This window comes from Aquamicrobium sp. NLF2-7 (assembly GCF_022359935.1).
Taxonomy (GTDB): domain Bacteria; phylum Pseudomonadota; class Alphaproteobacteria; order Rhizobiales; family Rhizobiaceae; genus Mesorhizobium; species Mesorhizobium lusatiense.
Map to the genome: position 1 here is coordinate 57,280 of NZ_JAKSED010000004.1, position 56,368 is coordinate 113,647.

Genomic DNA, 56,368 nt, shown 5'->3' on the forward strand with positions numbered 1-56,368 from the left:
CTGCTTTGAAGCTGGGGGCATGCCGATCGGGCTGCTGCCCGACGAGGAGTGGACCGCAGCCAACGACTATGTGACGATCCCCATCCCGACCGGCATCGGCCCGGCGCGCAACGCCATCATCGCGCGCGGCTGCCAGATACTCATCGCCATCGGTGGCGGGCACGGCACTTTGTCGGAAATGGCCCTGGGGCTGCATTTCAATCGCCCGGTGCTGGCGCTCGGAAACGCGCCTGCGGTCGAGGGCGCGACGCTGTGCGCCAGCGCCGACGAGGCGCTGGAGCGGATGGCGGCGCACATTCTGCGCTCCCCGAGCGCCGATTTGTCATAAATCTATCATCCATGCCGTGTAGGGGAAGAGTGTGATCAATATCTTCCATTCCGGGGTCACTGGACCCGGGGACCAAGTCGCGTGCTACTTGTCACTGTCTTCTATCTGATCTTCCTTGCCGCGCCGATCCTGCTGCTGTTCGTGGGGTCATTCGGCGAGGTGTGGAGCAACACGCTGCTGCCGCAGGGCTTCACGTGGCGCTGGTATCTCGAAATCGCCGGCGATCCGAGTTTCCGGCGCGCCTTCACCACCAGCCTTCAGGTTGTGGCGGCCACCTGCACGCTCAATGTCGTCATCGGGCTGCCGCTCGCCTATGCGATCCACTCGGCCGCCCATCGCGGTGTGCGGTTTGCCGCGCGTCTCGCGGCGCTGATGCCGGTTGCCGCGCCCGAACTGGTGCTCGCCTTCGGCTTCATCCTCGTCTTCTCGTCCGATACGCTGCCATGGCTGGGCAGCTTCTGGCTGCTGGTCGCCGCGCATCTCGTTCTGTCCCTGCCCTACAGCGTCACGACCTTGCTCGCCGACATGGAGCAGATGCGGCTTGCCGACTATGAGGGGGTGGCCGCATCGCTCGGCGCGGGCTTTTTCCAGCGTGCCCGCGACGTGATCGTGCCGCTGCTGGGCGCCAGCCTCACATCGTCGCTGCTGACGGTGGCGGCGCTGTCGATCGGGGAATTCCAGATTTCCAACCTGATTTCAGGGTTTCTGTCGCGGCCCTATCCGGTGGTTCTGCTGCAGGCATTTTACGGGGCGACCGGTTTCGCATGCGCGGCCACGGTCGTGCTGCTGGTTCTGGCGGCACTGGCGTCCATCGCCAGTTCCCTGACCGCGCGCGCGGCGGCAGGCGGGAGGACCGGCTGATGCTTCATCTCGACAATGTCTCGTTTCGATATCCGGATGCTGCGGCCGGCGTGCTCGACGTGTCCCTGGAAGTAAAGCCGGGCGAACTCGTCGCCGTAATCGGCGCTTCCGGCTCCGGCAAGACGACGCTGCTCAACCTGCTTGCCGGCTTTCTTGCGCCCGGCGAAGGACGCGTGGTCATCGACGGCGAGGATGTTTCGGCGCTGCCGCCGGAACGGCGCAACCTCGGCATCGTCTTTCAGTCCTACGGCCTCTTCCCGCACATGCGTGCATGGGAGAACGTCGCCTATCCGCTGAAGGTGCGGGGCGTGAGTCCTGCCGAACGCCAGGCGCGGGCGCGCGACGCCCTTCAGCGTGTCGGCATGGCAAATCGCGCCGACAATGGGCCGCGCGAACTTTCGGGCGGCCAGCAGCAGCGCGTCGCGCTCGCCCGTGCGCTGGTCTTCGAACCGCGCGGGCTGCTTCTCGACGAGCCGCTTTCGGCGCTCGACGCCAATCTGCGCGTCGAGATGCGTGACGAGATCCTGCGCGTGCAGCGGGCCGCCGGCATCGCCACGCTGCTGGTGACGCACGATCAGGAGGAGGCGCTGTCGATCGCCGACCGGGTCGCCGTGATGCGCGACGGCAGGCTGGTTCAGATCGCGCCGCCGCGCGAGCTCTACGACGCGCCCGCCGATGAGGAGACCGCCCGTTTCGTCGGCGAGGCCAATCTGTGGCGCGGCGCCGTTGTAGCCCCCGGCCGCGTCAGCACACCCGTCGGCATCCTCGCCTGCGACACGCAGGGCCGCGAAACGGGCTCGGCCGTCGTCGTGCTGGTGCGTCCCGAAAACGTCGTTCCGCTGGCCGGCGCTGGCGACAAAACCCCGAACGCCTTCACCGGCTCCGTCGTCGCCGACCGCTTCCTCGGTTCGGCCCGTCGCCTCGACCTTGCCGTCGCCGATGGCTCGATCCGCCTGGAAACCCGAATTCGCGATGCCATTGGCGGCGTCGCGATCCCGCCGGAGGCAATCCGGCTGCTCTCGCCTACCAATCAAGTCCAGTGACAAAGAGGAAATCGCAATGAACAGGCAATTCGGTATCGGCGCAGCCTTAGTGGCGGCATCGCTGATCGCCTTCCCGGCCTCGGCCTTCGAAGGCCCGGAACTCTACGAGGGCGAGCAGGCCCTTTACGACGCAGCGGTGAAAGAGGGGATGGTCGTCTCCTTCGACACCGGCCCGACCTGGGCCAACTGGGCCGCGCAGTTCAAGGCGTTCCAGACCCGCTATCCCGGCGTTGAGATGGTCTATAACGACCTCGGCTCGGCGGCCACGGTGGTGGCCCTCGACAAGGCGAAGAACCGCCCACAGGCCGACACGGCCTATTATTTTGCCGCCTCCGCGCTCGACGCGGCCGCCAAGGGCGTCGTCGAAGACTTCGATCCGGTCAATTTCGACAAGCTGCCCGAGCCCTTCCGCCACGAAAGCGGCCAGTGGTTCACCATCCACACGCTCAACGTCGCGTTTTTGGTTAACACCAAGCTTGTGGAAAACGTCCCGGAGAGTTGGGCCGATCTGCTGAAGCCCGAATACAAGAACGCGATCGTCTATCAGGACCCGCGCTCGACCGGGCAGGGTCAGGTGGTGGCCTTCGCGGCCGCCTTCGGCAATGGCGGCGACATGGACAACGTCCAGCCCGGCATCGACTATCTGGGGGAGCTGACCAAGGCCGGCAACGTGCTACGCACGGTCGGCACCACGCCCTACGCGCAGTTCCTCAAGGGCGAGATCCCGATCTGGATCGGCTACGAGAATGACGGCCTCAAGGCCAAGCACCTCGACGGCATGGGCGACGACATTGCCGTGGTGATGCCGGCGGAAGCATCGGCCGCCGCGCCCTACGCTATCTCGCTGGTCAAGAACGGCCCGAACCCGAATGCCGGCAAGCTTTGGCTCAACTTCGTCATGACGGAGATGGGGCAAGGCATCTTCGCCGAGGGCTTCGTCCGTCCGTCCGTGCCGGGCGTCGTGCTGCCTGAAAGCGTCGCCGACAAGCTGCCGGACGCGCCACAGCTCCAGCCGATCGACATCGTCAAGGCAACCGCCAGGAAGGCCGAGATCGACGCCGGCTGGGCCAAGGCCGTCCTCGGCCAGTAAGCCCACAAGACGAAAAGGCTCGCGGGGACAGGCTCCGCGAGCCGGACGTTGAGAAAGAACACGCGATGTCCGTCCGCACGCCCGCCGCGATCACCGCCTCGTTCACATTGCCCGGCGCAGTGGTGTTCGCGCTGTTCTTCCTCCTGCCACTCGCCGTGGTTCTGGCGGAAGCGATGAACGATGGCGGCTCGGCCTTTTCGCGCGTGTGGAACGACCCGGTCTTCTGGAACGGCCTTCGCGGCAGTATCGTCCTCGGCATCGCAGCGCCGTTCTTCTCGTTGCTGATCGGCGTGCCAGTCGCGATCACGCTGGCGCGGCTGTCGCCCCAGATGCGCACTTCGCTGCTGATCGCCATCTCGCTGCCGCTGACCTTTTCCGGCCTCATCGTCGCCTACGGCTTCATCCTGCTGCTCGGCCGCGTCGGTTTCGTGACGTTGCTGCTGGCCGAGGTCGGTTTCGACCCCGCGGTGGTCGGCGGCTTCATCTTTTCTCCGATCGGGCTCGGCGTCGCCTATTCCTATTATCTGGTGCCGCGCGTGGTGCTGATCGTGCTTCCCGCGGTGCGCAATTTCGACGCCGTGCAGCTTCGCGCGGCGCGTTCGCTCGGCGCCGGCCCGCTGCGTGTGCTGGCCGATATCCTCGTGCCGCTGATCATGCCGTCTCTGGTCGCGGCCTTCTGCCTGACATCCGCTGTCGCCGTCGGGGCCTATGGCACGGCGCTCGCGCTGGTCGGCACGCAGGTCAACATCCTGCCGCTCATCCTTTACAGCAAGATCTCGGAGACCGGCACCGACCTGCCGTCCGCTGCGGTGATCTCTATCGTTCTCATGGCAATCTGCGGCTGCGTCATTGCACTGGGAGAAGCGGTATTCAGCAGGTCGACGCGCAGGCGATAGCCGCACGGCGATCCTGATCGCCAGCCTCGAGTTTACGAGATTCTCTAGAAGTGCTTGTGTCGAGTCCTTGCTCGTCTCACCCGGAGCATCCGGACCATGTTCGGCGCGGTCTTCGGGTGCTCGGCGGGGGGCATCCGCGATATTGGAGAATGATTGTCGTCGCTCGGCGGACGCGGAGCCGGATCAATAGCGCTGTCTTCGAGGAACTGGGCTGATAGGCAATGCGGCTCTTTCCCAGGCAACGGTGAATGGGGTTCGTGGATCTACCTCATGCCCCTTCAGGTAACCTGCCTCGCCCCGGATAGTCATCCGGCAGGAGGAAAGGGTAAGGGCCTGGCGCTCTTTCCACATTTACGGCATGCGTGGCGAAGTCGCCATTCGCGAACCGGTGCAGAAGGAAGCCGGGGGGTTCCAGTACGAATGCGGAAGGGCCATCCGGACGCAAATCCAGCGCGACCTGGTGACCGACTGAAGGCGCGATCTGGCACAGGGCGCCACCGAACATCTGCTGGATCGATCGGTGCACATGCCCGCACAATACACGACGGATGTGGCGATTGGCGGCGACGATGCGCTCCAGGTCTCTTGCCTCATCGAGAAGCCGGGTTTCATCCATGTGGGAGATTCCGGTTTCGAACGGAGGATGGTGCAGCATGACCAATGTCGGAGTCGAAGGAGAAGCTGCCAGTTCTTCCTGCAGAAATGCTATGGTTTCAGGCGCTAACTCGCCGTGACTTTCGCCGGCGACGAGACTGTCGAGGCCGATGATGCGAATGGGGCCACGGTCGACGGCGAAGTTCAGGGGGCCCGCTTCCGCTGTGTAGCCGCTGGCGGCGAATGTGCGTCGGAAGGGCTCCCGCCGGTCATGATTACCTGGCACCGCGTAGACAGGGAAGGGCAGGCGCGAAAACAGTTCCGCGACGATTTCATATTCCTCATCCAAACCGCAGTCGGTGAGGTCTCCCGTTACGAGAACGCAGTCGGGTTGTGGGTCGAGCCGCAGCAAGGCATGGATTGCCTGTTCGGCATAGAGATTGGTTTCGGAGACGCCATAGGCGAGTTGGCCTTTGGGACGAATGTGCAGGTCGGAGATTTGTGCGATAAGCATGTCAGGCGTTCGCCTTGAATTCGATGATTGCGTCACGGTCGATCTCGAAGCCGACGATCTGATCCGGCGTGAAGGCGAGGCTGGAGGGAAGATCGAGCTGTAGCTGACGCCCCGGCGTCACCTCTGCCACCAGCCGCTGCGTTGGTCCGAAGAACGTCGAAGCAAGGACGCGGGCCTTTACAGTCGCTGATCCGTTGGCCAGCCGTGCCGCTTCGGGACGGAAGCAGAGCACCGTTGAGCGGTCAGGCCCACCGACTTCCAATGAGGCGCCAGTGTTTTCCCCCTTCAGAGAAAGAACGCCGCCTACCACTTCTCCGTTGATCCTGTTCATCGTCCCGACAAAATCGGCGACGAAATCATTGGCCGGTCGATGGTAGATCTCGCGCGGCACGTCGATCTGGACGATGCGTCCGCGCTCCATAACGGCGATACGATCGCCGATGGCCATTGCTTCGGCCTGATCATGGGTGACATAGACGGCAGTGATGCCGAACTCGCGCAGGAGCAAGCCGATCTCGACGCGCAGCCGTTCGCGCAGAACCGCGTCGAGCGCAGCCAGCGGCTCGTCCAGCAGCAACACCCTTGGCTTGATGGCCAGAGCGCGGGCCAACGCCGTTCGCTGTCGCTGGCCGCCGGAGATGGCCGAGATGCGACGATCGGCGAGCTCCGCCAATCCGACCAGTTCGAGAAGTCGCTGCGTCTCTGCTCGCCGTATGGCGACAGGGATCTTCCGGACCTTCAGCCCATAGGCAACGTTCTCAGCGACCGTCATGTTGGGAAACAATGCATAGGACTGGAAGACCATGCCGACATTGCGCTTTTCGATCGTCACGCCGCTGACGTCTTCGCCATCGAAACGGATCATGTCCGGTCCGTCGGGCTGCTCGAGACCGGCGATGAGGCGCAGAAGCGTAGTCTTGCCGCAGCCTGACGGTCCGAGAAGGACGAGGATCTGCCCGGCCGGTATTTCGAGGTCAGTCGCCTGCAGGACTCTATTCCCGTTGAAGGTCTTGGTCAGGGCACGGGTGGTGATGGATGAACCGCTGCGGGCGGGGTTGGTGGTTGTCGTGTTCATGATTTTTTCCGGTTCTCGGTAAGGTCCGCGACCAGCTGCACGCCGATCAGCAGGGGGATCACCATGATGAGGAAGACGAGGGTATATGCGGAAGCGACCTCAAGCCGCATCGAGGCGTAGGCATCCGCGAGACCCACGGGCAGGGTCTTGGTCATCGGCGTGTGCATCATCCAGGTCAGATTGAATTCGCCGATGGAGAGTGTCAGCACCGTCAGCGCGCCGGCGACGATACCAGGCCGAACATTGGGCAGGATCACGTCGATGAAGCGCCGCCAAGCGGGCGAACCGAGGCTGGCGGCCCCTTCGTCCAGCGTGCGCCAGTCGATCGTCTCGAGAACGGCAATGACCGAACGCATCATAAAGGGCAGTGTGAACAGCACATGGCCGACAACCACGAAAAGCGTCGACTGTCGGAAGGCGCCGGCGCCGCCATAGGTCAGGATCATCGCGAGTGCGAGCGCGAGACCAGGTACAGCGACCGGCAGGGTGACAATTTCTTCGACGGTGCGAGCGAAGCGCCCCCCGTGGCGCACCAACGCATAAGCGCCCGGAACGCCGATCAGAAGCGTGAGGACGAGCGTCAGTAATGCGACAATGAGGCTGCGCCAGACCGTATCGGAGTAGAGGTCCCAGACCTGTCGCACCCAGTCGAGCGTGAAACCGGCGGAAACACCACGGGAGTAGTTCACGGTCAGCCCGGCATAGACGGAGACCAGGACCGGGACGATCAGAAACAGGGTGAGGAGCGCAGTGATTGCGATCCCCGCTGTCGTTGTCCATTGGCGAGCCATATCAGCTTCCCTTCACATCGCGCATGGCGCGGCTTCGGGCGATGGCCAGCGTCGCCCAGGTAATGAGCCCGAGAGCGATGGAAATCGCCGCGGCCATGCTGGCATTGGTGGCGAGGGTGAACTCGGTATAGATGAGCATCGGGATCACATCGACATTGGTCGCGAGGGTGAAGGCTGTGCCGAAGGCACCCATGGCGGTTGCGAAGCAAAGCGCGCCGCCCGTGTACATCGCCGGGAACAGGGCCGGCAGCACTACGTCGCGTTGGATTGCAAGCGGGCGGGCGCCAAGAGAACGCGCAGCCTCGACCAGTGCAGGATCGAGCTTCTCGGCCGCCGCAAGGATAGTCAGGAGTACGCGCGGAACCGAAAAGTAGAGATAGCCGAGGAACAGACCGAACAGCGAATAGGCGAAGACAACGTTGGTCCCGGTAAGGCTTTTCGTGACGCTGCCGACGAGGCCGAGCCGGCCGCCGAACAGGATGATCAGAAAGCCGACCACCACGCCCGGAAAGGCTAGCGGAAAGGTCAGCATCGAAAGCAGCAATCCACGACCGGGAAACTGCCTGTTGGCCAGTGTCTGGGCGGCAATGGTTGCAACGGTGAGCGTCGCGACAGTGGTCAGAACGGACAAGACCAACGTCACGATCAGGCTGTTGCGGAAACGAGCTTCGGTAAGAATTACCAAGAAGCCGGCAATGCCTTGCGGGCCGCTTCCGGCCTCCAGCGTCAGGCGCGCCAGTGGCAAGATCAGGAAGGCCAGCGTGAAGATCGCCAGCGGCAGTATCAGTAGTAAGTCAAAGCGCCTGCTGTTCACGGCCGCCTCCGCTGCGTTGGGTGAGGGTGGCCGGGAGAGGCTCCCTCCCGGCCTTTGTTGCGGTTCAGCGAACTTCGTTCAGATAGCGCTGGGAGAAGCCGGCCTGTGCAGCCTGTGCCTCGGCCCAGTCGACGGCGACCGCGCGGTCATATTCGCTCTGTGGCAGGAAGCGTTCCGCCACCTCTGCCGGCATTTCGACCGGCAGTGCCGGGCGCAGATAGGCGCTGCTCCAGAAGAGCTGCCCCTTATCCGAGAGCAGATAGTTCAACACCTTCTCGGCAGTCTCCCTGTGCGGGGCCCCCTTAACCAGCGTCATGACATAAGGAAAGCTGACGGAACCTTCGCAAGGCAGAACGAACTCGAACTTGCCGTCCTCGTTGTACTTCGCGCGATAGGCGTTGAAGTCGTAGTCCATCAGGATCGGGATCTCACCCGAAACGGTGCGGGCATAGGAGGTCTGCTTGGCGACGATGGCGCCATTGGCGGCAAGCGCTTTCAGATAGTCGATCGCCGGATTGAAATTCTCCAGCGACCCGCCAAGCGCAGTGTTGATCGCGACAGCCGAGCCGAAGCCGACGGCGGCGGATGTCGGATCGAGATAGCCGACGAGGCCATTGTACTCGGGCTTCTTCAAATCCGCCCAGCAAGCCGGCACAGGTGTATCGCCAAGCGCATCCACGTTGACGAACAGGCCGAGCGTACCCTGATGCACTGCCCACCAACGGCCTTCGGGATGCTTGAGGCCTACGGGGATCTCGTCGAAACGCTCAGGCTTCCACGCCTCGACCAGATCCTGCTTCGCAGCGGAAATGCCGGCATTAACGCCGAGATAGGCGATGTCAGCGACCGGGCTTGCTTTCTCGGCGATGATCTGGGCGATGGCCTGGCCAGAGTTCTTGTTGTCGCCGGGAATGCTGATGTCGAGATCGGTCTTGATCTGGTTCAGCATCTCGCCCCAGTTCGCCCATTCGGGCGGGCAATTGTAGCAAATGGCGTCCTGAGCCTGCGCCTGCAGAGGCACAAGGGTTAGAACGGAAATGGCGACGGCGATGCCGCTGGAGACAATTCGGGATTTCATGATTTCGGGTTCCTTTTCGTGGAGAAGGAGGCGGATCGATCGCGCTGACGAGGAGGCGCAATCGAATCCCCTGCTTGGGGGATAAAGTCTGGACGCAGCTGTTGCGGGGCCTTGTGCCCGGTCGCCATGTCCAGCAGCAACGAGGCAGCGAGCGTTCCCATGACCTGGGACGGCTGCCGGATCGTATGAAGGCGGGGGTGAATGTGGCGCGCGAAGTCGATGCCATCGAAACCGGTGACCGAAACGTCTTCGGGAACCGAAAGTCCTGCCCGGCGCAGCGACGCGATCACCGTTACTGCCAGAAGATCGTTCGAGGCCATGATGGCCGTAGGCTGCCACTCCACCATGACCTCGGTCAGATCGATGTCCCGGCTCGCGTCGATGAAGTCGACCTCAATCGGCGGGGCGGGTGAGAGGCCCGCTGCAAGCATCGCGTCGCGATAGCCGGCATATCGACTGGCCGAACGATCGGAAGAAATGAACTTACCGGCGAGGAACAGGATGTGGCGATGCCCAAGCGCCACCAATTCGTCGGCCATCTGGCGAATGGCGGCGCGATTGTCGACCTGGACTGCGGCGACGCCTTGGGGCGTGTCCTCGTTGTATATGGTGACGACCGGCAGCTCGGCCTTGCGCAGACGTTGCAAAGCAAGGCTGGAGCTCGGATCGCAAACCGTCATGATCATGCCGATCGGTCGCTCGGCGATCAGCGTGGCGGCAATGGCTTCTTCCTGGGCTGGATCGTAATTGGACTGGCCAAGGATGGTGAACATGCCGGCGCTGCGCGCCCGCTGCTCGATCCCCGCTACGGCCGCTGCAAACACCGGGTTGGTCAGGCTCGGGATGAGAATACTGATGACCGGCCGCGTTTCGGGAAAGGCGCGGGCGAGCGGAAAGCCGAGCTCAAGTGCCGCCGCCACGACGCGCTTGCGCATCTCCTCGCTGACAGGACCATGTCCGGTGACCACACGGCTCACGGTAGCGATCGAGCAACCTGCCCGCCCCGCGACGTCCCGTATCGTGGTATCCGCTGAATTCACCGTCCGCCCTCGCATCAGATCGGTCGATGTCGACCGGTCTCTGTAAGGGCTGAACTAGCAGACCAAGTTATGAGCTGGATGACGGTGTTTCAGTCGTTTTCAGTGGCTCCAGCCGGCCTTTGGCATGCCTTCGACGACGTGTTGACGTCAGCTCAACGCATACAAAAACGTCTGAACGATCCCCAGACCTAGGGTGAGGGAACCGGTAACGTCGATAACATCTAGCCGAAACATTCGCCACAACCTGCGCTTGACGATTGGGGCTGGCATCATCAATGTCGGCCATCTTGCAGGGGAACGGGACAAGGGGGTGTTCAATGCAGGTTCGAATGCTGCTCGGGGTGCTGGCGATCATGGCGACGGCGGGTGCGGCCGCAGCGCAATCGGTGCTCGACGAGATTGAGGCATCGATCGATGGCCGCGCATCCGAACTCGAACGCGTTGAGAAACTCTTGTCGGATTCAGATCCGAAGCGGCGGATCGCCGCGATGGAAGCGATCCTCAAGACGGGCGACCCGGCCTTCGTGCGCAAGGCCAGGGAAGTCGGCCTGTTCTCCGCCGACCCGCAGCTGCGTCAGATCGCGGTGAAGGCGATTTTCGATGCCGGCGGTCCTTTTCGCATCGACACCGCCCCCCCGACTAAGGATTCGACGAATATCATTGAATTCGTTGTCAATCACAGCGGCAGTGTCGACGCCAATGGCGGCGGCACCATCCAGTTCGTGCTGACCGGCGACTACAGTGCGGAGCACCGCTGCTGGACGAATAGACGTGGCAACTGCTCTCTGCGTCAGACGGGAGATGTCATTCATCTGACCGACTGGACCAACGGCACCGGCAGCTTCACGCTCGACGATTCCGGCGTCCTTCAGGGCACGCTGCTTTATGCCCGCCATGGAAAGCCGGTCGATGCCCGCATCCCGCTCTACGAATAGATCATCTGACGACGACGCGGTCGAGCCGAACGGGAAGGTCCGGTCGCCATGCGTTGTCGATGCTGATCCGGAGCCTTCTGGCGAACTGGCCGCCGCCCGAGCCGATGCTCAGTTCTCCAAGCGGAGACATGTCGCCTGCGCCGAAGGTGCGCCAGCGCCGCTGCGTGCCCTGCGAACTGTCCAGTTCAATGCGCACGGCCTTGGGTGATGAGGAGGCGTCATCGGGCTGCGAGGCCAGCTCAATCCGGCTCACCACGACAGCTTTCTCACCGGGAGTTTCGAGTTCGATCTCGATCTCGAGCGGTCGGCCGAGAGGCGGAAGCAGCAGCGGGCCGGAACCTGTCAGTATATTGCTGCACGCCGCTTCCGGGCTGACGGGTTCCGCCGAGCAGCCGATATCGGCGATCGGCAGCCCCTCGGCGGCGTCCGGGCCGTTCCCGTCCGATCTCAAGGGTGGCGCGGCCACGTCCTCGCGGGGAGACCGGCCGGAGAGAAGCCTGCGGGTGCGGTCGGCGATGGCGTCTGCCCGAAGCGCGATGCCGGTCATTGGGTCCGGCGCCTCGATCATCATCGCGATGGGGATGTCGTCGACGAACAGGAAGCTGCCGCTGGTCCCCTGATAAAGAGGCGCCTCGTCGTCCTCCACCCGGATGCGCAGCGTGTCATACAGGATTTCGGTGATGGCGACCGGAGTGCGGGTGATCTGGCCGGATGTCTGCACGCGGACGAGGGACGCCCTGGTGGCGCCGTCGAGGATGGTGTCGACCGGCCGGTCGAGATCGGCATAGTCTTCGCGGCAGCGTCCCTGAAGGTCACCCCTGACATAGGCCACGGCAAGGTCGGTTCCGGGAGCGAAGGACTGGAAGACGGTGGCTTCCCCCCCGACAAGAGGGGCGCCCAGGCTGAGGCTGAGACGCGAGCTGCGCCCGCGCACATGATCGGGGATCAGCAGATAGCAATTTCCGCGATGAGTGACGATCAGCCCTTGCCCTTCGCCGCGATTGACCGAAACGGATTCGGAAAACGCCGGGTGCAGGGGGGCGAGCAGGGCCGTCGATGCCGCCAAGCATGCCAGCATGATGCGTTTGAGCAATCGGGAAGGGGACGGCCGGGCCGGGTCGACGAAATACCGCATAGGTGCTAGACAATAGTGACCATCAGGGACGCTGCAAGTCGTAATGAACATGCGGGTCGGATCTTTAGTTCACAGCCTCGTGGCGCTGGGCGCAGTCTCTGTTCTGGCCGCCTTTCCGGCCAGGGCTCAATCACCCGGGACAGAGCTGGTCGGCGCATTCACGGAAGAGCTTGGGACCGCAGCCAGGATTTCGGCCGCCCGCGTCGTGGTCGGCGTCGCCCTGCGCGGCCCGCAGAGCGACCGGCGGCCGACGGTGGAGGCGTTGTTTCCGGGCGACTGGGCCAGCGCCGCCTGTGCCCGCTGGCTTACCTCCGATGCGCTCTACTGGGCCTATGGCACCTATCGGCTGAGGGAAGGCTGGAAAGGCGGCGGCGTCGCCAGCATCCCCTATCCCACCGGCAAGGCAGAGATGGTCGGCGCGCTCGGCGCGGAGCGCATGGCCGTGGCGATCACGCGAGGGGATTGCAACACCGACAGCCTTGAATTCGTCCCGGCGCTGTGGAACACCGCCTATGTGGGCAATGCACGGGAACTTCTGGTTCTCGTCAACAGCCGCGGCGCCGAAGAGGTCTATGTCCTCAGCGGCCCGTCGATCGACGTGACCTGCAACGCGCTTGCGGATGGGGGCACCGTCGGCTTCGATCATGTCTGCCTGATTCCCGTCCGTCCGCAGGAGGGCGCGCTGAACCTCGAGGTTAACCGCATTCGCCGGGGCAATATGGATGACCCGGTCGACATCAGCGTCGTGGGCGTCGGCGCGCCGTGAACGAGCTGGCTTCGGGCAGTGGCGCGAAAGCACGTTTCCGGAAGTGGCGATCCTTTCGCCCCGATCCGCATTCGCGCGGGTTTCGCCTGACGGCGGTGTTGGCCGGCTTTCTCGTCTTCGCACTCGTCCTCGTCGCACTCTATGGCCGCGAAGGGCGGCGTTCCTTCGCGGTGGAGGCACTGACCGGTAGCGCGACCGTCAGGTTCGACGGCAGCGAGCGCGCCGTGTGGAAACTGGAGGACGTCGTCCTGTGTGCCCGCCGGTCCCGCCGCGCCGCGCCGGCCGCCGCGACGGAAAGCCATCCAGGTTGCGCGTCTGGCCTTTACGAGGTGAGGACCGTCGCCTCGCTCGAATTCAGGTGGCCGGCGGGGCAGGCAATCGGCATGGAGAGCGACGGAGAGATGCTTGCCATCACCTTGTCGCCCGTTCTTGCCGGCGAGGAGCCTGAGGCTCTCGATGTCGGTGACGGCGGCGCGCCCCTTGCAGCGGGAAGCCGGATGCTTCTGGACCGCAAAGCCGTTCTGCGCTCCTCGCCATTGCCGGTCTCGGGCGAGGTGACGATCGGCACCGTTCCTTCAGGCGGCGTGAGCGGCCTGCTGCGGGAAGGGCGTTACGTGGTGCGGGAGACGCTGCCATGGCGCGATGTCCCCATCACCGTCTCCGAGGGCACATTGTTCACTGGCGACCGGCTGTCCTTCGTGGCAGCCGGGGCTTCCGGCGCTGCCCAGCCGGCCTATGGCTTTCTCGTCGGGCCGGACGACGTCAAGCCGGAATTCACGATGACGGTCTATTCGGCGCTCGGGCCGAGCAGGATGCGGATCGACCGCTTCGCCAACGAGACCGCGCTCGTCTCGCCGTCATGGACCGAGCGGGCGGTGCGTGACCCTATCCTCGTCGCCTTCACGGCGCTGTTCTCGCTGCTGACGCTGTTCGGCGGGCTTGGCGGCAGCATCTATGCATTTCTCTTCCGCCGGTAGCGTCAGCGGTTGCCGGGCGGGGTTCCGGCGAGGGGCCGATGTCTTTCCCCCTCGGGCACCGCTCGTGGTCGGCGGACGTGCTTTCCACCCCGCGTGATGAACATCTGAAACCCGTGAGGACGTGCGCGCGGCCTGCCTTTCGACAGACATATGCCTCGGCACATTGCCGCTCCTGCACATCTTCGGCCCGATCACCGGCGACGCCCGGAGTCGAAATGCGCTGTCGGACGGGCCGCGCGGATAGCTCCGTGTCTGGCAAGGCACGATGCTTTGCCTCGGCAACAGACATGGCGCGGCAGCATCGAGGCCAGCCGCGGATCCCGGTCCCACCTTTGCTGCCTGCCGGCAACAGTCAAAATGCTCCTGGCAGCGTTGCTCCATGTCAGGCCGGCTTCGCGCTTGCCGTGAGCCGCTTCAGCCATGGATCGTTGAGGAATGTGCCGAACGTACGAGCGCGGCGACGAATGTGCGGACCCGGCCTGACAGGCCGACATCGCGACGACCGGTGAAGGTGGCCACCATCGCAATGACTTAGGCAATGAACGCAATGCCGTGCACCTAGACTAGGATCGAGCGGATCGTCGTAGGTGCAGGTGAGGGGCACGGTTGACTTGGGTTCTGATGCCTACTACGGGAGGCGACATAGGCGCTCGTGCCTTTTCTAAGGGCATGAAATGTACTCACTTCTGCCCCGGCCGCCCCGACATTGCGACCAGAGGCGATTCTTGAAGCTAACGCTTTTGGTCGCTTGCACGCCGCTCATCGAACGCGTTCGGCGGCATCAAGCTCTCCCCCGCCGCGACAATGGCGTCGATGGCGGGACGGGGGGTCCATCCAAGGAGCCGCTGTGCCTTGGCTGAACTCAGTTCCGTGCGTTGCCCTAGTTCAGGAACCATGCCCGCCACCTGCGGGCTGAACAGGCCCAGGAGTCTGACCAGCCAGTCCGGCATGGAGCGCACGGAGACCTTTGATGCGCGGGTGCCGAAAGCGTCTTTGAGAATGAGCGCTATGTCTCGGAACCAGAGGAAATCGCCGCTGGCGATGAAGCGCTGTCCCGCCGCCTCGGGGGATACCATCGCGCGGATGTGCAGGTCGGTGAGGTCACGGATGTCAACGATGCCCAGCCCTACATCGGGGAGTACAGGCATCTTCCCGTTCAGCATGTTGGCAATCAGACCCACCGACTCCGAATACATGCCATTCAAGGCGGGTCCCTGAATGAAACCGGGCAAGATGGTGACAAGCTCCATGTCTGTTCCGGGAGTGCGGGCGAAGGCCCATGCATCCTGCTCCGCCAGGGTCTTTGCCCGCATATAGTCGCCGATGCGGGGCTGGTCGATGTCGGTCCAGCTGGATTCATCGATGGGCTGGCCTGGCGGGACGGAACCTGGTGTCGGTCGACTTGCGGCAAAACCGGACGAGGTCAGCACCACGCGCCTGACACCGGCGGCAGCACTGGCCTTGAGCACGCGCATCGTGCCTTCCCGTGCAGGTCCGATGACGTCCTTGCCTGACATCGGCGATGCCTGGTGCAGGACAAAATCGACATTCTCGAGGGCGTCCGCCCAGCCGGCGTCATTCAGCAAGTCAGCGGGGTAGAGCTTCAGGCGTGCGAGGCCATCGGTGTATGGCGCCAGGCGCTGACGCAGTTGCTCCTCACTTTTCAGCGAACGCACTGTGGTGCGGACCGCATATCCCTGCGCGAGGAGCTCGATGATGGTCCATCCCGCCAGATACCCTGTTCCTCCCGTGACCAGAACGATGTTCCGATCCGTCATAGTCGTGGTCCCAGCATGGTTTTCAGCGGTCATCTTATGGTCTCCATCAGAGACCAATGTATATAAACGAGACCGCATCGGGCTTTAAGGAGGCACTTCAATGAGACTTGGGAACGTCGACATACCCCGCGAGACCTGCCAACTGGTGGGCAACATCCTTGGCCATGTCGGAGACAAGTGGTCGGTGTTGATCATCGTGCTGCTGCGCGAGCGTTCGATGCGCTACTCCGAGCTTGAGCGCCAGATCGAGACGGTGTCCAAGAAGATGCTGACAAGCACCCTGCGCAATCTGGAACGCGACGGCTTCATCTCCAGGACGGTCACCGCCTCCATCCCGCCGCGGGTGGATTACAAGCTGACGGACCTGGGCCGGGAAGTGATGGAGCCGCTTGATGTGCTGGCCCGATGGGCGCTCACGAACAGTCAGAGAATCGTGCTGGCCCGTTCTCATTACGATGCGCTCCGAGACTGAGGTCCATGCGATACCGAACCTCGACATGAGGTCGGAAACGTTCCCGGACTGTACTTAAATGCGAGAATGCGCCGGTTCAGGCGTGCTGTGATGCCGGACCGTGGGGATCTGGCGGGAATAGACCGGTCATTACGTCGAACCGAATCGACACCCAAATTCGGGCGTCCACTGGTGCTGATCGGAACGTAACCTAATGCCCCAGGACTTTCGCCATGGCGTTGGGCTGATCGTGCATGGCCAGCTTGTCCATGATGGTGGCGCTGGCATCATTGAGCCCGATCACCTCGACCTGGACCCCCGCCTTGCGAAACTTGAGCACGGCAATGTCGATGGCGTTGACCCCGGTCAGGTCCCAGATATGGGCTCTGCTGACGTCGATATTGACCGCGGCAACCGGTTCTGAGAAGTCGAAGGCGGCCAGAAAGTCCTCGGCCGAGGCAAAGAACAATTGACCTTCGACGAGATAGTCGCGCCGTGAGCCATCGTCGCTCAGCGTAGAGGTAACGCGGAATATCTGCGCCACTTTCCAGGCAAAGAAGATGCCCGAGAGCAGCACGCCGACGCCCACCCCGAGCGCGAGGTTATGGGTCCAGACCACAACGATGACCGTGGCGAGCATGACAAGGCTGGAGCGGCGCGGATGGCGGGCAAGGTCGCGGAGCGAGGACCATCTGAACGTGCTGATCGACACCATGATCATGATCGCCACCAGGGCCGGCATGGGAATCAGCCCCACCAGATCGCCAAGCGCCAGCAGCAGGAAGAGCAGGAATGACCCGGCGATGAAGGTCGAGAGGCGTGTCTGTCCGCCCGACTTCACGTTGATGACCGATTGGCCGATCATCGCGCAGCCGGCCATGCCGCCGAAAAGGCCGCTGGCAATGTTGGCGATGCCCTGGCCGACGCTTTCGCGGTTCTTGTCGCTGCCCGTATCGGTCATCTGATCGACGATCGACGCGGTCAAAAGGCTTTCGAGCAATCCGACGGCGGCGACAGCTGTTGATGTGGGCAGGATGATCCAGAGCGTTTCAAGATTAAGCGGCACATCGGGAAACAGCAGCACCGGCAACGCATCGGGCAATTCACCCAGATTGGCCACGGTGCGGATATCGACGCCGATCGCCAGGGCAGCGGCTGTCAGTACAAGAATGCAGACCAGCGGGGACGGGATGGCTGTGGTCAGGCGCGGGAACAGGTAGATGATAGCCAGCCCGGCAGCGATCATGACATAGGTTTCCCATGTCACCCCGATCAGTTCCGGGAGCTGCGCCATGAAGATCAGAATGGCCAGCGCATTGACAAAGCCGGTGAGCACGGAGCGCGAAACGAAGCGCATGATGTAGCCCACCCGCAGCCCGCCCGCCATGATCTGGATGACCCCGGCAAGGATCGTCGCGGCCAGCAGGTACTCGAGCCCGTGATCGCGCACCAGGGTGCCGAAGAGGACGGCAGTCGCGGCGGTTGCGGCCGAAATCATGGCCGGGCGTCCGCCGGTAAAGGATATGACGATGGCGATCACGACTGAGGCGTAAAGCCCTACGCGCGGATCGACCCCGGCGATGATCGAAAAGCCGATGGCTTCGGGGATGAGGGCAAGAGCGACGACGATGCCCGAAAGCACGTTTGAGCGGACATCCGTGAACCAGTCACGGCGGATTTTTTCGATTGAGAACATCAAGAGCATACAAATCCGTAAGAGCGGTTCGCGGCGCGACCCGATCAAAGTCGGTTTCTTGATTGTCCGGCGGATTGGCGGCCGGAAGAGCCACCCGGAATTGCACCGGGTCCGAGGTGAATGTGGCAGGATTTGCCACACTGTCCGCGGGGTGACAACCTGCAAGTTCAGCATCCAACTCGTCGCGGACCTTTGGATACATCCATAGCCGCCCGAAACTCGCCGTTCATTCAGGCCTATTTTCGACTAAACCGCCTCGCGGGCCGATATACAGCACGCCTGAACGGTATGACGAGGCCATCGCTGTATTCACAAGCAGCATAACTGCCAGATTGCAGCACTAGGGACGAGCTGCTCGTCGCTGAACCTGTTGCGCTTCATTCCGTCCGGCTCCTTTGCGTCGGATTTCACTGACCGTAGAATCGGGGGCCCGTCCTGGCTTGTGAGCGCGAGACAGGAGCAGGAACAAAGCTCCTTCAACGCCGTTATTTCCCCAGTCTTCGGGGAAGTTGTCACATGGCGCCACGCTCATTCTGGAAAGGCTATCTCAAACTCTCCCTGGTCACCTGCCCGGTGGCGATGAGCCCTGCAACGTCCGAGAACGAGAAAGTCCGGTTTCACACCCTCAACGCCAGGACCGGCAACAGGGTGGTCAGTCAATATATCGATGCGGTGTCCGAGAAGCCCGTCGATGAGGATGACGAGGTCAAGGGCTATCAGCGCGGCGAAGACGATTATGTGATGCTCGAGGACGACGAGATCGAGGCGGTTGCCCTTGAAAGCACGCGGACCATAGACATCGAAAGCTTCGTGCCGCGCGATACCATCGAATGGATCTGGTACGACAAGCCCCATTATCTGACGCCTAACGATCCCGTCGGAGAGGAAGCGTTTTCGGTGATCCGCGATGCGATGGCGTCGACAGATACGGTGGGGATTTCTCGGCTGGTGATGTATCGCCGGGAACGGGCGGTGATGCTGGAACCGCGCGACAAGGGCATCATCCTGTGGACACTGCACTATGGCGACGAGGTGCGTGACGAGAGCGACTATTTCGGCCAGATCAAGGAGGGCAAGCCCGATCCCAAGCTGATGAGCCTGGTGACGAAGCTGATCGATGAGCGCACAGCGTCCTGGGATCCCAAAATGGTCAACGATCCGGTCCAGGACAAGCTGCTCGACATCATCGCGGTAAAGAAGAAGGGGAAGAAGCGTGTGGCGAAGGCCCAGCATGCGGCAGAGCAACCCGCGAGCAACGTCGTCAACATCATGGACGCCCTACGCAAGAGCATCAGCACGGAAGCCAAACGCAAATAGGCGCTATCGCGTGGCGCGTCGGCGTGTTGTTTGAATGACGAGTGGTTCAGCCGCCGCTCGAAAACCTTCCCACGGATCGGATGTGAGCGCAGCGAGCCGGGTCGGCGTATTGTCCACGGTGAAATAGGCCGGCCCGATTCCGGGATTCAGTTCCCCCCAGGCCAGCGGCATCGAGACGGCGGCGCCGGGTCGGGCGCGCGTCGAGTACGGTGCGACCGCCGTCATGCCGCGCTGATTGCGCAGATAGTCGATCAGGATCTTGCCGCGGCGCTTCGACTTTGTGATCGTCGAGACATATTGATCCGGACTGTCTACGGCCATGCTGTCTGCCAGCGCCTTGGTGAAGGCTTTTACCGCTGGCCAGTCGGCTCTGGGCTTGAGCGGTGCCACGACATGCAGTCCCTTACCGCCCGATGTCTTGACGAAGGTGTTGAGTCCGGCGTTCTTTAGACGCTGTCGGACCTCTACGGCTGCGGCGATGATGGTCTCCCAGGCTACGCCCTCGCCGGGATCGAGGTCCATGGTGATGGTGTCGGGCCGTTCCCAGTCTGCGACGGTCGAGCCCCAGGGGTGGATTTCCAGTACGGCCGACTGGACGAGGCCCATCAGGCTGTCGAGATCGTTGATCGAAATGAGCGGTTCGCCATCCTTGTCCCTGGGGTCGTTGACGAGCGCGATGTTCCTGTTGAGGCCCTTCCATGCGTGCTTCTGGAAGAACATCTGGCCGGTGATGCCGCTCGGGCAGCGCAGGAGCGCCAGCGGTCGGCCGACGACATAGGGCGCGATATAGCGCCAGACCTCGGTGTAGTAGTCGGCGAGACCTTCCTTGGTCACGCCTTCGTCCGGCCAATAGATCCGATCGGGATGGGTGAGCGTGACCGTGCGACGCTGAGGCCGGGGGGCTGCCGATTTCGACTTCGGGATTTCCCTGACGATCTCGCTCGCCGCCTTGTCCTCGCGCAAACCACGGAACGAGGCGTGGCGCAGGTGTCCGTCAGCCGTCCAGGCACGGAATTCGACCTCGGCGACCAGATCGGGACGGACATAGTGCACCATCCGGGCTTCCTCTGCCGTCAGCTTTTCGGCGAACGGGCTTTCAGGAATGCGCATGCGATCGAGACGCTTGAACAGATCCGCCGCGACAGCGCCGGTGAAACCGGTGCCGACGCGGCCGACATGCTCCAGTTTGTCATTGTCGTAAACGCCCAGCACGAGGGAGCCGATCGCCTTGCGAGAGGTGGACGACGGCACGTAGCCCACGACGACGAACTCCTGACGAGCCGAGCATTTGGATTTGATCCATGCCTTGCTGCGGCCGGACCGATAGGGCACATCCCGGCGCTTGGAAATGACGCCTTCGAGGCTCAGCCGGCACGCATGACGCAGGACGAGGCCGCCATTTTCATCGAAATGGCTGCTGTAGCGGATGAGGCCGGACTCATCCCCCACCAGTTTTTCGAGCATCGACTTGCGCTCGATCAGCGGCAGGCCACGTAGATCGTAACCGTCAAGATAGAGAAGATCGAAGACATAGAAGGTGAAGCGATCCGATCGTCCGGCGCTGAGGTCTGCCTGAAGGGCGGAAAAGTTCGAGGCGCCCGAGCCGGTCTCCACGACCAGTTCGCCGTCAATGATGGCCGTGCCCAGGGGCAGCGCCTGCAATGCCGAAACCACGTCCTTGCCGAACTTTTTCGTCCAGTCGAGACCGCTGCGGGTCAGGAGCCTGACGCGCCCGGCCTCGATGCGTGCCTGCAACCGATAACCGTCGAACTTGATCTCATGAATCCAGCGATCACCCGCCGGCGGCGCCTTCATCAGCGTGGCAAGGGTCGGCGCGACAAATCCCGGCAAGGGCGCATTTTTCGTACCTTTGACCGAGGCGGGGTCGGGGAGCTCTACGGAAATTTCCGGCTCCTTCGCGGTTCTGGTCGGTTTCCGTGTCGTCGATTTGGTGATCTTTCCGGTTTTGGACGACCAGCCCGGCGCCTCGCCGGCGACATCCTTGATCTCTCGGCCTGTCTTCACCGATTCCGGCCGCTCTTTCAGAATATCGGGATCGCCGGCCGTCCGGGCAGCATCGTCATCGCCCTTGATCAGCAGCCAGTTTTCGCGCTTCTCGGATGGCTTGCCCTGCATCTTGACCAGATGCCAGCGGCCGGAGAGCTTTTCGCCTGTCAGCTCGAATTCGAGATGGCCCTTGGCATAGCCCTTTTGAGCATCATGGACCGGAGACCATGTGCCGCGATCCCAGACGATCACCGTGCCGCCGCCATATTCGCCCTTGGGGATCGTGCCTTCGAAGTCGTTGTATTCGAGAGGATGGTCCTCGACATGAACCGCGAGCCGTTTCTCGCCCGGGACCAGGCTGGGCCCCTTGGTCACCGCCCAGCTCTTCATCACGCCGTCCATCTCCAGCCGCAGATCGTAATGCAGGCGTCTTGCGGCATGCTTCTGGATGACGAAGGCGTTGCCGGTTTTGCGAGCCTTCCGGCCCTTCGGCTCGGAGGTCGACCTGAAGTTCCGCTTCTGCCGATAGGTCTCAAGCGTTGCCATGCTCAGCTCGCCTTACGGCGGGCGGGCGCAGCTTTTGCCTTCGCCGCAGCCCGCTTTTTCGCCGTAGCGCGGGTCGCCGTCTTCTTGCCGGAGCGGCCGGCGCTCTCGCGCAAGGCGGCCATCAGATCGACGACCTTCTCGCGCTCCGGCTCCTTGCGGACCTCGATCTTGCGGCCTTCGATCTTCGCCTTGACCACTTCGGCCAGGGCCGCGTCATAGCGATCGTCGAATTCCCTGGGGTTGAACTTGCCGCTCTTGGTCCTGATGATGTGCTCGGCCAGTTCCAGCATCTCGCCCTTGATCTTCATATCGGGGACGCTGTCGAACGCATCCTTTGCCGAGCGAACCTCGTAGTCAAAATTGAGCGTCGTCGCGATCAGGCCGGAGCCGTGCGCGCGGATCAGCACGGTGCGGACGCGGCGGAACAGCACGGTCTGGGCGAGCGCGGCGACCTTCTTCTTGCGCATGCCCTCGCGGATCAGCGCATAGGCTTCCTCGGCATGGCGGTCCGACGGGGCCAGGTAATAGGGCTTGTCGAAATAGACATCGTCGATGTCGCCGCAGCCGATGAAGGTCGAGACCGCAAGGGTCTTGTCGCTGTCGGGCACCGCCGAGGCCACTTCCTCGGGATCGAGCATGATGTATTCGCCCGAGCCAACCTCATAACCTTTGACCTGATCGTCGCGATCGACCGGCTTGCCGGTATCGCTGTCGACGAACTGCCGCCGGACACGGTTTCCGGTGGCACGATTGAGGGTGTGGAATGCTATGCGATCTGATGTGGAGACAGCCGAGTAGAGAGCAACCGGGCAACTGACCTCGGCGACTTTCAGAAAGCCCTTCCAGTTTGCTCTTGGCGCCAAGCCCGACCTCCCACGCAACAGGTGGGAATAAACGGCATTATACCATCGTTTGTTCCCGATGTGCGCATGCGGATTGCACCATGCTGCTCGAACGAACTGAAAGGAGCTGCGTCTGTAACGTTTCGAGGTCGGCTGGCCAGTTGCATCAGTACAGTGCTAACTGGTCTGCATCTGAAGCAACCTCCATATGCTCCAACGACGACAGAGTTACGCCAAGCAAGCGAACTCCCTTCTCGACGGGAAACACGTCGCTGAGCAGCGACCGCGCAATGACAAGCATCTCCTCTTCGTTGCGCACCAACCTGGGCATGGTCCGGCTGCGTGTAATCAGCCGGAAATCGGCGAACTTCACCTTCAGTGTTACGGTTCTGCCGGACAGGTGCTTCGCCTCGCAATGCCCCCAGACCTTTTCGGCCAGTGGCGCCAACTCGGTCTTTGCGGTGTGCAGGTCAGAAATGTCTTCGACGAAGGTATCTTCGGCCCCGATTGATTTCCTCTCCCGGTTGGGCTGGACCGGCCGCTCGTCGATCCCTCGCGAAATCCGATAGTACCAGCTCCCCGACTTCCCGAAATTCGCCTGGAGAAACTCCAGCGGTTTCGCACGAAGGTCCGCACCGGTGACGATGCCGAGCCGCGCCATCTTGGCGGCCGTCGCCGGGCCGACGCCATGGAACTTCTTGACCGGTAGATTGGCGACGAAGTCCGGCCCGGCCTTCGGCGTGATGACAGCCTGGCCGTTCGGCTTGTTGAGGTCGCTCGCCATCTTCGCCAGGAACTTGCAATACGAGATGCCGGCCGAGGCGTTGAGGCCGGTGACCTCCTTGATGCGGGCGCGGATGATCGTAGCAATCTCGGTGGCGACGGCGATGTTCTGCTTGTTCTCGGTGACGTCGAGATAGGCCTCGTCCAACGACAGCGGCTCGATCAGGTCGGTGTGCTCGGTAAAAACCTGATGAATCTGCGCCGAGACCGCACGATAGACGTCGAAGCGCGGCTTGACGAATATCAGGTCGGGACAGCGGCGTTTCGCGGTGACGGAGGGCAGGGCGGATCGAACACCGAACGCCCGGGCCTCGTAGCTGGCGGCGGCCACGACACCGCGGGCAGCCGATCCCCCTACGGCCACCGGCTTGCCGCGCAGTTCGGGATTATCGCGCTGTTCGACGGAGGCATAGAAGGCATCCATATCCACATGCAGAATCTTGCGGACAGGTGGGCCTGCATGGGCAGCGCCAACCTTGTCATGCTCCTCGGCCTTGTTCTTTTCCGTCAGCATGTTTGCGTTCAGACCAGCAGGTCACCCCTGGGCTTGGCCGGCGGCTCGACCACCACCAGCATGTTGCCGGGCAGGGGCCGTTGCAGGTGCTTCACCGCATCCCATTCTCCCGTCAGCCATAGATCGACTTCCTCGGGCGTCGTCAGGATCGCCGGCATGGCCTTCTGGTGGATCGGGCTGACGATCTCGTTGGGCGAGGTGGTTAGGAATCCATAGAGCTCGAATTCACGCTCGCCATCGCGGACTTTCTTGACGCCCTTCCACGGTGTCCAGAAGCCGGCGAAGAACATCAGCGGTCGGTCGGCATTCCGCGCGAACCATGCGTTCGGTACGCGCCCGCCCTCGACCTTGCTGGCCGGGTCCGGTTCAGCGAACGAAGTGAAGGGGACAACGCAGCGGCTGGTCGGTCCGAGCCAGCGCCGCCAGTGTGGAGAATTGACGTTGCGGATATTGGTGACGCCGGGATCGTAGTTGCCCCTGATATAGGCGGGCGGCGTCGGCATGCCCCAGGTGGCGCTCGCAATCTCGCGCTTGCCGTCGGCGCCGACCCGTACGATCGGGGCGAGCGTGTTCGGATAGACATCCATCGAGGGCTCGTTCCAGCCTGCCTTGTCGACGAAAGCCCTGGTGAATTCCATCACCGCATCGCGCGTCGTGGTGAGATTATAGAGATTGCACATTGCGGCCTCTCCCTTCTACCGCCACATGCCGCGCATTCGCGCGCCGACATCGAGGCGAACCTGCCTTGGCCCGACATTGGGTCCGGCTCCCGGAGCGACGAGCGGCCAGGCGCGGCATTCGAACAGTTCGACCAGACTAGCCGGAATGAACCGTGTGCGCGAGGCATAGACATGGCGGTCGCCCGTCGAGGACTGCCCATGGGTGAAGAAGCGTTGTGGCACGACGAGGTTGAGGCTGTCCTTCGCTCGCGTCATCGCGACATAGAGCAGGCGTCGTTCCTCTTCGATCTCGTCGGACGTGCCTGCGCCGAGATCCGAGGGGATGCAGCCGTCCACGGTGTTGAGCACGAAGACCGAGCGCCATTCCTGCCCCTTGGCGGAATGGATGGTCGAAAGGATCAGGTAATCCTCGTCGAGCAGCGGAACACCGGCTTGCCCGGACGTGGCGTCCGGAGGATCGAGGGTGAGTTCGGTCAGGAAGCGTTCGCGGGTGGGATAGCCGGCGGCGATGTCCTCGAGCTGCAGCAGGTCGGCGCGGCGCATCTCGGAATCCTCATGGATGCGCTCGAGATGGGGCTCATACCAGGCGCGGACCTGCCCGATCTCTGCCGGCCAGCCGGATGCGCCCGAGCGCAGACCGGCGATCAGTTCCACGAAAGCTGGCCATTCGGCCTGGGCGCGGGCCGGGCAGGGGAGGCGGTCGAGCGTGTCGATCGGATCGGCACTGTCGGCAACCGCGTCGAGCGCGGTCTGGGCTGTTGCCGGGCCGACGCCAGGGAGCAGCTGCAACAGGCGGAAGCCGGCGACGCGATCGCGCATGTTTTGGGCGAAGCGGAGCGCCGCCAGCATGTCCTTCACATGCGCGCTGTCGAGGAATTTGAGGCCGCCGAATTTGACGAAGGGGACGTTGCGCCTGGTCAGCTCGACCTCGAGCGGACCGCTGTGATGGCTGGCGCGAAACAGCACGGCCTGATCCTTGAGCCGCATGCCGGTCTCACGGTTCTCCAGCACCTCGCCGGCGACGAATTTTGCCTGGTCGGCTTCATCGCGCACGGTGACGAGGCGCGGCCGCTCATTGGACGGCCGGTCGGTCCAGAGATCCTTGGTGAAACGTTCCTTCGCCAGCCCGATCACGCCATTGGCAGCAGCCAAAATGGGCTGGGTGGAGCGGTAATTGCGGTCGAGCGTGATCACCTCGGCCGGCGGCGAGAACTCCTTCGGGAAATCGAGGATGTTGCGCACCGTGGCTGCCCGGAAAGAATAGATCGACTGCGCGTCGTCGCCGACAACAGTCAGACCCCGCCCGGCCGGTTTCAGGCCCGTCAGGATCGTCGCCTGCAGGCGGTTGGTGTCCTGATATTCGTCGACGAGGACGTGATCCCACTTGCCGCCGATCTCGTCGGCCAGCGTGGCGTCGCCCATGGTCTGCGCCCAGTAGAGCAGCAGATCGTCGTAATCGAGCACGTTCTGGATCTGCTTGGCCTCGACATAACCGGCGAACAGCTCGCGCAGTTCCTTTTCCCAGGCCGCACACCAGGGGTAGTTCGCCCGCAGCACCTCATCGAGCGCGGCCTCGGCATTGACGGTGCGGGAATAGATCGAGAGGCATGTTCCCTTGGCCGGGAACCGGTTCTCGGTTTTCGAGAAACCGAGATCGTGGCGGACGAGGTTCATCAGGTCCGCGGAATCCTCGCGGTCGTGGATGGTGAACTGAGGATCGAGACCGAGTTCGATCGCATATTCCCGCAGGATCCGCGCGCCGATGCCGTGGAAGGTGCCCGACCAGGCCAGCGCATCGGTCATGATACCGGCCTTGTCGCCCAGCACCCTGGCGCAGATGCGCTCGACGCGCTTCCCCATCTCGCTTGCTGCCCGGCGCGAGAAGGTCATCAGCAGGATGCGGCGCGGATCGGCGCCGGCGATAATCAGCTGGGCAACACGGTGGGCGAGCGTGTTGGTCTTGCCCGAGCCCGCGCCGGCAATGATGAGTAGCGGGCCGGCGATCCGGCCTTCGGGAAGACCGATGCCATGCACGACCGCGGCGCGTTGGCCATCGTTCAATTTTTCCAGATGCGCCGCCTGCATGCCGTCCCGCTCCTATCGCCCTCAGATTCCAAGACAATCGACCAATACTGAGCCGTTGCTTGCCGTTACGTCCCCCTCTTCGACGGAACGACTCATCGAGGAGTCGGATTGACTCATTTTCCGAAAGAGAACAAATATAGAACATAGCAGCGCCCGAAGGCGTTGCAAAGCCCCTTCAGGAGAACCGGACTTTCATGGCCGATCGCGCGGCAAACCCTGTCATCGCCGACCTTCAGGAGCGCATCGCGCATCTGGAGAGCGGTGCTGGCCGCGTCCGCGAGGTTCTGCCGTTTGGATTGCCCGAGATCGACAGGCGACTTCCGGGAGGCGGGCTAGGACTTGGCTGCCTGCATGAGATCGCCGGCGGCGGCAATGGCGCCGTCGACGGGGCGGCCGCCGCCATGTTCGCCGCAGGGATCGCGGCGCGGACCAAAGGCAAGGTGCTCTGGATCGTCACGCGCACCGATCTGTTCGCACCGGCCATCGCCCAGGCGGGGCTGGCTCCCGATCGGGTGATCCATGTCGAGGCCGGCGACGAAAAGGCGCTGCTCGCCTGTTTCGAGGAGGGGCTTCGCCATGGTGGGCTCGGGGCCGTCGTGGCGGAGACCGCCCATCTTTCCATGACTGCGTCGCGCCGCCTGCAATTGGCGGCGGAGGGTTCCGACACGATTGGCCTGGCGGTCCGTCGCTGGCGTCGGCAGACCGAGGCGGGGGATTTCGGACAGCCGACGGCGAGCGTTTCGCGCTGGCGTGTCTCGGTGCTGCCAACGGCTCCCCTGCCGGTGCCCGGCCTTGGCCGCGCCCGCTGGCTGGTGGAACTGATCCGATGCCGGGCCGGCGAAAGTGCAGATTTTGAAGTGGAGGCCTGCGATGCCAAGGGTCGTATCGCTCTTCCTGCCAAGGTTGCCGACAGACCGCCTCAGAAGGAAGTCGGGCGACGCATCGCCTCCGCCTGAGGCGCCGCTCGTCCTGGTCGGGCGTACCGGCCGACGCAGAACCATTGTCGCCCTCGATGCCAACGCCCAGGCGCTCGGCGTTACCAAAGGCATGGCCGTCGCCAAGGCGCAGGCGCTCGTACCAGGCCTTGTCATCGTCGATGCCGATCCGGCTGCCGACCGGGAAGGGCTGGAGAGGTTGGCGCTCTGGGCGCTGCAGCGGATCTCGCCCGTCGTTGCCACCGATCCGCCGGACGGTCTGGTGATCGACACGACCGGCGCCGATCATCTTCATGGCGGCGAGGCCATGATGCTGGAAGCCATGGTGCAGAAGTTTGCGGCCTCGGGCGTTGAGGCCCGCGCGGCGATCGCCGACACATGGGGCGCGGCCCATGCTGCAGCGCGTTTTCTGCGCCGGCAGACGATCGTGGTCCCGAAAGGGGAAGGTGTCGCAATGCTGCGACCCCTGCCGCTGGCTGCCTTGCGTCTCGATGGCGAGATCATCACCGGCCTGCGCACGCTCGGCTTCGAGACCGTCGGCGATCTGATGGATCAACCCCGCGCGCCGCTTGTCTTGCGCTTCGGTCCCGAGATCGGCCGCCGGCTCGATCAGGCGCTCGGCGTGGTCGCCGAACCCGTCGATCCGATCCGATCGCCCGAGCTGGTCGAGATACGTCGCGTCTTCGGGGAGCCGATCGGCGCGCCCGAGACCATTGCCCGCTATACGGGCAAGCTTGTCGATGCGCTTTGCCTCGAGCTCGAACAGCGAGGTCTTGGTGCGCGCCGCCTCGACCTGCTGCTCCATCGGGTCGACAATAGCATGCAGTTCATCCGCGTCGGCATGGCGCAGCCGGTGCGCGATCCCAAACGCCTGACGCGGCTGTTGACGGACAAGATCGAGACGATCGATCCGGGTTTCGGCATTGAGATCATGGTGCTGGTCGCGGTCGAGTCCGAGCCGCTGCGGGACCGCCAGACCATCTCCTCTTTGGTCAAGTCTTCCGAGCCGGATGTCTCCGACCTAGTCGATGTGCTCGCCAACAGGGTTGGCGGCAATCGGCTCTACCGCTTCACTCCTGTTCAGAGCGACGTTCCGGAACGTTCCGTCGCCCGCGTTCCGCCCCTGTCGCCCGAGACCGGCGCGACCTGGGAAGGCGATTGGCCACGTCCGCCGCGTCTTCTGGCCCATCCCGAGCCGGTCGAGACCATGGCGCTTCTCCCCGACCATCCGCCCGTCTGGTTCACCTGGCGCGGCGTGCGCCGGCGGGTGCGGCGCGCCGACGGACCGGAACGCATTCGTGGCGAATGGTGGAAGCGCGATGCCGAGATGACCACGGTCCGGGACTATTTCCGGGTCGAGGACGAGACCGGCGAACGCTATTGGCTGTTCCGCTCCGGTGATGGCGAGCATGAGGACAGCGGTTCGCAGCGCTGGTTCCTGCACGGGATCTTCGCATGAGCGCGCCAGCTTACGCCGAATTGCAGGTGACCTCGCATTTCTCGTTCCTGCGCGGCGCGAGCTCATGCGAGGAGCTTTTCGCGCAGGCGGCCACCATGGGCATTGCCGCGCTCGGCATTGTCGACCGCAACTCGCTTGCCGGTATCGTGCGTGCCCATGAAGCGGCGCGGACAACCGGGGTCCGACTGATCGTCGGCTGTCGCCTCGATCTTGCCGACGGTATGTCGGTACTGGTCTATCCGACCGACCGGCCTGCCTATGCCCGGCTTTGCCGCCTCCTTTCACTCGGCAAGAAGCGGGCCGGCAAGGGCAAGTGCCATCTCGAATGGGTCGATCTCGTAGACTATGGCGAAGGGCTGATCGCGGTCCTCGTGCCCGACGTCGCCGACGAGACCTGCGCGCTTCGTCTGCGTCGGCTGCGCGAGGCGTTTGGCGACCGCGCCTATATGGCGCTGACGCTGCGCCGGCGGCCGAACGATCAGATGCGGCTCTGGGAACTGTCCAACATGGCGACCATGGCGCGGGTGCCGACCGTCACCACCAATGACGTTCTGTTCCACGAGCCCGGCCGGCAGGTCATGCAGGATGTAGTGACGGCGATCCGCCACAACGTCACCATCGATGAGCTCGGCCATCGCCGCGAGCGCTTCGCCGACCGCTATCTGAAGCCGCCCGAGGAAATGCACCGGCTGTTCGGGCGCTACCCGGAAGCTCTTTCCCGAACGATCGAGATCATGGAGCGCTGCAAGTTCTCGCTCGATGAGCTCGCTTACCAATATCCGGAAGAAAAGCTCTTCCCGGACCTAACGCCACAGCAGGCGCTGGAAAAACTGACCTGGGAGGGTGCGGCCGAGCGTTATCCCGAAGGCCTGCCCGACAAGGTGCGCGGCAATCTCGACCACGAGCTGCGCCTGATCGAGAAGCTGGACTATGCGCCCTACTTCTTGACCGTGAATGCCATCGTGCGCTTCGCTCGCTCGAAAGGCATTCTGTGCCAGGGCAGGGGCTCGGCGGCGAACTCGGCGGTCTGCTTTGTGCTCGGCGTTACCTCGGTCGATCCCGACCGCAACGATCTCCTGTTCGAGCGCTTCGTCTCGGAGGAGCGCCGCGAGCCGCCCGACATCGATGTCGATTTTGAACATGAACGCCGGGAAGAGGTGATCCAGTGGGTCTACGAGACCTATGGGCGTACCCGGTCGGCGCTATGCTCGACCGTCATCCGCTATCGCGCCAAGGGCGCGCTGCGCGACGTCGGCAAGGCGCTTGGCCTGCCCGAGGATCTGACCAAGACACTGTCGTCACAAGTCTGGGGCTGGTCGGAGGGCGTCGAGAAGAAACACGCCGAGGGTCTCAATCTCAACATGGACGACCGGCGCCTGCGGCTTGCCCTCGAACTCGCCCATCAACTTGTCGGAACGCCCCGGCATCTCTCCCAGCATCCGGGTGGTTTCGTGCTGACCCGCGACCGGCTGGACGAACTGGTGCCGATCGAGCCGGCGGCGATGGAGGATCGCCAGGTCATCGAATGGGACAAGGACGACATTGACGTCCTGAAGTTCATGAAAGTCGATGTTTTGGCGCTCGGCATGCTCTCCTGCATGCGACGCGCCTTCGATCTTCTGGCCGAGCACAAGGATATCAGGCTCGACCTTGCCACGATCCCGGCCGAGGATCCGCGCACTTATGCGATGATCCGCAAGGCGGATACGCTCGGCACGTTCCAGATCGAGAGCCGCGCGCAGATGGCGATGCTGCCGCGCATCAAGCCCCGTACCTTCTACGACCTCGTCATCGAGGTCGCCATCGTCCGCCCCGGACCGATCCAGGGCGACATGGTTCATCCCTATCTGCGCCGCCGCGAGGGGAAGGAGGACGTCACCTTTCCCAAGCCGGAGCTGGAAGCTGTGCTCGGCAAGACGCTGGGCGTGCCGCTGTTTCAAGAGCAAGCCATGCGCGTCGCAATCGAATGCGCCGGCTTCACCGCCGGCGAGGCGGACCAGCTGCGCCGCGCCATGGCCACCTTCAAACATACGGGCGGTGTGTCGAAGTTCGGCGAGAAGCTGATCAACGGCATGGTCGACAACGGCTATGACCGCGATTTCGCCGAACGAACCTTCAAACAGCTCGAAGGCTTCGGCTCATATGGCTTTCCCGAAAGTCATGCCGCCAGTTTTGCCTTGATCGCCTATGCCTCAGCCTGGATGAAATGCTGGCATCCGGACGCATTCTGCTGCGCGCTGCTCAACGCCCAGCCCATGGGATTCTATGCGCAAGCCCAGATCGTGCGCGACGCGCGCGAACATGGCGTCGAGGTTCGCCCCGTCTGCATCAATGCCAGCCGCTGGGATTGTACGCTGGAGGCGACCGACGACGACACGCGCTTCGCCGTTCGGCTCGGCCTGCGCATGGTCAAAGGCCTCGGCGATGCCGAGGCTGCCCGTCTGGTTTCATGCCGCGAGGATCGCTCCTTCGCCTCAGTCGACGATCTCTGGCGCCGAGCCGGCATTTCGGCCGCCGCTCTGGTCGAACTTGCAGAAGCAGATGCCTTCCGGCCTTCGCTCGGGCTTGCCCGTCGCGAGGCGCTTTGGGCGATTAAGCCGTTGCGTGACGAGCCGCTCCCGCTCTTTGCTGCAGCCGCTCGGCGGGAAGCGGAGGTGCTGCCCGAACAGGCCGAACCCGCCGTGTCGCTGCGCCCCATGACTGCAGGGAGAGAGGTCGTCGAAGATTACGGTCATCTCGGGTTGACGCTGCGCCGGCACCCTCTCTCATTCCTCCGTCCGGACCTTGCGCGCCAGCGTATCATGACCTGCGCAGACGCGGTCGCTTGCAGAGACCGCCGCGGGGTCCATGTTGCCGGCCTTGTCCTCGTCCGACAGCGGCCGGGCTCGGCCAAGGGCGTGATGTTCATCACCTTGGAGGACGAGACCGCTGTCGCCAACCTCGTGGTCTGGACCAAGATCTTCGAGAAATACCGGCGCATCGTGCTCGGCTCCGGAATGATCGGCGTGAAGGGCCGCGTGCAGCGCGAGGGCGAGGTCGTGCACATCGTTGCCCACGAACTGATCGACATGTCGGCCGAGCTTGCCAGCATCGGTTCGAGGGACGCGGCGTTCGTGCTACCGCACGGACGTGGCGATGAATTCCATCCCGGCTCCCCGACGCCTGATGCGCGCGGCATGCCCGACCCATATGGGCAAGTAGACGAGATCAGGGTGAGAACGCGTGATTTCAAGTGAAACGCAAAATTGCATCACGCATGTCCAATGGCAACTTCCGACCTCTTTACGGCCGCATCTCGTCGTAGATGCATTGCCTTGAAGCGGACGCTAAGACGGCTGAAGCTGTTGCAGGTTTTGGGGAATTTCGCTGCTCTTCCTGTGACGATAGTCGTCAGTAGCGTCGGAGGGGAAGCAGGTTCCGCAAGAAACGAAGAGCGGCACAGATTGTCTGCCGTTGCGCCTCGCTTCGCAACCGATGCGCGCGCTGGCGATAATAGTCGATCAGTTCTGACGTAATCGGGGGCGACTGCCGTGCGGGCTGTTTGGCCGGTGTATCATCAATGCGGCACTGGGTCATCGTGATCGCGATGATTTCGCGGCCCAAGCGCGTGACTTGATGACTTCGCAAATCTGGAATTTGTAGTCGCTGAAAAAGCTTTCAATCCCGCGCCTTTTAGCCTTGGCGTGCTCCGGGTGAACCTTCCATTGGTAAAGGGCTTCCTCGCTCTCGAACTCGACGATCGTAACCCGCTCGCCGTCCTCAGCGACAAAGCCTTTGTGGGAGATATAGCCGGGAATAGTCCGCGCCAACTCGCTCATGTGCCTGGCCATCGGCCCATACTCATCCTGGGTGTCGGGATTCAGGCGTGAGCGGAACACAGTGACAATCATAGGGTGGGCACCTCTGCGAGACGGCACGGATCGCAGGCACTGGTGGCTGGTGGGCGTTGCGTCCCGCGATTTCAGCGGAAGATACGCGTGCCGAGTGATTAAATAAAATGCATAATCACAATAATGATTATGCTTAATGTGACGCGGTGAGCTTCCCGCGCAGTTCATCGACCAGCAGTGTAATCGCCGGATCGAAGCGCCCAGGCACCGCACTTCTGATCAACATCACCGTAGCCGGAATGATGAAGTCCGATACCTCAAGGATTTGCAGGCCGTGACGGTGGGGGCTTTGCTCGAAGAGGCGACGCGGCACAAGGCCCAATCCGCCAGTGTGTGCGATGAGGGAAAGCTGAAGGTCCTCACCGAAGATTTCGGCGGCGATCGAAAGAGGGAGTTGCTGGCGGTCAAACGCGCGTCCGAGAGCGGTGCGACATCCACAGCCCGGAGGGTTGAGATACCAGCTGTCTCCTGCAAGCTCACGGAGCCGCCACGGCGTTCCGTCTCGCTTGGTGGGTGTTCTGGATGCCGATACGATCACGACCTGTTCGGTTCCGAGCGATATCGCGGCCAGCCCGGCAGGGATGCTATGAGCTTCGGTCAACAAGCCGACTGCGCAGTCCACGCCGCCGCCGCGCAATTCGTCAATGAGGCCGGTGCTCCAATTCGAGCTGACTTGCAGCCGAATACGGGGAAAATTGCGCCGTATGGCATCTAGTGGGGTGGTCAAGACCATCTCGCCAAGCCCATGCGCCACGCCGATCCTCAACTCTCCCGAAGGATCGGTCGCGCTCAACGCGCAGGATTCCAGTTCCGCGACGGCGGAAAGAACGCGCCGGCAATGTTCGAGCGCATGACGCCCGGCCGCCGTGAGGGCGGCAGGCTTTACGGTGCGGTCAAACACAAGCCCGTCACCGAGAGCGGCCTCGAAACTCTGGATACGGCGCGTGACGGCCGGCTGCGTCAGATTGAGCCGAAGGGCAGCGCGGTTCACCGAGCCCGTTTCCGCAACTGCCACGAAGGCTTGAATGTCCTGCAAATTCATAAGAAATATGCATAAACAGATAATGTTTATGCAGCAAGCGCGGGGTGTCGATCGCTTCAGCCACGACCAAGAGTCATCGAACGGTTCGCCGAATTCAATAGCTAGCGCATACAGGCTTCCTTTCGGCACCCGAGCGACAGAAACAGCTTCAGGGCATTGCCAGGCCGCGCGACATGGGGGATCCAGTCTAGACCCGTACGAGTTTCAACACATGGGCTTCGCGGTACGTCGAGTTGCCGCCAGCAATCCCCCTGCCTGATCTTGCCTTAAGCAGCTTTGGCATAATCCGCGAGAATGCTCCGGAGCGGTCGAGCTGTCCGATCGTACAGAGGCTCTGACAGACGAAGCGCTGCGCGCATGGAAGAGAGCACCTGGCGAGAAATCTCGAACGCTCCGCAACATACCGGGAATCGGCCAAACCCGTCGGCCCGCCCAAGTTCATGGACGGTCGCGCCAGCTCTCCGGTAAAGCCGCTCAACATGAGGCTCGTAGTTCGAGATCATCGTGTGAATGCCGTTGGCGAGAGCAAATTCACATAGCGCAATGAGAAGCAGGCAAAATGCCTGGCGCGGCGAGATATGCGGATAGTCCTGCGCCAGTGCCGTCTCGTCGATGCACATACGGGTTCCTTCCCATATGCCGGGCGCCGACAGTTCGGCTGCATCAGGGAATGTCCGCCTAAACACATCGTAGAGAAGGGTCGGTCCGGTGGTCGGCATCAACCTCATGCTTCCATAATGGCGCTTTCGGTTCGAATCGCACCACACCAGATAAACTGGCTGCATATCGTCGTATTGATCGCGTTCGAAATCGCCATCCGCCTCAACCCGCCAACGCAAAGCGTCAAAGAATACAGCTTTTCGAGTCCGGAACATCTGGGAGAGCACTTCCGGATAGGCAGCATATTCATGAGCTTGTATTGAAACAATCATCTTCGCACTCCATCGTTCTGGCAGTGCGGAAACAATGCTCCGGGCAAAAATCAGCGGGTATTCCCCCCTCTGGAGCCCGCGTTCTGGGGGGATTGCCTTGGCCAAGGCGTTATGATCCCGAGGTGAATCGCTCGTGTGGCCGCTGCCGAGCGTGTTGCGCAGCCCAGTTTCAGCCGGGCCGACTTGAGATAGTCGCGAACTGTGTGGTCGGACAGGTTCAGCATCAGAGCAATGTCCTTCAAATCCTTGCCCAGAGCGGTCCAGTGAAGGCACTCGAGTTCCCGACGGCTAAGCGCTGGCACAGGATCGGCTTCGCCATGGAGCTCATAGATCGCCTTGCCGTGCACGATCTGCGCGAGCGATGCCCATTCCTGCCTGTGTCGTTGCACGAGAGCCGCCCATTGACCGACCGGCAAAGCTGAATTGATGGAAAGCAAGCCGCGGCGCCGCGCCTTGTCCACGACAGGAATCGAATAACCCTGACCTCCAATACCATGTGCCGATGCATCGGCGAGGAAGGCGGCGGCATCCGGGCCCACGGTAGCTTCATGCCAATGGAACGGCAGCCGGCGGGAAAAGCCATCCCGCACGATCGGATCGATTTCGACATATCCTTTCAGGAGATATCGAGCGATCCATGAATCCGGATATGTGGTCCGCACGAACGGCGCGTCGACCTTCCCGGCTATGGTCCGCGCCAGATGATAGGTGACAAAGGAGATTCCTTCATAATGCTGCTGGAACGCCCGGAGCGCGTCCAGAACGGTCAGCGCTTCAGCGATCCCTTCAATTGAGGCAGGGCGGCTGTCGTCGTTCTGCTCCACTCGGGAGCCAACGACACGACGCCCGCTTGCGCCGATATCCAAAAGTCTTCCCCCATTCCGAGCCGTCAATTTACTCTGGCCCGGGCTGCCAGTTTCCCCGCAACTGGGTCGTTCGGCGTGGCATCGCGAGACGACGCTACGACCCGTGGATGGGACTATTCTGGAGTTGCAGATATTCAGTCCGGGTGGCGGATAACTCGCCAAAGCTCTGAAGCAGCCCATCTTTTCGAGCATACCGCCGGTTCATTTCGCCCATATGACCGGTCGCAGACACGAAAACCTATCCACTGCTTTGTGCAGCAACGACAACCCTGCTAACCGTATAGCGGCCATTTCAGGCTTGAAACCTGCAGTCCATCGCAAAGAGCTGGTCCCACATTTGTCACATTATCCGCAGTCGACTCGACACTCACCAGACGGTTTCTTCCTCGAGACTTCGCGGCATAAAGGCGCGCATCGGCGCGGGCGATCATCGCGCGTAGCGAGTCGTCATGCTTTCTCGTTGCGACGCCCAGACTTGCGGTGACGCCGATGTGAACGGAGCCAACCGCAATCGACACTCCGGCGATCGAGACCCGCAGCAGCTCTGCAAACTCCGAAACCTCTCGCAAGGTGCAGCCGACAAGCAGCACCGCGAACTCCTCCCCTCCGATCCGTCCAATCGTGCAGCGGCCGTTGGCCACGCCGCGCAGCGCGGCGCCGACGCGCCCGAGCACGTCATCCCCGACACCATGGCCATATTGGTCATTGATCCGCTTGAAATGATCGAGATCAACCAGCACCAGACCGGCCACGGCCTCCCGCGAGAATGCCGTTGCCGCATGGGCGTCAAACCCACGTCTGTTGAACACGCCGGTCAGCGGGTCGACGTCGCGCTCCTGACGCAGCGTTTCAACGATCTCGGTGATTGTCGCGACCAGGATGGTGACAGCAAGTCCGGCTCCATTAGCGAGCATTGCCGAACGGACGATCTGGTGGAGAAGCTCCAAATCATATGCCGACAGGACTGCGAGTAACTCGCCTGTCCACAAGGCAGCGTCAATCAGAAAGGCGAGACCAAGCAACGCCAGCAGCCAGGCCAGGAGTTCTTCAACGAAACGCGACTGCGGTGCGGCCCGGATCTGCCACCATGTTACTGACAATGCTGCGCCGCAGGCTGCGCTCTGAACGAAATTGCGCATCGCCGCATTCTCGGCCACATAGATGCAGAAGAGAACCGCCAGCAAAGCGATTGCAACGATTCCGGATGCGGCTATCAGATGGACAGGCCTGGACATCCGCCGCCGCAAGACTCCCTCACAAAGCAAGACCACGCCAAGAGTATGAAGCGCGATGCGCACGAAACCGGCAGCTGTCGTGTGGTCAGGATCGCCCAGAATCCAAACTGTTTCTCCCAGCAGAATCGCAACGCACATGGCAGCGAAAACCAGGAGAGCCTGCCGACTACGATCGAGGCACCAAATTCCGATGTAGGCAAAAGCAAGCAGGACAAGAAGCCCTGACCCGACCAGAGAGAGAAAAACTGTATTTGCCGACTCTTCCATCGCCACCGCAACCCACAAAAATCCAATGGGAGGGCTGCATCCCACTCTCCCAGATGCCGCTAACCTGAGGGAGTGGTTATAAGATGTAGTGAATCGATTATCTCAAATGCGAATTGATAACTGCCTTTCGTCAGGCCGATACTTAAATCATCAAGATAAACAAGGGCCAAGAATCAATATATTTCAGTATATATTTGGAAGGGAGGTCATTTCAGCACTTGTCTGCCCAGGTCAGACCAGCGAGTCCAATGCCGGGCACGACTTTCATCCGAACTCCCTCGCCGCTGGCCGCCAAAATACCAGCAGGCGAATCCGCCCTCGTGCAAGGAGCTATATAACAGCCATTCAGGCGATTGTTCGGTCAACTCGCCTCAGGCGTGGTCGAGCCGCGAGCCTTTCTTGTGGTGCTTCGGGATCCCTTTGCTCCCTCAGAAGCTCTCTTTGCGGGCGTCCGCTTCTTGCGCGGGGCTGGGATCGGCGCGATGGGCTCGGATGCCACACTCTCTACCGGTGCCGCATCGGCCGCTGCCCGAGCCGTTTGGCCCTTTCGACCCAACCCGAGCTCCTTGGCCACCTTTCTGCGCTGTTCAGAATAGGACGGCGCCACCATCGGATAATCGTGCGGGAGCTTGTATCGGATCCGATATTCTTCCGGGGTTAGACCATGGGTCGACAGATGTCGCTTGAGCGTTTTATATGGCTTTCCATCGATCATGCTCAGGATATGATCCCTCGATGCTAGGCTCGTGCGGACCGGCACAGCGGCGACATACTCCGGCTCCTGGTCCGGCTGGGATTCGACCTCGACAGCGACATTGTCGTCGCCCTCGGCAAGTGCTGCCCGCGTCGTCCGGATTAGATCGGCCAGCCCGTTGGCGGGGACCGCGTTATTCGTGACATAAGCGCTCAAAAGCTGCACGGTCAGGGTTGTGAGGTCAGGTCTATCACCGTCTGGCATTCGTCTTTCCCTTGGTTGTGTTGAAGCCCATGTCGTCCGGCCGCCCGAATAACCCAGCGGTGTCGATGCAACCTGCTTTGAATTGTCACATATGTCAAAGTTCGATTGGCGTGGGTGTCGTCGCGCGCCCACTTAGCTGAACTTCAGCTTTATGGTTGGTCGCTTGGGAGCAGTTGTCGGTTGCTCTGCCGGCGGTCTGCGCCCAAGGCCGGCGCTCTTTGCCAGAGCCGATCGTGCTGCCGAGTAGTTCGGAGCCACCATGGGATAGTCCACCGGGAGCTTCCACTTCTCTCGGTACTGCTCCGGTGTCAAATCGTGATGCGTGGCAAGGTGGCGCTTCAACGATTTGAACTTTCTACCGTCCTCGAGACAGATCAGGAAATCCGGTGTTATTGATTTGCGGACAGGCACCGCTGGGACCGGCTTTGCTTCCGGCTGCACGGGACGTGATGCTGCCAAAGCCTTGACGATCGCCGAATATGTCTCGGCGATGAGGTCTGGCAGTTGACCCATGGGAACGGCGTTGTTGCTGATATACGCGGCCACGATCTCAGCGGTGAGACCGACGATTTTGGCTGCGTGCGGATGCTCTTCAGTCATTTTGTTGTCCGGCTCCGTTACTGTCGCGGCGCCATTGTCGGTACGGGAGGAATAAGTCTTCGCATAGACTCTCGTCGCCCTGGCAGAACGGCTGCAAGGCTGTTTTCTGCGACCTCCTTCTTCCGAATAATATGGCCCGGCGAAAAACCGCTTCTTTTCTCGTTAACGTGGCTCCCTTGTGCCAGCCCTGATTGGACTGATCAACTCGCTCTGAGACCAAATTATTGTAATGGCCGTCCTCGTTCGAGCCCGACCTGGCAGCGCTTCCACGGCCTGCGCACGCCGGTGATGTCCTCCCAGGCCGCTGAACATGGACCGAAGTTCCTTCTGCCGACGAAATCAGTGTTTTTGGAGAATGCGCCAGGTTCCGCCGTGCCACTTGCGAGCGGCAGGCCGCAAGGGAGGCTGCGCCGCGGCTGAAGCCGCGCCCTTGCGCCCCTTGCTCTTCGCGGCTGTTGCGGGGTGTTCCGCAAACTATGCGGAGGCGTTAATCTGAAGGAAAGGCCCGGCAAAACCGGCCGGGAGAGGAAAATGGAAAAAGCGGATATAGAAGAACTGCGCGGCCGGGTCGGCTGTGCTGCGGTGCTGGAGACTGGCGGGTTTGCGGTCGATCTCAAGGAGAGCACGCGCAAGGCGGTGAAATACCGCCGCGGCGACCACATCATCATCGTCATTCATGACGGGAAGGGCTGGTTCGACCCGTTGTCCGACGCCAAGGGCGATGTCTATTCGCTGGTCCAGCATCTCGACGGCTGCGATTTCCCGGAAGCCTTCGTGCAGGTCGCCTCCCTGGTCGGCTTCGAGCCGAGCGAACCCGAATGGAAGCGCCGGTCGCGTGAGACCGTACCCGACCTGTCGATCCCGGACCGATGGGCGGCGCGCCGCAAGCCATGGCGCGGATCGGCGACCTGGCGCTATCTGCGCGACGAGCGGCATATCCCCGAGCAGGTCATTCGGACCGCCATTGGCCAGAACGTTCTGAGGGAAGGGCCGCGCGGCAGCATGTGGGCCGCGCACACAGATGCGACGGGTGTGGTCATGGGCTGGGAGGAACGTGGTCCCGAGTGGCGGGGCTTTGCGGCCGGAGGCAGCAAGGTGCTGTTCCGGCTCGGTTCGGAGACCGCCGCTCGCGTCTGCGTCACCGAGGCGGCGATCGACGCCATGAGCCTTGCGGCCATCGAGAAGGTCAGGCGCGATACTCTTTATGTTAGCACCGGCGGCGGCTGGTCGCCGGCCACCGACGCCGCCATCCGGCTTCTAGCCGCGCGGCCGGATTTCCGCCTTGTCGCGGCCACCGACGCCAATCCGCAAGGCGAGGTATTCGTCACGCGTCTGCGCGAGCTTGCGGATGAAGACAACTGTGAATTCCAGCGGTTGAAGCCGGATTCCGACGACTGGAATGCGATGCTGCAGGAGGCGGCAAACGCTTGATCGGGCAGATCACGAGGCCCTGCGCTCATGGAGCGCGATTGAGGATCGCAAGCCCGACCTTTGCCGTCGTCATCTCGATCCGCAATGGCGCGTCAAGCCTTGACTCTGCCCCTTGTCGCAGAGCTTCGAAATCGGTCCCTTGAGCCTCTGGCGTGTAGATCTCCAGGACGATCTCGCCGGTGCGTTCGTCCGCATAGGTCCCCTGCAGGCCAGGGAATTTCCCCCGGAGCCATTCCAGATTGTCGCTGTGGAGCTTCCGGAGTTCTTCTCTCGTATGCATCTGGCTAGCAATGAACTCTACAGTCAGGGGTTCGCCGCAAACCGTAAGTGCGCGTGCTTCCACCGGTTCGTCTCCGGTGAGGCGCAAGACGAGCCTGCTTTCGGCGCCCTCCTGCTGATCCCAGAATAGACCTGCTAAGCGTGACGCATAGGTCTGTCGCAGGTCTTTCACGAGCGCATCAGCCCCTGCCTGGACCCGGAGGATACTCGCCCGCTCCGGCGTGTCTGCATCCAGAATTGGCGTGGAACAGTCCAGAAGCGGATCGACCCGGGCCGGGTCTTCAGTCCCACCTGCAATGGCGGGAACCGTTCCGAGACAGATGAATGCAATGGCAAGAGCGTGTTTCATCCACACATGACAACCGCGCCGTGCGGCTAAATTAGGGAAGGGAAAGGGGAGAGGAGAAGCAAACCCGGCTGCCGCATGCCCGCCGGTCGCGTCAAGGGTGAAGCTTCGCCCGGCTGAAGCCGGCCCTTGACCCGCCCGGGCGGAGAGGCGGGCGCCCGAAGGTGTTTTCAACACCCAAGGGGGCAAGACAATGGAACTAAAGCAACGGTTGGGCGCGATCCTGCGCGCCCTGCACATCTCCGAAATCGAATATTCCTTAAGTGGTGGCGGCGATTCCGGTGAGACAACACTGGAACGGGTCCGATTCAGGGACGATCCAACCAGCCACGACCTTCCGGACATTCCGATCTTCATCTCCGATACCGGACAGATCCGGCGCCTGCCTGAGCTTCTGGAAAACATCGTTGCAAACGCCCCCGAAGGCGACTGGGTCAACAACGAGGGGGGCTACGGCACGGTCTATGTTCGCCCATTCGAGGACGAGGAAGATCTCGCGATCGAATGCGACATGACATTCCGCGAGGACGGCGACTATGGCGATGACGAGGATGATGGGGCTTTCTCCGACGACGAGCCTTTCGATGGCGATCAGAATGAGGTGGACCTGCCTGTTCAGGCGGTTGTCGCCGGGGAAGTGTCGCCATGACCCGCCGGACCTGGAAGCGCCTCAAATCCGACGCCTCGTCCTTGCTGTTGAATGCGTGTCCATGGCTCGCGCAGCGGCCCTCAGAACTCGCCGCATTTGCCACCGTGGTGGCGTTCACCGAGATCAAGCTTCTTGCGGTTGCAAGCGATGGCCGGATCGAGGCGGAAATTCGCACCGTACCATCGATCGGCAAGGATGTTCTTGCCCGGGAATTGGCAGATTTGATCGCCGAAACGGCGGCCGACTATGCCTCCAGCCCACGACCGGCCAGCTTTCCGGCCTTCGGAGACTGGGTCGAGCGCCAGGGCTTTTCGGAGATGAGCATCGCGCTTCTCTCGACCGATGCCAAATGGCAGGAGTTGACCGCGGTAGCCGAAATCATCGCCAAGGCGATCATGACCCTTTCCGCACGATCACAGGCACTTGCCATGGCCCATATGGGCAGTGTTTTTCGCCGCGATCTGCCGGACGCCATGTTCCTGCGGTATAGCCTCACGCCGGTGGCGGCGTGGTTGCTCGCAACTGAGACCAGCGGTCACGTGAACCGTGCAGACATCCTTCTGCGCCGCCGGCAGGCGATGGTTCTGTACAGCGCGCTTTCGGGAACTTTGCTGGACGAGGAAGTCACACGAGCCATCGATGCTGGAATGCCGCTCGCGCCGCTTCTGACGAAGCGCCATAATCTGACAGTGGCGGAACTTCGGGCCATGCGCCAGGGACGATCCCTGCGACACGCCATCGAGATACCAACGGACTTCCATGTCGCCGTCCAGGAACTCAAAGCGCATGAGGTGCCGCTGCACGAATGGCCGGGCGAAGGCAGACCGGCTCAACCCGCGGCCTGGGAACGGTCGATCTGGGTGCGTGGTCAACGACAGCACCTGATCAGGTCAGATTATCTTGACGCAAATACCGCCGGTGTCACCGATGCCCTGAATGCTTTACGCGACGATCTCCTGTGTCCCCTCGTCACGGAACGTATGCGGCTGAGAGGTTACAAGCCCGACGGCAAGCTTCACCGTTTCATCAGCAGCATCGAACTCGATGGCACCAACGGTGGGGGCGAGGCGAGACAGCGTCTGCTCGCTGCGTTGCGCAAGGCAATTGTTGGCTCGCGCCGTCCGAAGGCTTTTCATGAAGCCGTCGGTCTCTGGCACAGGCGTGTCGCCTCATTGTCCGCCCTACGGCATGAGCGCCGCGCCGAACAGCCCGGATGGCCAGCTCTATGCCCGCCCTGGCAATCCGGTTGCGGACGCTTCGAGATCGTGGCGCTGTCGTGGGCAACCGATCTCGTCGAGGAAGGCCGCGAGCTCGACCATTGCGTCGGTGGATATTACGAGATCTGCCGCCGCGGCGATACGCAGATCCTCTCGCTGAGAGAAGACGGCAGACGAGTTGCGACCGTGGAACTGAAGCTCGGTTCCGACCTTTCCTCGATCACCATCGAGGTCGGTCAGTTCAAGGCGCGTCGCAACGCGGCGCCGCCTGCACATCTGCATGATCCGTTGCGCTCGTTTCTTCGAGCGATCCGCAATGGCGACCATCCGGTCAATGCCTCCCGTATTGCCGTCTATCGCAAGAAAATGCGCGACACCTGGGATGGCGGGTGGACCAGCAAAGCCCTGTCGATCGACCATGCACGTGAGGTCTTCGACTTCTACCTACCGTTATTGCCGCGGGGCACGCCATCGAATTTCGATGCGTGGGCTAAGGAAGCGGGCCTCGTCGCGGCCATCGATGCGACGCTTGCCCATCTCGAAGCTCCGCCACGACAACTGTCGCTCACTCCCAGTCCACTGCGCTTTTCCGAGGAGACCAATCATGCATCCCTATGATCACGCCCGCTCGTCTGCCCGCATCCATGGTGGTGTATGGCAGGACTATTTTGCCCTGCATTCCTGGTTCGACGCCAGCAAGGCTGTCCTTTGCCGGTTCACCCACCGGGCATTGCGACATCACCTTGAAGGCGCTGCCGAGGCAATGGCGCATTTCGGCGCCGACATCCGAAACAGCGATGGCGTCGATGTCGATACTATGACGCTCGGCCTGCAGCACCTCGAGGAAGATTGCCCGCACACGGTCCATGCCAGGGACTGGCTCGTTGGCTTCGATGCGCCGGATTGGCTGCCTGCCGAATTACCGGATGCAGAGGATCTGGCGCAGGCAAGCGTCATGCGCTTCGGCGGGAAGGTTTCCGACTTTCTGCCGCTCCATCGCTGGTTTCTGGCGACCGCTGGCTGGGCCGACGGCAATGAGCATCTGGCGTTTCGCCATCACGCATTCGGCGTCTTCGAAGCCGAAGCGCGTTTTGGCCCGGTGATCCTCATCGATGACCGGCGCGCAGTTCCTACCCGCGTTGTTGCCGAGCGCCATGTTCAGGAGGTTCTGGGCCGCGTGCCGCCCGCAACCGAGTTCCTGCGACGGATCAGGGGTGAACGCTGGATGTTGCAGGCGACCTCGCCCCGAAAGCTCGGTCTCGACTTTCCACCTTCCCAGATCACTCAGGAGGTCAACCATGTCAGCGCATGATGTTCGTCGGTACATTGTCCTCTCTACAAGCCATGTCAGTGAGGAAACTGCCAGACGTCTCGACAACATTCCAGCCGGTGACTGGCCGTGTCTTGGCGGACCCTATGGCCAGTATGGCTGGTTTCTCTACGCCCATGATGAGAACGCCGGGATCGGCAAAGACGAAATCCCCGCGGATCTTTTCACGGTCATGACCTGGACCCGCAAGCAGGGATACGATTACCTGCTTCTCGACTGTGACGGGGACGAGGTTGAAGAATTGCCCCGCTTCGACTGGTAGGTCAGGCGGCAACGTCGCCCTTATAGGATCGGCTTCCCTGCCTGTTCCACAACCGAAATGAATATCGAAGAGGGTAGCGCCAGCGACAAAGGCGTCGCGGGGACGGCGACTGCGGCATAGCACTCGTACCAGTCGGCGGCCCGATCATATTTGGCGTCGATGAAGAGCCGCGTCCCGCCAAACTGTGTCGACACGCCGATGCATCGAGGTGCTGCTGCAATCATGGTGTGGGCAGGTCAGGAGCTTTCGGGGTTGGAATTGAATAACCCATCATGATAGGTTATCTGCGTCTTTGGTCACACTCTATCGCGCATACGGCCCGAGCGTCGTTATTCTACCGACGATCATGATCCGGTGCATTTGCATGTGTTCGATGACGGCCAGGTCAAGATCAATCTGATTTGCCCGGATGGCGTGCCGGATCTGATCTGGGCTGAAGGCATGAAACGAAACGTTGTGCGCCGCCCAATGCAGATTGTCACCGAGCAGCGTCCAAGCTTTCTGGACAGATGGAGGCAAATCCATGGTTGAGCTGACGGATATGGAAATCGACGCCGCCATGGAACGCGGCTGGATTGCGTAGGAAACGGAGCCGCGCGCAGCATCGGCCCGTTACGACAAGCGGAGTGGTCGGGTCATCGTCGATCTGACGAATGGATGTACCTTCGCTTTTCCGCCACGCATGGCGCAAGGACTGGAAGACGCGACCGACGACCATCTCGCCGCGCTTGAAATCCTGGGCCGTGGCTACGGCCTGCATTGGGAGGCCCTGGACGTCGATCTTTGTATCCCGGACTTGCTGGCGGGGTTCTTCGGGACGAAAGCATACATGGCGCGGCGTGCGGGACAGGCGACTTCGCCAGCAAAGGCCGCTGCGTCACGGGCGAATGGCGCGAAGGGCGGCCGGCCGCGCATGACATCTCACGGCTAGAAGGCAGATCGATCAATGGGCCGTCGTTGCAAGTCGCAGAAATATCCGTTCTATTCCTCGCTCTCGCCCCGGCGCCAGCGGGATGCCTTCATTCGCCTCCGCTGGAAGGTGCTGTGTGACAGGCCGGTCTATGGCGGCATGTTCACCAGCCATCAGGTTCTCGATGAACCGGGCAGGCCGGCTCTCTACAATCAATGGTTCGACTTCGTGTTCCCCGGTCTCGACGGTCGCACGATCTGGAATGCCGAGATCATCACGGCGCGCAAGGATTTCTGGGACAAGGTCGAGGCGATCGCCTGGGACCGGGCAACCGCGTTGATGAGCGAAGAGGACCGCGAGGAAGAGTTTCGGATGGATGTTGTGCCGATATTTGTCGGCCGTCATAAGATATATCGGTCGGTGCAACGCAAAAAGCAGCGGTATCCCGCCTTTGGCGATCTCACGTTTCGCGAATACGAGGAGCAATTGAAAGCGCAGATCATCGCGAACGAACCGCCTGCCGTTCATGAGCGTTTTAAGTCCGATCGGACGTATCGCTATGGCATCGGCGTCAAGCTGGTCGTTGATGCGGAGGAGATCGACCAGGCGGCCGTCGAGGCGGCGATAGAGCGTTTCCGCGTCGCAGGGGAGGGCGACTGGACAGCACCAACCCCTGTGCCCCGCGAACGAGTTCCGGCCGAAACAGAAAATGCCGCACTTGCGGCACTGAAAGATAACAGCCTGGCCACCTAGCATCGGGCAATGGCCTCGTGGCGGAGTGGTCACGCGGGGGATTGCAAATCCTCTCCAGCCCCGGTTCGAATCCAGGGCGAGGCCTCCAAAACCCCGCGCCGTCAGCGGGAGATAGCGTTACGTGAAACCACTAACGCTCGCATTTGCGGGTATCGAAACTCGACTAGATTGGTGAGATAGGAAACACCGAAAAACAGACTCAAAGGTGGATCTTTTTGTATCTCGCACGGCATCCTGTTTTCTGACGCCTCCTTTCCCTGTTTCACAATACCGTCGTTTATCTGGTGTTTCCTTCAGAAATACCACTTGACGTTAGGTTTCTGTCTGGCACAATCGCAACCTCTAGTCAGGTGTAGTTGTAGCCAAGTCAATTGCAAAGGGCAGGGGGAAGATATGCCTCATTGGATCGTAAGTGCAGACGTGTTTTCGGAATTCAACCGCGAATGCGGCGCGCTTGATGCCTCAGAATTGCGGGCCCGCCTGGAAGCCAAGGCCATTGCGGCCGATGACTATTTCCTGCCAGGTCAGGGTTTGACCGAGGCGGATTACGCCGATATCGAGGCGCTTGCCCGTCACAATGGGTTCGATGAGGCGTTTCATTTCTGGCGGCCGTTCCCGAATGGGCCACGGGCCCCGCGGTCGCTCACACACAAGCATCAGCCATATAACAGCTTGATCTCGATACCGCAGGAGCAGCCCGACGGCTCTTTTCGCGCAAACCTGCTGATAAGCACCGGCAACGAGCTGATCTCCGATCATGTGACCGGACAACACGTGCAGGGCATGGTTCTGGTTGAAGCGTGCCGGCAGATGTTCATCGCCGTATCCGAGCTTTGCCACATGGAACACGAGGACGGCCGTCGCAGCTATGTCGTGTTCAACAAGATGGAGGTTGCCTTCAAGGCATTCACCTTCCCGATCCCCGCTGTAATCGAATATCGCGCCCTTTCCTGCACTTCGCCTCGATCGGATCGGATGAGCATCACGGCGCAGCTGAACGTCATGCAGAACGAAACGGTCACAACAACTCTGGCCGTCGATTACACGCTCTTTAACGCCACCCGACTTCAGCAAAAGGAGGTTGCCATGGGCATTAAGGCGGTCAAGACATATGCCGGATTCCATGCCTCTACCTTGCAGGCACGGGCACTTCAGCAGGCCGCCGAGTAGAACACCATGGCTCGCAAAAACAAATGCATCGCATTCTTCGATGTCGATGAAACCCTCATCGCTACGAAGAGCATGTTCGACTTTCTTGGCTTCCTTGGAGACAGGGAAGCCGCGATCGACGGCGCAGCGATCACGGCTGAAATGCAGCGTCTCAACAAAGAGGGCGTCGATCGCGCGTCAATTAATGTTCGATTCTGGCGCCACTTCTCCGGGCTCCGAAGCGCCACTGTGCAGAGTCTTGCGAGGGAGTGGTTTGCCGAACGGCAAGGCAAGTCCTCACGATTTTACATCCCTTCCGGCCTGGACCGATTGGAATTTCATCGATCGAGGGACGATGTCATCGCGTTTGTCTCAGGTTCTGCGTGTGTCATTCTCGAGCCGGTCGCCCGCCAATTGGGGGCCGAATATATCCTTGCCACACGCTTGGTAGAAAATGACGGCATCTATAATGGTGAAATCTTGCCACCTGTCATGATCGGCGTCGGCAAACAGGTCGCAGCGCAGCAGCTCGCCCGATCGCTGAACATCAATCTTGCCGATTGTCACGCTTATGGAGATCATTGGACGGATCTTCCCTTGCTCGAGGCCGTCGGACATTCAACCGCGATCGGTATGACGGGAGAACTTGCCAATATTGCGCGCGCCCGTGGTTGGTCCGTTCTGCCGGGGCTCGAGGAGTTTAAAAGGGAGGGGGCGGCGGCATGAATGCGCAAATCGTAGGCAAATCGGTGCTGATGATCGGACTTGCCGGCTGGATGACGCTTGCGGTGCTCAACAACATCGCTGACCCGAACACCAATCGTTTCCATCTCGGAACGATGTTCGAAATGACTCTGCTCACCGGCGAGCCGAACGGTCTTGGGCAAGATCTTCTATGGCGGGCATTTCCGCGCTGGATCGCTCCGGTCGTCCTCTGGGGCGTCGCAATTTTCCAGGTTGCGATCTCTGCCTACCTTTGGAAAGCCGCGTGGGGCTGCGCCGTATCAGCATTGCGTGGTCGGCGGACCCTGCCCGACGATGTCCGCGATACGTCAATCCGTGCCCTGACCTGCTTCATGGCACTGTGGCTATGTTTCATGTGCGGGGGAATGTGGTTCGGATATTGGATCAAGCAAGGAGCGATCCAACAAGTCCACATGACGCTTCTGTTGCTTAGCATTCTCGCCATACTTTTTGTCGGAAACCGCCAGTTTGAAGGAGACCCTGACAGCATGTCGGGCCACGCGTCCGATTGACGATTCACCACGCCAAGCGTAGATGACACTGAACGTCAGATAGAGATTCAGAGTTGTCATCATGAACGGTCATTCGGGAAGAATGCAAATCGGTGAGCTGGCTGAACGCACGGGCGTCAGCCATCGCACCATCCACTATTACGAACGCATTGGTCTGATGAAGCCGGCGGAGCGGGAAGGAGCGGGATATCGCTACTACGACGATGAATCGGTGAAGCGGCTGGAAAAGATCGCAGTTCTGAAACAGCTCGGGCTCAGCCTCGACGACATCGCCAGTGTCATTGATCTGTATTTCTCTGATCCGAGCGGGATAAAAGGAAAAGAAAAGGTGCTTCAGATACTCGAAACCCAACTCACTAAGACGGCCATACAACTTGGCGAGCTCTCGTCCTTCAAGTGCGAGCTCGAGGCGAATATCGAGCGGATGAAGGGCCTGATCCATTCAGCCCGCGACACTTGAGCAGGCAAGGTTACGAAGCGCACCCTCATGCCTTCAATCTCTACCTGACGTAACATATAGATAAGGTCCCCGCCTGATGGCGCTACGCAACTACACATTTCTCGGCCTGCTGATGCTCTGCGGCTTCGCAATCGTGGGGCAGCTATACGTCACCATCCCTCTCGTACCGCAAATCGCCGCAAACTTCGGTGTCACGGCGTCCAAGGCAGCGCTTGCCGGTACCGCGTTTGGGTTCGCCTATGCCGCCGGTTTCCTGATCCTTGGACCGCTAACAGATCGCTTCAACCGAAAGCGAGTTATTCTGGCAGGGCTGATCCTGACCGCGATTGCTACCATTCTGGTGGGCATGGCAAACAGCTTTGGCCTGCTTCTGATCCTGCGCGCCGTCCAGGGGCTTGCTGCTTCGTTGTTTCCACCGGCCGCCCTCTCCCTAATCGCAGAAGATCTTCCACAGGCGCATCGCCCGCTCGGGATTTCCCTGATGAGTTTCGCGTTCCTCGGAGCAGCACCGCTCGCACAGTTTTTTGGCGGAGAGATCGGCGACCTGTCTCTTATCATGTTTGCCATCGTTCCACTTTATCTGATTGGTGCCGTCGGTCTGCAATTCACCACCAATGCAGGGCAGGGCGGCTTGAAGGCTGCGGGGCCAACCACCCGTCCCAAACCCGGCATCGGCTCACTTCTGCAAAACGCGGCGATTCCTCCCGGCTGGCTTGCCGCATTCACTGTGCTGTTCAGCTTTGTCATGTTCCACAGCGGTGCGCAGGCGCTAAATGACGGGCTTGCGATAGATCTTCAGAGCCTGCGCCTCGTCGGCTTGCCACCTCTGTTGCTGACCATCGCAGCAGCTCCGGTCACTCGTCGTTTTGGTCCCTCCGTTACCGCGCGTCTCGGCCTGGTGATTATGGTATTTGGATTAAGCCTTGCCGCGCTCGGCACTTCGGTGGCCGTGCTTGCCGCCAGCGCCATCGTGTCCGCTGGCGTTGCATTCGCGGTTCCCGGCCTGATCGGCACGGTCGCCTCGGAAGCGACGAACGATAATCGCGGCCTCGCGCTAGCTGTCTACACGTTCAGCCTTTTCCTCGGCGCCAGTGTCGCTCCGCCCGTGGCCCAGGCCCTGGCCGCCTATGGCAGCGGGCCGACCTGGCTCCTGCCGGCAATCACGCTGGTTGTCGCTGCTCTCGTCATCACCATCAGCATGCGCCGTAAGACCACCTCTATGTCGACCGCAAAGTGAAGGAGCCCTCCATGCCAATCACACGCAAAGCAATCGCAGCGGCCATTCTCGGCCTTCTCACCGGCGCCGCCGTCACGAACGGCGTCTCGGCTGACACCAGGAAAGGCAAAACCATGTTAACTGAAGCCATCGATCAGCAACCGGTTTCCGCGTTGATCACCCAACATATGCCTGCCGCCTATCAGGCGGCTTCCCGTCGGAACGTCACAGTCGATGGAGAGGAGGCCGAACTGGCCCGCTATGAGCGTTCAGACGGCCGTAATGCCGCACTTGGCGGCGAGCATTTCAGTACGATCATCGCAAGCAACGGCCGCCTCAAGGGCTTTGCACGGATGGATCTCGATCTGGTCGGCGGCGCATTGCCGTCTCGTGAGGAGACCCGGGAAATCGCGATGGATTTCCTCGCAAAAGCCGCGCCTGATCTTCTCCCGGTGTTAAAAGTGAGCTGGATCGAGCCTCACCACGAACCCCTGCGCGTCACGCGTAATGGCAGCACGGAGAAGCTTACCCTTACCGGCATGAAGATGAAAATGCGCAACACCGCAGATGGTCTGTGGATGTGGGTGATCGTCGGTGCTGACCGCAAGGTCATGGTGTTTGAGCGAGATATTCACTGGATCACCTTCCCAGGGCATCGCGGAACGGAGAAGTGGCTGCACGATGCATGGCTCGAGGAGAAGGGCATTGCCGCGCGCTCGACCTGATCTCCCAAACGAGATTGATGGCGGAATGAACCGCCGCAAGTCGCTGCAACTTGCCGGCATCGCAGCCTTTTCCGCCGCGATAGGCTCCATATCCATGTTTGGCAGGCCTCGCGCAGCGCCCGTATCAACTCATGCCAAGGAAATTGATAGAATGTCGGACCAAACGCCTATGCGTGCCATCAACCCGGCAGGCAGCACCATTCCGAACATCTCGCAGGCGATGCTGATCGAGAGCAATAAGCTGTTGTTTCTGTCCGGCCATGTGCCTCTGAATGATGACGGCGTTGTCGCCGGTTCGTCACTTGAGGTCCAGCTTGACCAGACCTTTCTCAATTTAGGAAAGACCCTTGCCGCTGCTGATGCAGATTTCTCCAACGTCGCGCGCATGACGATCTATGTGCGCGATCTCAAGCCGGATGAATTACCGGTGATACGCGCCGTGCGCGATCGGCATATCAATCGCGATCGGCCACCTGCCAGTGCGCTTATCGGTGTTGCTGAACTCTTCAGCCCGGACATCCGTGTAGAAGTAGATGCGATCGCCGCCCTATGATCATGGATCTAGGCGCGAATAAACAAGAAAACGCAACGCGTCCAACGGCTTTGGACGCGCCACCTTCATGCACCTGTCGGGCATGTCGCATCAGGTAGTCACTGAGGTCCGCCTGTGCGCAACCCAACGTCTCCCGGTTGTGAGACCTTGCGGTCAGCTGTTCGGTCCAGGCCGGAAGCGTCATTCGCGCTGGGCAAGCGCGCGTGCTGCGCTACGCAACTTCGCGTTTGGCTCTGGCGGATTGTCGAGGAGGTCGAGCAGGAACCTCGTCTGTTCTTCATCGAGACTGATCCGCTCGGCTTTCTCGATTACGGTGTCAGCCGCCTGCAGAGCGTTGCGAAGCACAAACTCCTTCAAGCTCGTGCGCTCAAGTGTCGCCGCCCGCATCAAGCGTGCCATGTCGGATAGCGGAATCTGCATGTGAAAGAGGCTTGTATTTTCGGCTGCGGCTCTAGGCAATTCCTTATCCTCGTCTGCGGTGAATATGCCAGTGCAGGCGCCGATTTTTGATCGTATTTTCGACGCAAATACAAATGAGGAAACGAAGGAGAGGGAAGAAGGAGAGGGCGTGCCGCATGCCCGCCGATCGCGTCAAGGGTAAAGCTTCGCCCGGCTGCGCCGGCCCTTGACTCGCCCGGACGGAGAGGCGGCCGCGGGAAGTGGTCAGGAAGGGCTGAAGATGATGGTGATCCGCGAGGGATGAACCGCGCTCCGGCCCCGACGAGGCTGAAGGAGCCCGCCAATGACTTTTTCCCCCATCCGCAAGATCTATTTCGGGATCGCCGACCGTCGGCAGATGTTCCGCCTGTTCGATCGTCACGCCCAACGCCCCAGCCGATGGGAGGGTGACGACAGCGCGCTGTTTCGCGGAGAATGGTTCGAGGTTGGAAAGATCGAGCACGACTATATGCTCGATATCCTGCCCCCGTTGTGGATGCGCGGCGAGATGTTCGCCATGCGTGAGTTTCTCACCGGCTCGATCACCAGCGTTTTCTACACGCTGCGCATCGACGGCAGGTTCCGCTACTTCCACGCCTATTGCGACCTCTCCATCGCGCGCTCTCCGGTCGAGATGCGCGACGCCATCGTCGACCGCGAGTCGTGGCCGGTCAAGGCGATGACGCATGAGGAGCGCCTCGAGCACATTTGGAGCGCCACCCATGATGAATATCGCGGCTATGCAGGAGAACAGTGGCTTCCGGTGAATCGGGGCAAGCGTACGGTTCTCTATTATGGTGGGCGTCGGGGCACGACGCTGAAGCTGCTGGAAGACCTCACCGACGATGAGATCGCGGCGAAGCTGCCGGTGCATCTGCGGCATCTTCCCGAACGCATCGCGGCGTGAGGTGGATCATGTTCACCTTTCCGGTCGATCAGGTGCGCGCCGTCATCGCGCGCGGACAATCCGACGCCGCGGCCAATGGCGGCTTCCGCAATCCCTATTACGGGCTTCGGCCTGGCGAGGGCGAAATCCCCGGCCTGTGGCTGGTCGGGGACGAAGGGGTCTATCTGCTTTCGAACGGCAAGCTCGCGGAGGGGCAGAAGGCCCTCGTTTGCTATGCCGATGAGTGCAACCCTTCGACCAATCCCAACTACTGGCACTACAAGCGCCGGTATTTCGGGGGCGATGACGGCATCGACTTCCTTGATGCCGTCGAGGTCATGCGCCTGCTCGATGCCATGCCCGATGCCACCCATCTGCGGGTTGAGATGACCGACACCAGCATGTCGCTGACGCCGGTTCACATGCCGATCCGCCCCTGACACTTCCCCCTTTTTCGCGTGCGAGCAGCCGCCGGTCATGACCGGCTTCGCTGCTTCGCGCGCCCTCACTCAGGAGAACATCCCCATGTCACACGACGATCCTTTCACCCTCGACATGTTCGGCAGCACGTCGATTTCATCCGGGCTCGGCCTCGGGGTCACGGCCTTCGGCAGTGATTTTGCGGCCAATGATGACGATGACGATCCAACACCGTCCTCGCCGGGGCCTGTCGCGCCGGCACAGCTGGTTGGACACCGACCGACTGTCTCGCCAGGCCCGCGCGTCGCACAGAACTTCCATCTCGACGCTGACCGCAGTCTCGCTCGTGGCTGGAAGGAGCGAGCTCGCGACAACGTTGCGGCAATACGGCTGGCCGGCGAGATTGAGGCTGAAGAGCGCCCGGCCACAGTGGAAGAACAGGCGCAGCTGATCCGCTTTACCGGCTTCGGCGCGTCGGATCTTGCCAATGGCGTCTTCCGTCGCCCCGGTGAGATCGAGTTCCGCGAAGGCTGGGACGAGATCGGTTCCGCACTCGAGGATGCCGTTGGCGAGATCGACTATGCCTCGCTCGCCCGCTGCACCCAATATGCCCACTTCACCCCGGAGTTCATTGTCCAGGCGATCTGGACCGGGCTTCAGCGTCTCGGATGGCGCGGGGGCAGGGTGCTCGAACCCGGTATCGGCACGGGCCTGTTCCCGGCGCTGATGCCTGAAGCATTGCGCCACCTTTCGCACGTCACCGGCGTCGAGCTCGACCCGGTGACGGCACGCATTGCCCGTTTGCTGCAGCCCCGCGCGCGCATCGTCACCGGGGATTTCGCGCGCAGCGAGCTGCCGGCGAGTTTCGACCTCGCCATCGGCAATCCGCCGTTCTCCGACCGCACGGTACGATCTGACCGGGCCTATCGTTCGATGGGCCTTCGTCTGCACGACTACTTCATCGCACGATCCATCGACCTGCTGAAGCCCGGCGCGTTTGCCGCCTTCGTCACCAGCTCCGGAACGATGGATAAGGCCGACAGCACCGCCCGCGAGCATATCGCGAAGTCGGCCGACCTTATCGCAGCCATCCGCCTGCCCGAAGGCAGTTTCCGCGCCGACGCCGGCACGGATGTCGTGGTCGACATCCTGTTCTTCCGCAAGCGCAAGGTCGGTGAGCCGGAGGGCGATCTCTCCTGGCTCGATATAGACGAGGTACGGTCGGCGACCGACGATGAAGGCGCGATCCGGATCAATCGCTGGTTCGCGCGTCATCCCGACTTCGTGCTGGGTACGCATGCGCTGACCTCGGGACCGTTCGGCGAGACCTATACATGCCGTCCACACAAGGGCGAGGATCTCGCTGCCGCGCTATCGGCCGCCGTCCTTCTCCTTCCGGAAGCTCTCTATGACGGCGAACCCACCCCGGTCGATCTCGAGTTGGAGGGCGATGTCGACGGCGGCATCGCCGATCTGCCCTCCGATCGCCATGTGCGCGAGGGCAGCTATTTTGTCGACAATGCCAAGGGATTGATGCAGGTCATTGATGGCGAGCCCGTTGCAATCAAGGTTCGAAAGGGCCGCAGCGGCGACGGCATCCCGGAAAAGCATGTCCGGATTATCAGCAAGCTGGTACCGGTGCGCGACGCGGTTCGGGAGGTACTGAAGGCGCAGGAGTTCGACCAACCCTGGAAGGATCTTCAGGTCAGGCTGCGTATCGCCTGGTCGAGCTTCGTGCGGGAGTTCGGTCCGATCAACAGCACGGTCGTTTCCATCACGGAAGACTCCGAGACCGGCGAGACGCGCGAAAGTCATCGGCGCCCGAACCTCCAGCCTTTCGTGGATGATCCAGATTGCTGGCTGGTGGCTTCCGTCGAGGACTATGACCTCGAAAACGACACCGCGAGTCCCGGTCCGATCTTCACCGAGCGGGTGATCTCGCCGCCAGCGCCGCCGGTCATCACCTCGGCCGCCGATGCGCTCGCCGTCGTGCTCAACGAGCGCGGCCGCGTCGATCTCGACCATATCGCCGAGCTGCTGCACCGTGACCCTACCGATGTCGTCGCCGAGCTCGGCAGCGCCATCTTCCGCGACCCTGCCGACGGATCGTGGCAGACGACCGATGCTTATCTCTCCGGTCATGTCCGCGACAAGCTGAAGGTCGCCGAAGCCGCCGCCGCACTCGACCCTGATTATGAGCGAAATGTCACGGCGCTGCAGGGTGTGCAGCCTGCCGATCTCAAACCCTCCGATATCACGGCGCGTCTCGGTGCGCCGTGGATACCGGCCGCCGATGTCGTCGCCTTCGTCAAGGAGACGATGAACACCGACATCAAGATCCACCACATGCCTGAACTGGCGTCATGGACTGTCGATGCGCGCCAGCTTGGCTATCTTGCCGTTGGCACATCGGAATGGGGAACGGACCGTCGTCACGCCGGCGAATTGCTCGCCGATGCGCTCAACAGCCGGGTGCCGCAGATCTTCGATACGGTGAAGGACGGCGACAGCGAGAAGCGTGTGCTCAATGTCGTCGATACCGAGGCGGCCAAGGAGAAACTGCAAAAGATCAAGACCGCGTTTCAGAACTGGATCTGGTCCGATCCGGATCGCACCGACCGGCTGGCGCGGGTCTATAATGACCGGTTCAACAACATCGCCCCGCGAAAATTCAACGGCGATCATCTCAAGCTTCCAGGCGCCTCGGGCGCCTTTACTCTTTATGGGCACCAGATGCGCGGTATCTGGCGCATCATCGCGGCAGGCTCAACCTATCTGGCCCATGCCGTCGGCGCCGGCAAGACCATGACCATGGCGGCCGCCATCATGGAACAGCGCCGGCTCGGACTGATTGCCAAGGCCATGCAGGTCGTTCCCGGTCATTGCCTGGCACAGGCGGCACGCGAATTCCTGGCGCTCTATCCCAATGCCCGCATTCTCGTCGCCGACGAGACGAACTTCACCAAGGACAAGCGGGCACGGTTCCTGTCGCGCGCGGCGACGGCGACCTGGGATGCGATCATCATCACGCATTCGGCATTCCGGTTCATCGGCGTCCCTTCCGCTTTCGAGCAGCAGATGATCCATGACGAGTTGGAGCTCTACGAGACGCTGCTCACCAAGGTGGAGAGCGATGACCGTGTTTCGCGCAAGCGCCTTGAACGCCTGAAGGAGGGACTGCAGGAACGGCTCGAAGCGCTGTCGACGCGAAAGGACGATTTGCTAACCATCGCCGAGATCGGCGTCGACCAGATCATCGTCGACGAGG

At 61.8% G+C, this 56,368-nt stretch carries 54 protein-coding genes, 1 tRNA gene, 1 pseudogene and 1 other annotated feature (2 of these 57 running past the window's edge); of the genes and pseudogenes, 32 read left to right on the forward strand and 24 right to left on the reverse strand.

The features are described 5' to 3' along the window. From MIC97_RS20460 to MIC97_RS20480, 5 genes are all read left to right on the forward strand, one after another. Positions 1–328 carry the 3' portion of a TIGR00725 family protein gene (locus tag MIC97_RS20460; RefSeq protein WP_239801812.1) on the forward strand. 314 nt of this gene lie to the left of the window's left edge, so 328 of the gene's 642 nt are visible here — the last part of the coding sequence; its start codon lies beyond the left edge, outside the window; it ends in the stop codon at positions 326–328. An 81-nt stretch (positions 329–409) separates the two neighbouring features. Then, positions 410–1,189, forward strand: a complete 780-nt coding sequence (locus MIC97_RS20465; protein WP_239801813.1) for an ABC transporter permease subunit — start codon at positions 410–412, stop codon at positions 1,187–1,189. Continuing rightward, positions 1,189–2,232: an ABC transporter ATP-binding protein gene (locus MIC97_RS20470; RefSeq protein WP_239801814.1), complete on the forward strand. Its 1,044-nt coding sequence runs from the start codon at positions 1,189–1,191 to the stop codon at positions 2,230–2,232. The genes MIC97_RS20465 and MIC97_RS20470 overlap by 1 nt, the downstream gene beginning before the upstream one ends. Before the next feature lie 16 nt (positions 2,233–2,248). Then, positions 2,249–3,322 (forward strand): extracellular solute-binding protein, encoded by a 1,074-nt coding sequence (locus tag MIC97_RS20475; RefSeq protein WP_239801815.1) that lies wholly within the window; start codon positions 2,249–2,251, stop codon positions 3,320–3,322. Positions 3,323–3,387: 65 nt separating this feature from the next. After that, a complete protein-coding gene (locus MIC97_RS20480) occupies positions 3,388–4,218 on the forward strand; it encodes an ABC transporter permease subunit (protein WP_239801816.1) in 831 nt (276 codons plus the stop codon). A gap of 268 nt (positions 4,219–4,486) precedes the next feature. Here MIC97_RS20480 and MIC97_RS20485 read toward each other — a convergent pair whose 3' ends face one another. The 6 genes from MIC97_RS20485 to MIC97_RS20510 form a co-directional block, all read right to left on the reverse strand. Then, a complete protein-coding gene (locus tag MIC97_RS20485) occupies positions 4,487–5,326 on the reverse strand; it encodes a phosphodiesterase (protein ID WP_239801817.1) in 840 nt (279 codons plus the stop codon). A gap of 1 nt (position 5,327) precedes the next feature. Continuing rightward, complete coding sequence (locus tag MIC97_RS20490; protein ID WP_239801818.1) at positions 5,328–6,401, reverse strand: ABC transporter ATP-binding protein; 1,074 nt, start codon at positions 6,399–6,401, stop codon at positions 5,328–5,330. Then, positions 6,398–7,192: an ABC transporter permease subunit gene (locus tag MIC97_RS20495; RefSeq protein WP_239801819.1), complete on the reverse strand. Its 795-nt coding sequence runs from the start codon at positions 7,190–7,192 to the stop codon at positions 6,398–6,400. Before MIC97_RS20495 ends, MIC97_RS20490 begins: the two co-directional genes overlap by 4 nt. Before the next feature lies 1 nt (position 7,193). After that, entirely contained in the window at positions 7,194–8,006 is an 813-nt protein-coding gene (locus MIC97_RS20500) for an ABC transporter permease subunit (RefSeq protein ID WP_239801820.1), read from the reverse strand. 64 nt (positions 8,007–8,070) lie between these two features. Beyond that, complete coding sequence (locus MIC97_RS20505; protein ID WP_239801821.1) at positions 8,071–9,084, reverse strand: extracellular solute-binding protein; 1,014 nt, start codon at positions 9,082–9,084, stop codon at positions 8,071–8,073. Continuing rightward, positions 9,081–10,139 carry a substrate-binding domain-containing protein gene (locus MIC97_RS20510; RefSeq protein WP_239801822.1) on the reverse strand — a complete coding sequence of 353 codons (1,059 nt, stop codon included), beginning with the start codon at positions 10,137–10,139 and terminating at the stop codon, positions 9,081–9,083. The genes MIC97_RS20505 and MIC97_RS20510 overlap by 4 nt, the downstream gene beginning before the upstream one ends. Before the next feature lie 302 nt (positions 10,140–10,441). Here MIC97_RS20510 and MIC97_RS20515 point away from each other — a divergent pair, with 302 nt between their 5' ends. Further along, a complete protein-coding gene (locus tag MIC97_RS20515; RefSeq protein WP_239801823.1) occupies positions 10,442–11,059 on the forward strand; it encodes a HEAT repeat domain-containing protein in 618 nt (205 codons plus the stop codon). Position 11,060: 1 nt separating this feature from the next. Here MIC97_RS20515 and MIC97_RS20520 read toward each other — a convergent pair whose 3' ends face one another. After that, complete coding sequence (locus MIC97_RS20520) at positions 11,061–12,125, reverse strand: hypothetical protein (protein WP_239801824.1); 1,065 nt, start codon at positions 12,123–12,125, stop codon at positions 11,061–11,063. A 112-nt stretch (positions 12,126–12,237) separates the two neighbouring features. On the opposite strand from MIC97_RS20520, the gene MIC97_RS20525 reads away from it, so the two are divergent. After that, positions 12,238–12,960, forward strand: a complete 723-nt coding sequence (locus MIC97_RS20525; protein ID WP_239801825.1) for a hypothetical protein — start codon at positions 12,238–12,240, stop codon at positions 12,958–12,960. Further along, entirely contained in the window at positions 12,957–13,937 is a 981-nt protein-coding gene (locus tag MIC97_RS20530) for a hypothetical protein (protein ID WP_239801826.1), read from the forward strand. Before MIC97_RS20525 ends, MIC97_RS20530 begins: the two co-directional genes overlap by 4 nt. Before the next feature lie 731 nt (positions 13,938–14,668). Here the strand turns inward: MIC97_RS20530 and MIC97_RS20535 are convergent. Continuing rightward, a complete protein-coding gene (locus MIC97_RS20535; protein ID WP_239801827.1) occupies positions 14,669–15,748 on the reverse strand; it encodes an NAD-dependent epimerase/dehydratase family protein in 1,080 nt (359 codons plus the stop codon). 67 nt (positions 15,749–15,815) lie between these two features. Between MIC97_RS20535 and MIC97_RS20540 the strand changes: the two genes are divergently transcribed. Continuing rightward, positions 15,816–16,187, forward strand: a complete 372-nt coding sequence (locus tag MIC97_RS20540; RefSeq protein ID WP_239801828.1) for a helix-turn-helix domain-containing protein — start codon at positions 15,816–15,818, stop codon at positions 16,185–16,187. 190 nt (positions 16,188–16,377) lie between these two features. Here the strand turns inward: MIC97_RS20540 and MIC97_RS20545 are convergent, their stop codons facing one another. Together MIC97_RS20545 and MIC97_RS20550 are read right to left on the reverse strand one after the other, a co-directional pair. After that, positions 16,378–17,862 carry a SulP family inorganic anion transporter gene (locus tag MIC97_RS20545; RefSeq protein WP_239801829.1) on the reverse strand — a complete coding sequence of 495 codons (1,485 nt, stop codon included), beginning with the start codon at positions 17,860–17,862 and terminating at the stop codon, positions 16,378–16,380. Next, on the reverse strand, positions 17,834–18,064 hold the full coding sequence (locus MIC97_RS20550; RefSeq protein ID WP_239801830.1) for a hypothetical protein: 231 nt from the start codon (positions 18,062–18,064) through the stop codon (positions 17,834–17,836). The genes MIC97_RS20545 and MIC97_RS20550 overlap by 29 nt, the downstream gene beginning before the upstream one ends. Then, positions 17,923–17,978, reverse strand: a sequence feature (sul1 is cis-regulatory element that is thought to sense ions involved in sulfur or methionine metabolism; They are found in Alphaproteobacteria). (Overlaps the previous gene by 56 nt.) Before the next feature lie 314 nt (positions 18,065–18,378). On the opposite strand from MIC97_RS20550, the gene MIC97_RS20555 reads away from it, so the two are divergent. After that, positions 18,379–19,179 carry a Ku protein gene (locus MIC97_RS20555; protein WP_239801831.1) on the forward strand — a complete coding sequence of 267 codons (801 nt, stop codon included), beginning with the start codon at positions 18,379–18,381 and terminating at the stop codon, positions 19,177–19,179. 3 nt (positions 19,180–19,182) lie between these two features. Here the strand turns inward: MIC97_RS20555 and ligD are convergent, their stop codons facing one another. From ligD to MIC97_RS20580, 5 genes are all read right to left on the reverse strand, one after another. Then, on the reverse strand, positions 19,183–21,732 hold the full coding sequence (ligD, locus tag MIC97_RS20560; RefSeq protein ID WP_239801832.1) for a DNA ligase D: 2,550 nt from the start codon (positions 21,730–21,732) through the stop codon (positions 19,183–19,185). Between the two features lie 2 nt (positions 21,733–21,734). Continuing rightward, the gene (locus tag MIC97_RS20565; RefSeq protein ID WP_239801833.1) at positions 21,735–22,595 is read right to left on the reverse strand and encodes a Ku protein; all 861 of its coding nucleotides are present in this window, start codon (positions 22,593–22,595) and stop codon (positions 21,735–21,737) included. Positions 22,596–22,740: 145 nt separating this feature from the next. Continuing rightward, complete coding sequence (gene dinB / locus MIC97_RS20570) at positions 22,741–23,796, reverse strand: DNA polymerase IV (RefSeq protein ID WP_345773570.1); 1,056 nt, start codon at positions 23,794–23,796, stop codon at positions 22,741–22,743. 83 nt (positions 23,797–23,879) lie between these two features. Next, complete coding sequence (locus MIC97_RS20575) at positions 23,880–24,551, reverse strand: SOS response-associated peptidase (protein ID WP_239801835.1); 672 nt, start codon at positions 24,549–24,551, stop codon at positions 23,880–23,882. Between the two features lie 15 nt (positions 24,552–24,566). Next, the gene (locus MIC97_RS20580; RefSeq protein WP_239801836.1) at positions 24,567–26,636 is read right to left on the reverse strand and encodes an ATP-dependent helicase; all 2,070 of its coding nucleotides are present in this window, start codon (positions 26,634–26,636) and stop codon (positions 24,567–24,569) included. Between the two features lie 194 nt (positions 26,637–26,830). Between MIC97_RS20580 and MIC97_RS20585 the strand changes: the two genes are divergently transcribed. Genes MIC97_RS20585 through MIC97_RS20595 form a run of 3 tightly spaced genes read left to right on the forward strand, consistent with a single transcriptional unit; the run spans position 26,831 to position 32,266 of the window. Continuing rightward, entirely contained in the window at positions 26,831–27,592 is a 762-nt protein-coding gene (locus MIC97_RS20585; protein ID WP_239801837.1) for a damage-inducible protein, read from the forward strand. Further along, a complete protein-coding gene (locus MIC97_RS20590) occupies positions 27,507–29,030 on the forward strand; it encodes a DNA polymerase Y family protein (RefSeq protein WP_239801838.1) in 1,524 nt (507 codons plus the stop codon). The genes MIC97_RS20585 and MIC97_RS20590 overlap by 86 nt, the downstream gene beginning before the upstream one ends. Further along, positions 29,027–32,266, forward strand: a complete 3,240-nt coding sequence (locus MIC97_RS20595) for an error-prone DNA polymerase (protein ID WP_239801839.1) — start codon at positions 29,027–29,029, stop codon at positions 32,264–32,266. The genes MIC97_RS20590 and MIC97_RS20595 overlap by 4 nt, the downstream gene beginning before the upstream one ends. A gap of 336 nt (positions 32,267–32,602) precedes the next feature. Here MIC97_RS20595 and MIC97_RS20600 read toward each other — a convergent pair whose 3' ends face one another. From MIC97_RS20600 to MIC97_RS20630, 7 genes are all read right to left on the reverse strand, one after another. After that, positions 32,603–32,920 (reverse strand): antibiotic biosynthesis monooxygenase, encoded by a 318-nt coding sequence (locus MIC97_RS20600; RefSeq protein ID WP_239801840.1) that lies wholly within the window; start codon positions 32,918–32,920, stop codon positions 32,603–32,605. Between the two features lie 133 nt (positions 32,921–33,053). Then, the gene (locus tag MIC97_RS20605; RefSeq protein WP_239801841.1) at positions 33,054–33,962 is read right to left on the reverse strand and encodes a LysR family transcriptional regulator; all 909 of its coding nucleotides are present in this window, start codon (positions 33,960–33,962) and stop codon (positions 33,054–33,056) included. 266 nt (positions 33,963–34,228) lie between these two features. Next, positions 34,229–34,894: an acyl-homoserine-lactone synthase gene (locus MIC97_RS20610; RefSeq protein WP_239801842.1), complete on the reverse strand. Its 666-nt coding sequence runs from the start codon at positions 34,892–34,894 to the stop codon at positions 34,229–34,231. Between the two features lie 50 nt (positions 34,895–34,944). Next, on the reverse strand, positions 34,945–35,676 hold the full coding sequence (locus MIC97_RS20615) for a LuxR family transcriptional regulator (protein WP_239801913.1): 732 nt from the start codon (positions 35,674–35,676) through the stop codon (positions 34,945–34,947). Between the two features lie 356 nt (positions 35,677–36,032). After that, on the reverse strand, positions 36,033–37,262 hold the full coding sequence (locus tag MIC97_RS20620; protein WP_239801843.1) for a GGDEF domain-containing protein: 1,230 nt from the start codon (positions 37,260–37,262) through the stop codon (positions 36,033–36,035). A gap of 361 nt (positions 37,263–37,623) precedes the next feature. After that, on the reverse strand, positions 37,624–38,220 hold the full coding sequence (locus tag MIC97_RS20625; protein WP_239801844.1) for a MucR family transcriptional regulator: 597 nt from the start codon (positions 38,218–38,220) through the stop codon (positions 37,624–37,626). A 132-nt stretch (positions 38,221–38,352) separates the two neighbouring features. Further along, a complete protein-coding gene (locus tag MIC97_RS20630) occupies positions 38,353–38,820 on the reverse strand; it encodes a MucR family transcriptional regulator (protein WP_239801845.1) in 468 nt (155 codons plus the stop codon). A gap of 531 nt (positions 38,821–39,351) precedes the next feature. Between MIC97_RS20630 and MIC97_RS20635 the strand changes: the two genes are divergently transcribed. Next, on the forward strand, positions 39,352–40,251 hold the full coding sequence (locus MIC97_RS20635; RefSeq protein WP_239801846.1) for a DUF3991 and toprim domain-containing protein: 900 nt from the start codon (positions 39,352–39,354) through the stop codon (positions 40,249–40,251). Between the two features lie 25 nt (positions 40,252–40,276). Here the strand turns inward: MIC97_RS20635 and MIC97_RS20640 are convergent, their stop codons facing one another. Then, positions 40,277–40,879, reverse strand: coding sequence for a hypothetical protein (locus tag MIC97_RS20640; RefSeq protein ID WP_239801847.1), 603 nt, complete (start codon positions 40,877–40,879; stop codon positions 40,277–40,279). Between the two features lie 190 nt (positions 40,880–41,069). Between MIC97_RS20640 and MIC97_RS20645 the strand changes: the two genes are divergently transcribed. The 15 genes and pseudogenes from MIC97_RS20645 to MIC97_RS20715 all read left to right on the forward strand — a co-directional run bounded on the left by MIC97_RS20645 (position 41,070) and on the right by MIC97_RS20715 (position 51,356). Further along, positions 41,070–41,525 (forward strand): hypothetical protein, encoded by a 456-nt coding sequence (locus MIC97_RS20645; RefSeq protein WP_239801848.1) that lies wholly within the window; start codon positions 41,070–41,072, stop codon positions 41,523–41,525. After that, the gene (locus MIC97_RS20650) at positions 41,522–43,360 is read left to right on the forward strand and encodes a PcfJ domain-containing protein (RefSeq protein ID WP_239801849.1); all 1,839 of its coding nucleotides are present in this window, start codon (positions 41,522–41,524) and stop codon (positions 43,358–43,360) included. Before MIC97_RS20645 ends, MIC97_RS20650 begins: the two co-directional genes overlap by 4 nt. Continuing rightward, positions 43,347–44,054: a hypothetical protein gene (locus MIC97_RS20655; protein WP_239801850.1), complete on the forward strand. Its 708-nt coding sequence runs from the start codon at positions 43,347–43,349 to the stop codon at positions 44,052–44,054. Before MIC97_RS20650 ends, MIC97_RS20655 begins: the two co-directional genes overlap by 14 nt. Next, entirely contained in the window at positions 44,041–44,334 is a 294-nt protein-coding gene (locus MIC97_RS20660) for a hypothetical protein (protein WP_239801851.1), read from the forward strand. The genes MIC97_RS20655 and MIC97_RS20660 overlap by 14 nt, the downstream gene beginning before the upstream one ends. 366 nt (positions 44,335–44,700) lie before the next feature. After that, entirely contained in the window at positions 44,701–44,865 is a 165-nt protein-coding gene (locus MIC97_RS20665; RefSeq protein ID WP_239801852.1) for a hypothetical protein, read from the forward strand. Then, a pseudogene (locus MIC97_RS20670) lies at positions 44,858–45,265 on the forward strand (DUF2442 domain-containing protein). The gene MIC97_RS20665 and the pseudogene MIC97_RS20670 overlap by 8 nt, the downstream one beginning before the upstream one ends. A gap of 138 nt (positions 45,266–45,403) precedes the next feature. Continuing rightward, complete coding sequence (locus MIC97_RS20675; protein WP_239801853.1) at positions 45,404–45,997, forward strand: hypothetical protein; 594 nt, start codon at positions 45,404–45,406, stop codon at positions 45,995–45,997. 11 nt (positions 45,998–46,008) lie between these two features. Next, positions 46,009–46,085: transfer RNA gene (locus tag MIC97_RS20680), tRNA-Cys, on the forward strand. A 305-nt stretch (positions 46,086–46,390) separates the two neighbouring features. Beyond that, positions 46,391–47,167 carry an AfsA-related hotdog domain-containing protein gene (locus tag MIC97_RS20685; protein ID WP_239801854.1) on the forward strand — a complete coding sequence of 259 codons (777 nt, stop codon included), beginning with the start codon at positions 46,391–46,393 and terminating at the stop codon, positions 47,165–47,167. Between the two features lie 6 nt (positions 47,168–47,173). Then, positions 47,174–47,872, forward strand: a complete 699-nt coding sequence (locus MIC97_RS20690) for an HAD family hydrolase (protein ID WP_239801855.1) — start codon at positions 47,174–47,176, stop codon at positions 47,870–47,872. Next, entirely contained in the window at positions 47,869–48,402 is a 534-nt protein-coding gene (locus MIC97_RS20695; RefSeq protein WP_239801856.1) for a DUF2165 family protein, read from the forward strand. Before MIC97_RS20690 ends, MIC97_RS20695 begins: the two co-directional genes overlap by 4 nt. Before the next feature lie 61 nt (positions 48,403–48,463). Next, entirely contained in the window at positions 48,464–48,862 is a 399-nt protein-coding gene (locus MIC97_RS20700; RefSeq protein ID WP_239801857.1) for a MerR family transcriptional regulator, read from the forward strand. A gap of 76 nt (positions 48,863–48,938) precedes the next feature. After that, the gene (locus MIC97_RS20705; RefSeq protein ID WP_239801858.1) at positions 48,939–50,099 is read left to right on the forward strand and encodes an MFS transporter; all 1,161 of its coding nucleotides are present in this window, start codon (positions 48,939–48,941) and stop codon (positions 50,097–50,099) included. 11 nt (positions 50,100–50,110) lie between these two features. Next, positions 50,111–50,803: a hypothetical protein gene (locus MIC97_RS20710; protein WP_239801859.1), complete on the forward strand. Its 693-nt coding sequence runs from the start codon at positions 50,111–50,113 to the stop codon at positions 50,801–50,803. Positions 50,804–50,828: 25 nt separating this feature from the next. After that, positions 50,829–51,356 carry a RidA family protein gene (locus MIC97_RS20715; RefSeq protein ID WP_239801860.1) on the forward strand — a complete coding sequence of 176 codons (528 nt, stop codon included), beginning with the start codon at positions 50,829–50,831 and terminating at the stop codon, positions 51,354–51,356. A 180-nt stretch (positions 51,357–51,536) separates the two neighbouring features. Here MIC97_RS20715 and MIC97_RS20720 read toward each other — a convergent pair whose 3' ends face one another. Then, positions 51,537–51,776, reverse strand: coding sequence for a DUF1778 domain-containing protein (locus MIC97_RS20720; protein WP_239801861.1), 240 nt, complete (start codon positions 51,774–51,776; stop codon positions 51,537–51,539). 322 nt (positions 51,777–52,098) lie between these two features. On the opposite strand from MIC97_RS20720, the gene MIC97_RS20725 reads away from it, so the two are divergent. The 3 genes from MIC97_RS20725 to MIC97_RS20735 form a co-directional block, all read left to right on the forward strand. Then, on the forward strand, positions 52,099–52,701 hold the full coding sequence (locus MIC97_RS20725; RefSeq protein WP_239801862.1) for a DUF1419 domain-containing protein: 603 nt from the start codon (positions 52,099–52,101) through the stop codon (positions 52,699–52,701). Between the two features lie 8 nt (positions 52,702–52,709). Next, the gene (locus MIC97_RS20730; protein WP_239801863.1) at positions 52,710–53,120 is read left to right on the forward strand and encodes a DUF3085 domain-containing protein; all 411 of its coding nucleotides are present in this window, start codon (positions 52,710–52,712) and stop codon (positions 53,118–53,120) included. Between the two features lie 85 nt (positions 53,121–53,205). Further along, positions 53,206–56,368, forward strand: partial view of a DEAD/DEAH box helicase family protein gene (locus MIC97_RS20735; RefSeq protein ID WP_239801864.1) — the 5' portion only. The gene runs 1,943 nt beyond the window's last position; the window shows 3,163 of its 5,106 coding nt (coding positions 1–3,163); it begins with the start codon at positions 53,206–53,208; the stop codon falls past the right edge of the window.

Excerpts from the sequence above, each read along its gene's own strand:
- MIC97_RS20660 (WP_239801851.1), top strand. The coding sequence starts at position 44,041 with ATGTCAGCGCATGATGTTCGTCGGTACATTGTCCTCTCTACAAGCCAT.
- MIC97_RS20525 (WP_239801825.1), top strand. The coding sequence starts at position 12,238 with ATGAACATGCGGGTCGGATCTTTAGTTCACAGCCTCGTGGCGCTGGGC.
- MIC97_RS20575 (WP_239801835.1), bottom strand. The coding sequence starts at position 24,551 with ATGTGCAATCTCTATAATCTCACCACGACGCGCGATGCGGTGATGGAA.
- MIC97_RS20535 (WP_239801827.1), bottom strand. The coding sequence starts at position 15,748 with ATGACCGCTGAAAACCATGCTGGGACCACGACTATGACGGATCGGAAC.
- MIC97_RS20630 (WP_239801845.1), bottom strand. The coding sequence starts at position 38,820 with ATGACTGAAGAGCATCCGCACGCAGCCAAAATCGTCGGTCTCACCGCT.
- MIC97_RS20495 (WP_239801819.1), bottom strand. The coding sequence starts at position 7,192 with ATGGCTCGCCAATGGACAACGACAGCGGGGATCGCAATCACTGCGCTC.
- MIC97_RS20620 (WP_239801843.1), bottom strand. The coding sequence starts at position 37,262 with ATGGAAGAGTCGGCAAATACAGTTTTTCTCTCTCTGGTCGGGTCAGGG.
- MIC97_RS20720 (WP_239801861.1), bottom strand. The coding sequence starts at position 51,776 with ATGCAGATTCCGCTATCCGACATGGCACGCTTGATGCGGGCGGCGACA.
- ligD (WP_239801832.1), bottom strand. The coding sequence starts at position 21,732 with ATGGCAACGCTTGAGACCTATCGGCAGAAGCGGAACTTCAGGTCGACC.
- MIC97_RS20625 (WP_239801844.1), bottom strand. The coding sequence starts at position 38,220 with ATGCCAGACGGTGATAGACCTGACCTCACAACCCTGACCGTGCAGCTT.
- MIC97_RS20685 (WP_239801854.1), top strand. The coding sequence starts at position 46,391 with ATGCCTCATTGGATCGTAAGTGCAGACGTGTTTTCGGAATTCAACCGC.
- MIC97_RS20480 (WP_239801816.1), top strand. The coding sequence starts at position 3,388 with ATGTCCGTCCGCACGCCCGCCGCGATCACCGCCTCGTTCACATTGCCC.
- MIC97_RS20605 (WP_239801841.1), bottom strand. The coding sequence starts at position 33,962 with ATGAATTTGCAGGACATTCAAGCCTTCGTGGCAGTTGCGGAAACGGGC.
- MIC97_RS20550 (WP_239801830.1), bottom strand. The coding sequence starts at position 18,064 with ATGTATCCAAAGGTCCGCGACGAGTTGGATGCTGAACTTGCAGGTTGT.
- MIC97_RS20695 (WP_239801856.1), top strand. The coding sequence starts at position 47,869 with ATGAATGCGCAAATCGTAGGCAAATCGGTGCTGATGATCGGACTTGCC.
- MIC97_RS20655 (WP_239801850.1), top strand. The coding sequence starts at position 43,347 with ATGCATCCCTATGATCACGCCCGCTCGTCTGCCCGCATCCATGGTGGT.
- MIC97_RS20470 (WP_239801814.1), top strand. The coding sequence starts at position 1,189 with ATGCTTCATCTCGACAATGTCTCGTTTCGATATCCGGATGCTGCGGCC.
- MIC97_RS20515 (WP_239801823.1), top strand. The coding sequence starts at position 10,442 with ATGCAGGTTCGAATGCTGCTCGGGGTGCTGGCGATCATGGCGACGGCG.
- MIC97_RS20475 (WP_239801815.1), top strand. The coding sequence starts at position 2,249 with ATGAACAGGCAATTCGGTATCGGCGCAGCCTTAGTGGCGGCATCGCTG.
- MIC97_RS20590 (WP_239801838.1), top strand. The coding sequence starts at position 27,507 with ATGCCAAGGGTCGTATCGCTCTTCCTGCCAAGGTTGCCGACAGACCGC.
- MIC97_RS20635 (WP_239801846.1), top strand. The coding sequence starts at position 39,352 with ATGGAAAAAGCGGATATAGAAGAACTGCGCGGCCGGGTCGGCTGTGCT.
- MIC97_RS20715 (WP_239801860.1), top strand. The coding sequence starts at position 50,829 with ATGAACCGCCGCAAGTCGCTGCAACTTGCCGGCATCGCAGCCTTTTCC.
- MIC97_RS20490 (WP_239801818.1), bottom strand. The coding sequence starts at position 6,401 with ATGAACACGACAACCACCAACCCCGCCCGCAGCGGTTCATCCATCACC.
- MIC97_RS20580 (WP_239801836.1), bottom strand. The coding sequence starts at position 26,636 with ATGCAGGCGGCGCATCTGGAAAAATTGAACGATGGCCAACGCGCCGCG.
- MIC97_RS20610 (WP_239801842.1), bottom strand. The coding sequence starts at position 34,894 with ATGATTGTTTCAATACAAGCTCATGAATATGCTGCCTATCCGGAAGTG.
- MIC97_RS20585 (WP_239801837.1), top strand. The coding sequence starts at position 26,831 with ATGGCCGATCGCGCGGCAAACCCTGTCATCGCCGACCTTCAGGAGCGC.
- MIC97_RS20705 (WP_239801858.1), top strand. The coding sequence starts at position 48,939 with ATGGCGCTACGCAACTACACATTTCTCGGCCTGCTGATGCTCTGCGGC.
- MIC97_RS20640 (WP_239801847.1), bottom strand. The coding sequence starts at position 40,879 with ATGAAACACGCTCTTGCCATTGCATTCATCTGTCTCGGAACGGTTCCC.
- MIC97_RS20710 (WP_239801859.1), top strand. The coding sequence starts at position 50,111 with ATGCCAATCACACGCAAAGCAATCGCAGCGGCCATTCTCGGCCTTCTC.
- MIC97_RS20485 (WP_239801817.1), bottom strand. The coding sequence starts at position 5,326 with ATGCTTATCGCACAAATCTCCGACCTGCACATTCGTCCCAAAGGCCAA.
- MIC97_RS20725 (WP_239801862.1), top strand. The coding sequence starts at position 52,099 with ATGACTTTTTCCCCCATCCGCAAGATCTATTTCGGGATCGCCGACCGT.
- MIC97_RS20690 (WP_239801855.1), top strand. The coding sequence starts at position 47,174 with ATGGCTCGCAAAAACAAATGCATCGCATTCTTCGATGTCGATGAAACC.
- MIC97_RS20730 (WP_239801863.1), top strand. The coding sequence starts at position 52,710 with ATGTTCACCTTTCCGGTCGATCAGGTGCGCGCCGTCATCGCGCGCGGA.
- MIC97_RS20595 (WP_239801839.1), top strand. The coding sequence starts at position 29,027 with ATGAGCGCGCCAGCTTACGCCGAATTGCAGGTGACCTCGCATTTCTCG.
- MIC97_RS20675 (WP_239801853.1), top strand. The coding sequence starts at position 45,404 with ATGTTCACCAGCCATCAGGTTCTCGATGAACCGGGCAGGCCGGCTCTC.
- MIC97_RS20555 (WP_239801831.1), top strand. The coding sequence starts at position 18,379 with ATGGCGCCACGCTCATTCTGGAAAGGCTATCTCAAACTCTCCCTGGTC.
- MIC97_RS20505 (WP_239801821.1), bottom strand. The coding sequence starts at position 9,084 with ATGAAATCCCGAATTGTCTCCAGCGGCATCGCCGTCGCCATTTCCGTT.
- MIC97_RS20645 (WP_239801848.1), top strand. The coding sequence starts at position 41,070 with ATGGAACTAAAGCAACGGTTGGGCGCGATCCTGCGCGCCCTGCACATC.
- MIC97_RS20540 (WP_239801828.1), top strand. The coding sequence starts at position 15,816 with ATGAGACTTGGGAACGTCGACATACCCCGCGAGACCTGCCAACTGGTG.
- MIC97_RS20545 (WP_239801829.1), bottom strand. The coding sequence starts at position 17,862 with ATGTTCTCAATCGAAAAAATCCGCCGTGACTGGTTCACGGATGTCCGC.
- MIC97_RS20650 (WP_239801849.1), top strand. The coding sequence starts at position 41,522 with ATGACCCGCCGGACCTGGAAGCGCCTCAAATCCGACGCCTCGTCCTTG.
- MIC97_RS20600 (WP_239801840.1), bottom strand. The coding sequence starts at position 32,920 with ATGATTGTCACTGTGTTCCGCTCACGCCTGAATCCCGACACCCAGGAT.
- MIC97_RS20700 (WP_239801857.1), top strand. The coding sequence starts at position 48,464 with ATGAACGGTCATTCGGGAAGAATGCAAATCGGTGAGCTGGCTGAACGC.
- MIC97_RS20510 (WP_239801822.1), bottom strand. The coding sequence starts at position 10,139 with ATGCGAGGGCGGACGGTGAATTCAGCGGATACCACGATACGGGACGTC.